Genomic DNA, 53,360 nt, shown 5'->3' with positions numbered 1-53,360 from the left:
AGGGGGCCTGTCCGGCACGCCGGTGGGGCCGTTCGGAGGTAGTGGCGGTGGCGTGCGACGATGTGCGGCATGCCGCAGCCACCCCCCGTTCGGAGCACATCCACGCGGCCCGCGCGCCCGGACGCGTCCATGTCCCTCCTCACCAACGTCATGGACCACAGCCTCGACGACGGCTACGCCGAGGCCGCCGCGCGGAAGAAGGCCGACGGCAACGGCGGAATGCCCAGGACGCTGCGTGCCAAGCTGGGCCTGGCGGTCGGCCTGGTCCTCGCGGCCCTGGTCGTGACGGTCGGCGCGGCCCAGGCACGGGTCGCCGCTCCCGTCGTCGCCAAGGAGCGTGAAGAGCTGGTCGACCGCATAGAGGGCGAGACCTCGGCGGCCGACGAGCTGGAGAAGCGCGTCGACGAACTGCGCGACGACGTGAACACGCGTCGGCGCGAGGCGCTCGAGAAGAGCGGCGACAGCGACCGGTCGGACCTGGTGGGGATCCTGTCGGGCGCGGTGGAGGTACACGGCCCCGGCGTGAAGCTCGTGGTGAACGACGCCAAGGACGTCGGCACGGGCGCCGACGGGCAGCCGCGCGGCACCTCAGGGTTCTCCGACACGGGCCGGGTGCGGGACCGGGACATGCAGCGCGTGGTCAACGGGTTGTGGGAGTCCGGCGCCGAGGCGATCTCCATCAACGGTCAGCGTCTGACGGCACTGTCGGCGATCAGGGCCGCCGGTGACGCGATACTGGTCGACAACAGGCCGCTGGTGCCGCCGTACACGGTGCTCGCGGTGGGGGACGGCGAGCGGCTCAGCAGGGGGTTCCAGGACAGCGCCGACGGGCTGTACCTGCATGCCCTGCAGGAGAGCTACGGCATCCGGACCGCCATCTCCGTCGCGGACGGGCTCGAGCTGCCGGCCGCACCGAGTGTGATCGTACGAACAGCACAGCCGATAACCGAGAAGGGCACATCGTGATCGCCGTACTGGGCCTCGTCGTGGGAGTCGTGGCCGGATTGCTGGTCCGGCCCGAGGTGCCGGCGGCCGTGGAGCCGTATCTGCCGATCGCCGTGGTGGCGGCGCTGGACGCCGTCTTCGGCGGTCTGCGGGCCATGCTCGACGGCATCTTCGACGACAAGGTCTTCGTGGTCTCGTTCCTGTCGAACGTGGTGGTGGCCGCTCTGATCGTCTTCCTGGGCGACAAGTTGGGCGTCGGCGCCCAGCTGTCCACCGGTGTCGTGGTGGTCCTCGGCATTCGCATCTTCTCCAACGCCGCGGCGATCCGACGCCACGTCTTCCGGGCGTGAGGCCGATGAGCGATCACGAGGAACAGCCCGCGAACAGGCTGCGCAAGGAGCTGCCCGACGAAGTGCCGCCGTCGCCGTCCGCGGCCGGGGAGGGCCCGGACGGTGCGCGTCCGGAGCGGAATGGACTGACCGGCAGGCAGCGGCTCCTGAAGGGGCTGTGGCCGCCGCGCCTGACGCGGGCGCAACTCATCGTCGCCCTGCTCCTGTTCGGGCTCGGCTTCGGCCTCGCGGTCCAGGTGGCGTCCAACAGTGACAGCGACGGCGCGCTGCGTGGCGCCCGCCAGGAGGATCTGGTGCGCATCCTCGATGAACTGGACGACCGTACTCAGCGTCTTGAAGACGAGAAACAGGGTCTCGAGAAACAGCGCGACGAGCTGGAGAACAGCTCCGACCAGGCGGAGGAGGCCCGCAAGCAGACGCTCGAGAAGGAGCGGCAACTGGGCATCCTCGCGGGCACCGTGGCCGCGCAGGGGCCCGGCATCACGGTGACCATCGAGGACACGAAGGGAGCGGTCGAGGCGGACATGCTGCTCGACGCGATCCAGGAGCTGCGCGCGGCGGGCGCGGAGGCGATCGAGGTGAACGGCGTACGGGTCGTCGCCGGCACGTACCTCGTCGACGCCGACAAGTCCGTCAGCGTCGACGGGAACAAGATCAACACGCCCTATCGTTTCCAGGTCATCGGCAAGCCGCAGGACCTCGAACCGGCTCTCAACATTCCTGGAGGAGTGGTGCAGACTCTGGAGAAGGAACAGGCCACCGTTACTGTTGAGCGCTCGAGCAAGATCGTCGTGGACGCCTTGCGAGCGGCGGAGCGGCCTGACTACGCTCGGTCGTCCTCCCAGTGAACCGACGGTGCATGGGCGGCGTCCGGCGAGGGCATGAGGTTGCGGGGGGTCGGCGCACCGATTGGGTGGTGCGTGGTGGAAACTGTCTGACAGAGACGGACGTTGTGAAGGTGTCCGGGTCGGCCAGTGCGTTCAGTAAGGGTTCGTCCTGCCCCACGGGCGGGTCTGTTTCGGTCAAGGGGAATCGCCCGTGAAGTTGTTTGCGAAGTTGTTCGGCAAGAGCGCGCGAGAGGGCGGCGGCGACAACGCGACCGCCCGCCATCGCGCACAGCCCGACGCGGAGGGCCGACGCCCGATGTACCGGGACCAGGTGGGTGGTCCGGGCGCGCCGTCTGTTGACCCTGCTCAGTCCGGCGGCATAGGTTTCGGCCAGCCCTCGGCCCCGGGTACGGCTGGAGGGTTCAACCCCGACCCGTACGCGTCGAACGCCCCGGCGGGGCAGCCGCGGCAGGAGGATCCGTCCATGTCGGCCCTGGTGTGTACGAGGTGCGGCAACCGCAACGCGGAGAACAGCCGCTTCTGCTCCAACTGCGGCGCTCCGCTGCGGCCCGGCGCGGTCCCGGAGCGCGCGTCCGAGACGACCTCCACGATCTCCATCTCCGGTCTGGAGGCCTACGACGCCGAGGTCACCGGCCAGACGGCGATGCCGGCGCTCTCTCCCGAGGCGCAGGCGGCCGTGGACGCGCTGCCGCTGGGCTCCGCGCTCCTCGTCGTGCGCCGTGGTCCGAACTCGGGCAGCCGCTTCCTGCTGGACGGCGAGCTGACCACCGCCGGCCGTCACCCGCAGAGCGACATCTTCCTGGACGACGTGACGGTCTCGCGCCGGCACGTGGAGTTCCGCCGCAGCCCGGACGGTTCGTTCACGGTCGCCGACGTCGGCAGCCTGAACGGCACGTACGTCAACCGGGAGCGCATCGACCAGGTCGCCCTGTCGAACGGTGACGAGGTGCAGATCGGCAAGTACCGGCTGGTGTTCTACGCGAGCCAGCGGGGTTACTGACCCGCCCCCGGGCCGCCCGCCCGGGGAACCTCCAGGGAAGGTCCATGTTTCAAACACCGAGCGGCGGTGCCGGGCAAGGCGCCGCCGCCACGGACAGTGGGCTGATGAGCATCGGCGCAGTGCTGAGCGCGCTGCGTGACGAGTTCCCCGACATCACCATCTCCAAGATCCGTTTCCTGGAGTCGGAGGGCCTCGTCGAGCCACGGCGGACCCCGGCCGGGTACCGCAAGTTCAGCGCGCACGACGTCGAGCGCCTCGGCCGGGTGCTGCGCATGCAGCGGGACCACTACCTGCCGCTCAAGGTGATCCGCGAGCACCTGGACGCCGTGGAGCGCGGCGAGGCCGTGGCCCTGCCGAGGGTCGGCCGCCAGCGGGACGGGGACGCGGCCGTGGCGGAGCCTGCCGAGAGCCCGACGGTGGCCCGGATCGGGCGGGACGAGCTGCTCGCCGCGGCTGGGATCGGTGACCAGGAGCTGAAGGAGTGGGAGTCGTACGGACTCCTCGCCCCGCTGCCCGACGGGGCGTACGACGCCGAGGCGGTCACGGTGGCGTCCTTGGTGGTGCAGCTGGGGCGGTTCGGGATCGAGCCGCGGCACCTGCGGGTGATGAAGGCCGCAGCCGACCGGGAGGCCGGGCTGGTGGACCAGGTGGTGGCCCCGCTGAAGCGGCACCGCAACCCGCAGACCAGGGCACACGCGGAAGCCCGCACCAAGGAGCTGGCGGGGCTGGCGGTGAAGCTGCACGCCGCGTTGGTGCAGACCGCCCTGGGCGTGCGGCTGCCCTGAGGGTCACGGGCCGGATCCTCGCCCGGGCAGACCCGGATCGCCCACCCGATCCCGGCCCGACTACCCAAACGTCCCGGGCACGGCCTAGGGTTGCTGTGTGAACGAGCTCGATGTCGTAGGTGTCCGGGTCGAGATGCCCTCCAACCAGCCGATCGTGCTGCTGCGCGAGGTGGGCGGCGACCGTTACCTTCCCATCTGGATCGGGCCGGGGGAGGCGACGGCGATCGCCTTCGCCCAGCAGGGCATGGCTCCTGCGCGGCCGCTGACCCACGACCTGTTCAAGGACGTGCTGGAAGCCGTCGGCCAGGAGCTCACGGAAGTGCGCATCACCGACCTGCGGGACGGGGTCTTCTACGCCGAGCTGGTCTTCGCGAGCGGGGTCGAGGTCAGTGCCAGGCCGTCCGACGCCATAGCGCTGGCCCTGCGCACCGGTACGCCGATCTACGGCAGTGACACGGTCCTCGACGACGCCGGCATCGCCATTCCGGACGAGCAGGAGGACGAGGTGGAGAAGTTCCGCGAGTTCCTCGACCAGATCTCGCCCGAGGACTTCGGGTCCAGCAACCAGTGAGACGCGGCCCCGTCCGCGCACATCCGGCTAGCCTTTCCCGGGACAGGGCACGGGAAACCACTCGTAGGGTGATTATCACTCGGCGTGCCGAGTGTGGCGATCGTTGACGCACCCTTGGTGACTGCCTACCTTCGAGGAGGCAGGTCAAGGACGGAGGTCGGCGTGAGAATCAGCGGCGACGGTACGGTTGGGGGTGGCCCCGGGCACAGCCTCGGGGCAGGCGGTCCGTACCCGCCCCCGGGCTCCCGGCTGCGCGCGAGCGCGGGGCACGCCCAGCACGGTGGCGCGGCCGATCCCGGTCCGCAGCGACCGGCAGCGGTGCCGACCAGCGGAGGGGCGACGTCCATGGCGTCCGAGCAGATCGGCTATCGCGGCCCTACGGCCTGCGCGGCCGCCGGCATCACCTACCGGCAACTCGACTACTGGGCCCGTACGGGCCTCGTCGAGCCCAGCGTGCGGCCCGCGCACGGATCCGGAACGCAGCGCCTGTACAGCTTCCGCGACGTGGTCGTGCTGAAGATCGTCAAGCGCTTCCTGGACACCGGAGTGTCCCTGCAGAACATCCGCACCACCGTCCAGCACCTCAGGGAGCGCGGCTTCCGCGACCTCGAGCGGATGACGCTGATGAGCGACGGCGCCACCGTCTACGAGTGCACCTCGCCCGACGAGGTGCACGCCCTGCTCCAGGGCGGCCAGGGCGTCTTCGGGATCGCCGTCGGCGTGGTGTGGCGGGACGTGGAGAGCGCGCTGTCCCAGCTGCACGGGGAGCGGATCGACACGGGGGAGACCCTGGTCGGGCACAATCCGGCCGACGAGCTGGCCCGGCGGCGGAACAACCGGGCGGTCTGATCCCCGCCGCGCCGCGGGTTCCGTCCTGCCGGCGAGGGCGGGATTGTCAGTGGCGTAGGGCAGCATCGGAGATGTGAGAACCGCGCCCACGATCCTGCATCTCGACATGGATGCCTTCTTCGCCTCGGTGGAGCAGGCATCCAAGCCGAGCCTGCGCGGGAAGGCCGTGGTGGTGGGCGGCCTCGGACCGCGCGGCGTGGTCGCCACCTGCTCGTACGAGGCGCGGGTGTTCGGGGTGCACTCCGCGATGCCCATGGGCCAGGCCCGACGGCTCGCGCCGCATGCCGCCTACCTCGTTCCGCGCTTCGAGCTGTACCGGTCGATCAGCGAGCAGGTGATGCGGCTGCTGCGGGAGCTGTCGCCGCTGGTGGAGCCGCTGAGCCTGGACGAGGCATTCGTGGACCTGGAGGCCGGCGGGGCGGCCCGGGACGCGGAGTCGGCGCGACTGGCCGGGGTGAGGCTGCGCACGGCCATCCGCACCGTCACCGGCCTCACCGGGTCGGTGGGGCTCGCCGCCTCCAAGATGCTCGCCAAGATCGCCTCCGAGCAGGCCAAGCCCGACGGACTGGTGCTCATCCCGCCGGGGACGGAGCGGGCCATGCTGGGGCCGATGACGGTGCGCACGCTGCCCGGCGTGGGACCGGCCACGGGGGACCATCTGCGACGGGCCGGGATCACCACGGTCGGCGAGATCGCCGAGGCGGGCGAGGACGAGCTGGTGCGGTTGCTGGGCAAGGCGCACGGCCACGCCCTGTACGCCATGGCGCTGGCGCGGGACGAGCGGCCCGTGGTGGCCGAGCGGGAGACCAAGTCCGTGTCGGTCGAGGACACCTACGACGTGGACATCCACGACCGGGTGCGGGTCGGCGTCGAGGTGGGACGGCTCGCGGACCGCTGCGTGCGGCGACTGCGCGCCTCCGGCCTGTCCGGGCGGACCATCGTGCTCAAGGTGCGCAGATACGACTTCTCCACCCTGACCCGCTCCGAGACCCTGCGCGGGCCCACCGACGACCCCGCGGTGGTGCGCGAGGCGGCCGCCAGACTGCTGGACTCGGTGGACACCACGGGCGGCGTGCGTCTGCTCGGGGTGGGTGTCAGCGGGCTGGCCGACTACACCCAGGAGGACCTGTTCGCCCAGGCGGCGGGGGACCGGGCCGCGGAACTGGCCGAGGAGCCCGAGACCGAGCCCGCCGAGGAGCACAGCCCCCCGCCCGCCGAGCGCCGGTGGCCGGCGGGGCACGACGTGCGGCACACGGAGCTGGGGCACGGCTGGGTGCAGGGCAGCGGCCTCGGGCGGGTCACCGTGCGGTTCGAGACGCCGTACTCGGGGGTCGGGCGGGTGCGGACCTTTCCGGTGGACGACCCGGAGCTGACCCCCGCGGACCCGCTGCCGCTGGTCGCCGCGGCGGAGGGCGAGGCGGGTCAGCCCTCGTCGCCGCCCTTGCCCTTGCCGGCCAGCTTGCCGAAGTCGTGGTCGGGAGGCGGGGGAGCGGCCGCCACGTCCAAGCCGTAGTGGTGGTAGAGCTGCAGTTCCTGTTCCGGCGAGAGGTGGCGGCCGACGCCGAAGTCGGGTGCCTCCTTGATCAGCGCCCGGTCGAAGGGCACGCGCAGGGTGCCGTCGACCAGCTCGCTGGGCTCCAGGGGGACGAAGGCGTCCCTGCTGAAGAGACCGGTCCGTATCGCCGCCCACTCCGGGACGCCGGTGGCATCGTCGAGGTAGACCTCGTCCACGGTGCCGATCCTGGTGCCGTCGCGGTCGAACGCCTTGCGGCCGATCAGGTTCCGCGGATCGATGTCAGTACGCACGGGGCCCTCCACTTGATCGCACCACTGGGCCGCACTGGGGTCGCACACCAGCCGCCTAATCATCCGTAAGTACTACAAAAGAGCAGAAGTGGCCGGTCGGCCACTCGAACTCCGTGCGGCGGCCTCGCTGGTACGCTGGCAAACGGCTGCTGACCCCGCGCGGGAGAGTCCTCCGGACACCATCGGAGGCGCCGAAGGAGCAAATCCTCCCCGGAATCTCTCAGGCTCACGTACCGCACGGACGAGGTCACTCTGGAAAGCAGGGCGGGTGTCGACGGCGTCCGCTCTCACCGACGGTGAAAGCCGGGAGAGCCCCAGGGCTCGCCCGGTGAAGCTCTCAGGTTGAGATGACAGAGGGGGAGGCCGTCCGGGTACCCGCGCCGTGGTGCCCCTCGAAGGTCGTCAGACCAGGAGGCCTCCGCAATGACCGCCCACCGCACTCCGCTCTCCGAACTCGAACAGGCCATGCCGTTCGAGCAGCGCCACATCGGCCCCGACCACGAGGCCAGGGCCAAGATGCTCGCGCAGGTCGGTTACGGTTCGCTCGACGAACTGACGGCCGCCGCGGTGCCGGATGTGATCAAGAACGCCGACGCGCTCGACCTGCCGGGCGCGCGCTCCGAGGCCGAGGTGCTGGCCGAGCTGCGCTCCCTGGCCGACCGCAACCAGGTCCTCGACTCCATGATCGGCCTCGGCTACTACGGCACCTTCACCCCGCCGGTCATCCTGCGCAACGTCATGGAGAACCCGTCCTGGTACACGGCGTACACGCCGTACCAGCCGGAGATCTCCCAGGGCCGTCTCGAAGCCCTGCTGAACTTCCAGACCATGGTCGCCGAGCTGACCGGCCTGCCCACCTCCGGAGCTTCGCTGCTCGACGAGGGCACCGCCGCCGCCGAGGCGATGGCCCTGTCGCGGCGCATGGGCAAGAACAAGAAGGGTCTGTTCCTGGTCGACGCGGACGCGCTGCCGCAGACCGTCGCCGTGATACGGACCCGTGCCGAGCCGACCGGCGTCGAGGTCGTCGTCGCCGACCTGAGCGAGGGCATCCCGGCCGAGATCGCCGAGCGGGAGATCAACGGCGTCCTGATCCAGTACCCGGGCGCCTCCGGAGCCGTCCGCGACATCAAGCCGGTGATCGACCGGGCGCACGAGCTCGGCGCGCTCGTCACCGTCGCCGCCGACCTGCTCGCCCTCACGCTGCTCACCTCGCCCGGCGAGCTGGGCGCGGACATCGCCGTCGGCACCACCCAGCGCTTCGGCGTGCCGATGGGCTTCGGCGGGCCGCACGCCGGCTACATGGCCGTGCACGAGAAGTTCGCCCGCAGCCTCCCCGGCCGCCTGGTCGGCGTCTCCGTGGACGCCGACGGCAACAAGGCCTACCGCCTGGCCCTGCAGACCCGTGAGCAGCACATCCGCCGGGAGAAGGCCACCAGCAACATCTGCACCGCGCAGGTGCTGCTCGCCGTCATGGCCGGCATGTACGCCGTCTACCACGGCCCCGAGGGCCTGCGGGCCATCGCCCGGCGCACCCACCGGTACGCCACGGTCACCGCGGCCGGTCTCGCCGAGGGCGGCGTCGAGATCGTCCACGGCTCCTACTTCGACACCGTCACCGCGCGGGTGCCCGGCCGGGCCGACGCGATCGTCCACGCCGCCCGCGAGAACGGCATCAACCTCCGGCTCGTCGACGCCGACCACGTGTCGTTCGCCTGTGACGAGACCACCACGCGCGCCCAGGTCGGCGGGGTGTGGAACGCCTTCGGCGTCGAGGGCGACGTCGAGGCGCTGGACGCGGCGACCGGGGAGTCGCTGCCCGAGGCACTGCTGCGCACCGACGACTTCCTGACCCACCCCGTCTTCCACCAGCACCGCTCCGAGACCGCGATGCTGCGTTACCTGCGCCGCCTCGCCGACCGGGACTACGCGCTGGACCGCGGCATGATCCCGCTGGGCTCCTGCACCATGAAGCTCAACGCGACCACCGAGATGGAGCCGGTCACCTGGCCCGAGTTCGGCGCGCTGCACCCCTTCGCGCCCGCCGATCAGGCGCAGGGCTACCTGACCCTCATCCGCGAGTTGGAGGAGCGGCTCGCCGAGGTCACCGGGTACGACAAGGTCTCGCTCCAGCCGAACGCGGGGTCGCAGGGCGAGTTCGCCGGACTGCTCGCCGTGCGCGGCTACCACCGTGCCAACGGCGACGACCAGCGCACCGTCTGCCTCATCCCGTCCTCCGCGCACGGCACCAACGCCGCCAGCGCCGTGATGGCCGGCATGAAGGTCGTCGTCGTCAAGACGGCCGAGGACGGCGAGATCGACGTCGAGGACCTGCGCGCCAAGATCGAGAAGCACCGCGACGAGCTGGCCGTGCTGATGATCACCTACCCGTCCACGCACGGCGTGTTCGAGGAGCACGTGGCGGACATCTGCGCGCGGGTGCACGACGCGGGCGGCCAGGTCTACGTCGACGGCGCCAACCTGAACGCCCTGGTCGGCCTCGCCAAGCCCGGGCACTTCGGCGGCGACGTCTCCCACCTGAACCTGCACAAGACCTTCTGCATCCCGCACGGCGGCGGCGGTCCCGGCGTCGGCCCGGTGGCCGTACGGTCGCACCTGGCGCCGTACCTGCCCAACCACCCGCTGCAGCCGGCGGCCGGTCCGCAGACCGGCGTCGGCCCGATCTCGGCGGCCCCGTGGGGCTCGGCCGGGATCCTGCCGATCTCCTGGTCGTACGTCCGGCTGATGGGCGGCGAGGGCCTCAAGCGGGCCACGCAGGTGGCCGTGCTGTCCGCGAACTACATCGCCAAGCGCCTGGAGCCGCACTTCCCGGTGCTGTACACGGGTCCGGGCGGGCTGGTCGCGCACGAGTGCATCATCGACCTGCGCCCGCTGACCAAGGCGACCGGTGTGAGCGTCGACGACGTCGCCAAGCGGCTGATCGACTACGGCTTCCACGCGCCGACGATGTCCTTCCCGGTGGCCGGCACGCTGATGATCGAGCCGACCGAGTCCGAGGACCTGGCCGAGCTGGACCGGTTCTGCGAGGCGATGATCGCCATCCGTGCGGAGATCGAGAAGGTCGGCTCCGGCGCCTGGTCCGCCGACGACAACCCGCTGCGCGGCGCCCCGCACACCGCGGGCGCGCTGGGCGGCGAGTGGGACCACGCGTACACGCGTGAGGAGGCCGTCTTCCCTGCCGGGGTGTCCGCCGCCGACAAGTACTGGCCGCCGGTGCGCCGCATCGACCAGGCCTACGGCGACCGGAACCTGGTCTGCTCCTGCCCGCCGCTGGACGCCTACGAGGACTGAGTCCCGCCGCAGAGCTGAGAGAGGCCCCGCCCGGGCCACCTGGACCCGGGCGGGGCCTCTCGGCGTCTCATCCCGTGGCGAGCGACACCTCCGTCGACTTGACCAGCGCGACGACGGGAACGCCGACGGACAGCTCCAGGTCGTCGGCGGCCTGCCTGGTGATGGCGGCGGTCAGCTCGGCGCCCTCGACGGCGACCGAGACCGAGGCCATCGCGGCGCCGGTGGTGAGGGCGGTGACCGTGCCGGGCAGCCGGTTGCGGATGGACAGCCCCTCGACGCGCCCGGTGGCCAGTGCCACCTCGGTGGACTTCACCAGGGCCCGCACGGCGGTGCCGGGGGCGAGCGCGAGGTCCTCGGCGGACTCCCGGGTGATCGCCGCGGTGAGGTCCTGGCCGCCGGAGAGACGGACGCCGACCGTCGCCATGGCCTCGCCCGGGGTGACGGCGGTGACGGTGCCGGGGAGCTGGTTGCGGATGCTCAGGCTCATGGGGGCACCGTAGCCCGGCGCCGGCGCTATGCCGGGTATGCGTGGGTCTGCGTCGCCTTGACCGTCGCCCACACCGGTGCGCCCGGGTGGAGGCCCAGCTCGGCCGCGGCGACCGTGGTGAGGTCGGCGGCGAGTGCGAGTTCGCCCGTGAGGTCCACGCGGATCTGGTCGCCGTGACTCTCCAGGCCCGCGACCTCGCAGCGCCACAGGTTGCGGGCGCTGGAGCCGGTGGGAGGCGCGCCGTACAGGGTCACGGCGCTGGGCGGGAACGCGACGAAGACCGGGCCCGCGAGGTCCTCGGTGGTGGTGATGGCGGGGCCCGTGTCGTCGAGCCGTACGGTGTGGCCCTCGGCCCGCCCCCGGTAGAGATTCAGGCCGACCAGCTGCGCGATGTAGTCCGTGCGGGGCCGCCGGGCGATGTCGGCGGGCCCGCCCTCCTGGACGACCGCGCCGTCCTCGACCACGACCAGCCGGTCGGCCAGCACCATGGCGTCCAGCGGGTCGTGCGTGACCAGGACGGCGACGGCCTCGAACTCGGCGAGATGGCGGCGCAGCTGCGCCCGCACCTCCAGCCGGGTCCGGGCGTCCAGGGCCGCGAGCGGCTCGTCGAGGAGCAGCAGCCGCGGGTTGGTGGCCAGCGCGCGGGCCAGGGCGACTCGCTGGGCCTGGCCCCCGGAGAGACGGCGCGGCTTGGCACCCGCGTGGTCGGCCAGGCCCATGCGGTCCAGCCACGCCGCGGCCCGCGCCCGTGCCTCCGTCCTGCCTGCGCCCCGGCAGCGCGGACCGAAGGCCACGTTGTCGAGGGCGGTCAGGTGCGGGAAGAGCAGGTAGTCCTGGAAGACGACGCCGACCGGGCGGGACTCCGGCGGCGTACGGTCCAGCGCGGCGCCGTCCAGGCGCAGGTGACCGCCGGAGAGGGGCGCCAGGCCGGCGAGTGCGCGCAGGGCGGTGGTCTTGCCCGCGCCGTTGGGCCCGAGGAGGGCCACGACGTCCCCGGGCGCGGCGGTGAGCGCCACGTCCAGGCGGAAGGCGCCGCGGTCCACGACGAGCCGGGCGTCGAGGCCGTCCTCGGACCGGTGGACCCCGGGGGAGTCGATGGCGGTCTTCCGCTGGCCGGTGTCGGTCATGACGCACTCATCCAGCGGTCCCGCAGACCCGCCAGGACGGCGATGGACACGGCCAGCAGCACCAGGCTGAGGGCGATCGCGGCCGCCGGGTCGTTCTGCAGGGCGAGGTAGACGGCCAGCGGCATGGTCTGGGTCCGGCCGGGGAAGTTGCCCGCGAACGTGATCGTCGCCCCGAACTCGCCCAGTGCCCGCGCCCAGGCCAGCACGGCGCCCGCCGCGATGCCCGGGGCGATCAGCGGGAGCGTCACCCGGCGGAACGCGGTGAAGCGGGAGGCGCCCAGGGTGGTGGCGGCCTCCTCGTAGCGCGGGTCGGCGGCGCGCAGGGTGCCCTCCACGCTGATCACCAGGAACGGCATCGCCACGAACGTCTCCGCGAGGACGACGCCCGTCGTCGTGAACGGCAGGGTGATCCCGAACCAGGCGTCGAGCCACTGCCCGATGACGCCGTTGCGCCCGAACGCCAGCAGCAGCGCGACGCCACCCACCACCGGCGGCAGCACCAGCGGCAGCGTCACCAGCGCGCGGACGAACCCCCGGCCCGGGAAGTCGGTGCGGGCCAGCAGCCAGGCCAGGGGCACGCCCACGAGCAGGCTCAGCGCGGTCGCGGTCGTCGCGCACAGCAGCGACAGCCGCAGCGCCTGCCACACCTCGGGGCTGGACAACTGCTCCGGCAGGCCGCTCCACGGCGCGCGGATCACCAGGGCGAGCAGGGGCAGCAGCAGGAACGCCAGGCCGATCAGGGCGGGCACCAGCAGGGGGACCGGCACCATGCGCCCCCGGCGGCGGGCCCGGCGCGGCCCACCGGCCACGGGCGCGGCTCCGGTCGGCGCGGGCGTCGTTCCAGCGGACTCGGTCATGGGGTGCGGAACCCGGCCCCGGTGAGCACCCGCTGCCCCTCGGCGGACCTCACCAGCTCGATGAAGGCCCTGGCCGCGTCGGCGTTGGGGGCTTCCTTGAGGAGGGTGATCGGGTAGTCGTTGACCGCCTTGGCCGACTCCGGGAAGTCGACGCCCGTCACCTTGTCGCCCGCCGCCTTCACATCGGTCTTGTAGACGACCGCGGCGTCCGCCTCCTTCAGTTCGACCTTGGTGAGGGCCGCCTTGACGTCCTGCTCGTAGGAGACCGGGGTGAGTTCGAGACCGCCGGCGTCCAGGGCCTTCTGCGCCGCGGCGCCGCACGGCACGGTCTTGTCGCACAGCACGACCTTGAGGCCGGAGCCCGTGAGGTCCTTCAGGGAGGAGATGTGGTCGGGGTTGCCGGGCAGGGTGGCGATCTGCAGCTGGTTGCGCACGAAGGTGGCGGGGGTGCCGGCCGCGGCCCCGGCGTCGGTGACGGTGGTCATCGTCTTCGGGCTGGCGGAGGCGAACACGTCCGCCGGAGCGCCGCCGGTGATGCTGGCGGCGAGGGTGTCACTGCCGGCGAAGTTGAAGGTGACCCGGGTGCCCGGGTGCTGCTTCTCGAAGGTCTGGCCGAGGGTCGTGAAGCTCTCCTTGAGCGAGGCCGCGGCGAAGACGGTGACCTGGCCGGAGAGCTTCGTTGAGGACGACGCACCGCCGGCGGAGTCCGAGTCCGCGCCCGCGTCCGAGGACGACGAGCACGCGCCCAGGGCCAGCAGCGCGGCGGCCCCCACACCGGCCGCCCGCGCGGTACGTCGGATGCGGTGGGTCCTGCGCACGGAACGGGTCATCACGGGCCACTCCCTCGGCGTTCTGGCAGGGGCCGACGGCTCGGCGGCCGAGCGGACGGTGCCCCCCATTGCGCCGATCATACTTCCGCAACTGCGAGGGGTATGTCTCCTGTCGCATCGCATGAGCGAGCCATCCATGAGGAAAGGCTGGCATGTGCGTTCGCACGGTCGATGCGGTGCCGTCGCGCGTCTGCCGGCCGAGTGCTCAGCCCCTGTCGATATGGACATTCGTCGACTTCACCCGGGCGGTGGCCTCCACGCCGACCTCCAGGCCGAGTTCCTCCACCGCCTCCCTGGTCAGCAGGGAGACGAGCCGGTGCGGACCCGCCTGGATCTCGACCTGGGCCGCGACGTCCCCCAGCTTGATCGCGGTCACGATCCCGGGAAACGCGTTGCGGACCGAGGTGTGCGGGGTCTCCTCGTCGGCACCGACGGAACGGGCGAGTTCGACCGAGAACGCGGCCAGGTCGCGCCCGTCGACGACGCGCCGTCCGCCCTCGTCGCGGCGGGTGCTGATCCGGCCCGCGTCGGCCCAGCGGCGCGCGGTGTCCGGGCTGACGCCGAGCAGCCGCGCCGCCTGGCCGATCGTGTAGGACTGCATGCCGGTCACGATAGGCCGCGGAGGCGGGACGGCGGAGGCGGGGCCTGCCGGACACGGGGTGCCCGTGGTGCAGGGATGGGCTCGAGGGCGCGCTCAGCGGGCGGCAGCCGGGGAAGCGGGTGGGGGCGCCGTGCTGGAGCGCAGGACCAGGTCCGTGGGCAGTTCGACCCGTGGCGGGTCCGGCCGTTCGTCGTGGCACCGGCCGAGCACCGTGCGCGCGGCGGCCTTGCCCATGTCGGCGAGCGGCTGGCGCACGGTCGTCAGGGGCGGTGCCGACCAGCGGACCTCCGGAAGGTCGTCGAAGCCGACGACACTCATGTCCTGCGGCACCCTCAGTCCTCGCCGGCGCAGGGCCTCGATCGCGCCGAGCGCCATCTGGTCGCTGGCCGCGAAGACGGCCGTCGGCGGCTCGCGCAGGCCCAGCAGGGCCTCGCAGGCCGCGAAGCCGGACTCGTGGCGGAAGTCGCCGGGGACGATCAGGGACTCGTCCACGGCGACGCCGGCGCCCTCCAGGGCGGCACGGTAGCCGTCGTGGCGGGCCCGCGAGCACAGCAGCCGCTGCGGCCCGGCGATCAGACCGATCCTGCGGTGTCCCAGCGCCAGCAGGTGCTCGGTGGCCGCCAGGCCGCCCGACCGGTTGGCCGCGCCGACGGTGGGCACGTCCAGGGAGGGGGCGCCCGCCGGGTCGACGACGACCAGCGGTACGCCGAGGATCCGCAGCTCCTGGTGGAGCACGGGGTCCAGGGCCGAGGTGACGAGGACGACGCCGTCGCAGGCCCGGGCCCGCAGATTGCGCATCCACTGACGGGCGTCGCCCGAGCGTCCGTGGATCGCGGAGACCACGGTGCCGGCCCCGGCGGCGTGGGCCACCTCCTCGACCCCACGGATGATCTCCACGGCCCAGGGGCTGTCGAGGTCGTTGAAGACCAGGTCGATCAGGGCGGCCCGGCGGCCGGGTGCCGAGGCGCGCTTGCGGTACCCGTGCCGGCGCAGCAACTCCTCCACCCGCGCTCTGGTCCCGGGCGACACGTCCGAGCGGCCGTTCACGACCCGGGACACGGTCGGCACCGAGACGCCCGCGCTGCGGGCTATGTCCGTGATCGTGACCCTGCCCCGGCGGCCGGAAGCCGTACTGGCCCGGGCCTCGTCTGCTGCCACTTCCCCCACCTCCGCCGACACCGACCGCGAAACCTCCAGGAGTCTTCCGGAAGCCGGGCGCCCGGGGGAAGGCGTTCCGGACCAGGAAACCGGGCCGTCACCGTGTCGGACGGGGCACCTCACGCGCGGTGACCGGCCCCGGACGCGCGAGGGGGCCGGTGCGCAGCCGTGGCTGCGGGCCGGCCCCGTGATGCGCCGGGCGAGGTGACGCCGCCCGGCGGGTGGTCAGGCGGCGGGCGTCAGGCCCGCGCCGACGGGGCGGTGCGGGGCGATGACCTGGCCGTCCGGCAGGAGCTCACCGGTGTCCTCGAAGAGGACCACACCGTTGCACAGCAGGCTCCACCCCTGCTCCGGGTGGTGCGCCACGAGACGGGCGGACTCCCGGTCGGCGGAGACGGCTGAGGGGCACGGTGGCTGGTGCTGACACATGAGTGGGGTCTCTCGGTCTGTGGTGATGGGTGAGTTCGTTGACTGGTCTGTCCCGCGGCGTGAAGCCTCGTTCATGGCCGCCCCCCGTTGTTTGAGTCGTACCGGACCCAGTGTTGCCCCACGGGCGTCGATCCGCAGGTATTTCGCAGCACCGCTTCTCACAGGTTGATGACGCGTCACCCGCGCGGACGGTTCAGCTCAACTGCACTGTCACTTCGGATGGTTCGGCATGGCCGAAAGGGGCTAGTCCGCGCGGGTGGGCGGGGAGTGGTACTGCGGAGCAGGTCAGGCGGGAGAACCCAGCAACCGCGTCGGCGTCACCCGGTGCGTGAGGACCGGCAGCAGTTCGGCGACCCGGTGCGGCCGGTGGGCCGCGATGCCGGGCGGGGCCGGCGCCAGCGGCACCAGCAGGTCGGTGGCCGCGGGGTGCCCGGTGGCGGGGTCCGCGGTGCCGTCGCCGTGCAGCCACAGCGTGAGCATGTACAGCTCGGGAACCGACAGCAGGCGCGGCTGGTAGGACTGGGCCACCGACTCGGCCTGCCGCAGCGCACGCTCGGTCGAGGCGACGTAGGGGCCCTCGAAGAAGTGCGAGAACGCCCAGCCGTCGGGGGTCAGCATCGTCTCCGCCGCCGCCACCGCCCGGTCGCCGCACCGGATGTGGAACCGCCAGCCGGCCAGCCGCGTCGCCGCCACGCCGTCCGCCGTGACCCGGTCCAGCACATGCACGGGCAGCGGCAGTTCGGGTGTGGCGGGTCCCTGGGCGCCGAGCAGCGCGGGAGTCCGGGCCTCGCGGACCGCGGTGGGCGAGGAGAGGGCGGTGAGGACGGAGCGCAGTGCGGGCGCGGGGGCCTGGGGAACACGCAGGGGCATGATGGGTCGCCTCTCATTCGAAGGCACGGTGGCGCGAGGGCGGAGCTGGGCGGACGACGCTGTCGGCTCACAGGGCTGGGGAAGGCAGGGGCCGGGGCCGGGAACCGGGATGCGGGAGAGCCTGCCGCGCGTCAGCGCGACGGCGGGATCCTTCGACCGTGGGCGCCGATCCGCTGCCTTGTCCGCGGAGTTTATACGACATGTGTTCAGACTGTGTTTCGGCTAGCCGATTCCGGCAACCAGTACAAGGTTGAATTCGGCCGCCGATATGCGGGAAAACTCCGGATTTCCGGCCAGGTGTACCGCGGTGACCTCGGGGAATGTTCACCGAGCGGTCGGCCAATTGTCGTCGGCGTTTTTCACGAGTTGTCGGCCCGGGAAACTGCTCGACGTGCCATGCCCGGTGAATGTGCCACCGGTCACACCGGCACAGCGTAGCGGCTGCCGGGGCGGCACGGGGACGTTATCGATCGCTTCGGCTGGGCATCATCCCACCTGACCGGCCACCGGCCAGCGGCGGCCGGATCTTCCACTCATCGCTCCGAGAAGGGACTCTTCCATGGGGGAGAAGGTCGTGGCAGGTCAGTTCGACCTGTCCGATCGCCAGCGCTACCGCGAGAAGCTCCAGCGGTGCCTGACTGGCCTGGAGCGACTTCTGGCGGAGAAGCGGTTCGACCGCCCGAAGAACCTGATGGGGCTGGAGATCGAATTGAATCTCGTCGGTGCCGACGGGATGCCGAAAATGTTGAATGCGCAAGTCCTCGAGCGCATCGCGAGCCGTGACTTCCAGACCGAACTCGCCATGTTCAACCTGGAGGTCAACATCGCGCCCCACCGCCTGGGCGGCCGGGTATTCGACCGGCTCGCCGAGGAGATCCGTACGTCCTTGGCATATGCGGACCGCAAGGCGGGCGAGGTGGACGCGGGAATCGCGATGATCGGCATTCTGCCGACGCTGGACCGGGACGACCTGGTCTCGTCCAATCTCTCCGCCGTCGACCGCTACGCCCTGCTCAACGAACAGATCGTGGCCGCCCGCGGAGAGGACTTCACGCTCGACATCGAGGGCGTCGAGCGCCTGACCTGCACCTCGAAGTCGATCGCCCCCGAGGCCGCCTGCACCTCGGTGCAACTCCACCTCCAGGTCACCCCGGACCGCTTCGCCGACGTGTGGAACGCGGCCCAGGCCGTCACCGCCGCGCAGATCGCCCTGGGCGCCAACGCGCCCTTCCTCTTCGGCCGCGAACTGTGGCGCGAGTCCCGGCCCCCGCTGTTCCAGCAGTCCACCGACACCCGCCCGCCCGAGCTCCAGGCCCAGGGAGTCCGGCCGCGCACCTGGTTCGGGGAACGGTGGGTGACCTCGGCGTACGACCTGTTCGAGGAGAACCGGCGCTACTACCCGGCGCTGCTGCCCATCTGCGACGACGAGGACCCGCTGGAGGTCCTGGACGCGGGCGGTGTTCCCTCCCTGTCCGAACTCGTCCTGCACAACGGCACCGTCTACCGCTGGAACCGCCCCGTCTACGACATCGCCGACGGCGTCCCGCACCTGCGCGTCGAGAACCGCGTCCTGCCCGCGGGGCCCACCGTCACCGACGTCATCGCCAACGCGGCCTTCTACTACGGGGTCGTGCGCGCGCTCGCCGAGGAGCCCCGGCCGGTGTGGACCCGGCTGCCCTTCGAGGCCGCCGCCGCCAACTTCGAGGCCGCGTGCCGGCACGGCATCGACGCCCGCTTCGAATGGCCCCGGCGCGGCCGCCTCGGCGGCACCACCGAGGTCGACGCCGCCGTCCTCGTACGCGACGAACTGCTGCCGCTCGCCGCGGCCGGTCTCGACGCGTGGGGGGTGGAGCCCGCCGACCGGGACCTCTACCTCGGTGTGATCGAGGAGCGGTGCCGACGCCGGGTCAACGGCGCGTCCTGGCAGGCGGCCACGTTCCACCGGGCGCTGGAGGCGGGGCTGTCCCGGGAGGAAGCGCTGGCCGCCACGACCCGTCGCTACGTCGAGCTGATGCGCGAGGGCGACCCGGTGCACCTGTGGCCGGTGGGCCTGCCGGAACCGGTGGCGCTGAGCTGACCGCCGCCCGACCCGCCCCCGCCGCGCGCCGCCCCATACTGATCGGGCAAGCTGTGACGTCCCAGCTGGAGGCAGGTGTGCATGGCGGAGGCGGGCCCGGTGGACGATGCGTTCCCTCAGAAGCGACTCGGCGGACAGCCCTTGACCGACGAACGGCTCTCGCGGCGGATCCTGCGTGACGAGACGCTGCTCGTCCTGGCGCTGTCGCTCGGTGCGAGCGGCGTGTCCGCCCTCATCAGCTTCATCGGCTCGGTCACCCGGCCGGGCGGGCTCAAGGACCAGGCGGCCACCCTCAACGCCTCCGCCGCACCCGGCCGTCCCTGGCTCGACCTGGCCTGGCAGCTCTTCGGCATCACCACGGCACTCGTCCCGGTCGCCCTCGTCGCGCACTTCCTGCTGCGTGAGGGGCGCGGCCTGCGCACCCTCGGATTCGACCGCACCCGTCCGTGGCCGGACCTGGGTCGCGGGGCCGCCGTCGCCGCCGTCATCGGCAGCACCGGCATCGCCTTCTACCTCGCCGCCCGCGGCCTCGGCTTCAACCTCACCGTGGTGCCCGAGGCGCTGCCCGACGTGTGGTGGAAGTACCCCGTCCTCATCCTCTCGGCGGTGCAGAACTCCGTCCTGGAGGAGGTCATCGTCGTCGGCTACCTGCTGCGCCGGCTGGACCAGCTCGGCTGGAGCACGGGCGCGTCGCTGGCGGCCAGCTCGGTGCTGCGCGGCTCGTACCACCTCTACCAGGGCATCGGCGGGTTCGTCGGCAACATGGTGATGGGCGTCGTGTTCGTCTACCTCTACCGCCGCTGGGGGCGCGTGGGCCCGCTGGTGGTGGCGCACTCGCTGCTCGACATCGGCGCCTTCGTCGGCTACGGGCTGCTCGCCGGGAAGGTGGACTGGCTGCCGACGGCGTGAGTGCGCGGGCCCCGCGCCGCCACACGGTCAGGCCAGCAGCTCGCCGTCGACCACCGTCACCGCGTGCCCGGTCAGCAGCGTGCGCCCGCCGCGCAGCTGCGTGCGCACCCGGCCGGAGCGGGACGACGCCTGGAGGCCGGTGAGGTCGGGGCGGCCGAGGCGCTCGGACCAGAAGGGGGCGAGGGCCGTGTGGGCGCTGCCGGTGACCGGGTCCTCGTCGATGCCGACGTTCGGGAAGAAGCAGCGGGAGACGTAGTCGTAGCCGCGGGCCGGGTCCTCGGCGCGGGCGGTGGCGATGATGCCGCGCTCGGAGTGGGCGGCCAGTGCCTCGATGTCCGGCGCCAGGCCGCGCACGGTCCTCTCGTCGGCCACCTCGACCAGCAGGTCCCCGATGTTCGGCCCGGTGTCCAGGACGGTACGGGGCTCGGCGCCCAGGGCCGCGGCGACGCCCGCCGGGGCCTCGACCGGGGTGAGCGGCGCGGTCGGGAAGTCCAGGGTGATCGAGCCGTCCTCGCGGGGTGTCGCCACCAGGACGCCGCTGCGGGTGGCGAACCGCACCGGTCCCTCGTGGGAGCCGGTGGTGTGCAGGACGTGGGCCGTGGCGAGCGTGGCGTGGCCGCACATCGCGACCTCGGTGGCCGGTGTGAACCAGCGCAGCGCCCAGTCGGCCTCACCGCCCGCGGGCAGACGGTGGGCGAACGCCGTCTCGGAGTGGTTGACCTCCAGGGCGACCCGCTGGAGCCGGTCGTCGTCCGGGAAGGCGTCGAGGAGCAGGACCCCGGCGGGGTTGCCGGCGAAGGGCCGGTCGGTGAAGGCGTCGACGATTCGGATGCGCATGCCCCGACGCTAGGGCCTGCCAGCGGCCGCGGACCAAGGCCAATTCCGGAGTGCTGGACCGCTTTTCGCGGGCTCGCCGCCCTTCGGCCGGCCTGACGGACGTTCGTACCCGGCTGGACGCGCTCGGCGGCTCCCTGTCCGCCTCGCCCGGCGAAGGCTGCCTCCGGCCGGCGGCGGGTCTTGCGCAGCGATACGTTCCGATATATCGTTGAGGCATCGCGACAGATCAACGACTGAATGGAGTGATGGCGATGCGTAACCACGGATACGAGCGTGGACACGGTGGACACGGCCCCGGTCACGGAGAAGGGGGTCCCTTCGGATCCTTCGGCCGAGGCGGCTTCGAAGGCCGGCGCGCGGCGTTCGGCCCCTTCGGGCCCGGCGGTCCCGGCGGCGGCCCCGGCGGTCCCTTCGGGCCGGGCTTCGGTCACGGGGGCCCCTGGGGTGGCCGAGGACGCGGCGGGCCCAGGGGAAGGGCACGGCGGGGCGACGTGAGGGCGTCGATCCTGGCCCTTCTGAAGGACCGGCCGATGCACGGCTACGAGATGATCCAGGAGATCGCCGAGCGCAGCGGCGGGGCGTGGAAGCCCAGCCCCGGTTCGGTGTACCCCACCCTCCAACTGCTGGAGGACGAGGGGCTGATCGCCAGTGAGAGCGAGGGCGGGAAGAAGCTCTTCGCGCTCACCGAGGCGGGCCGCACCGCGGCCGAGGAAGGCCCGGAGGCGCCCTGGGAGGAGGCCTCGCGGGGCGTCGACTGGGAGGCTCTCAACGACATCCGGCAGGCCGGTTTCGGACTGATGGAGGCCTTCGGCCAGGTCTGGAAGACCGGTAGCAAGGAGCAGCGGGAGAAGGCGCTCGCCGTCATCGGCGACGCCCGCAAGAAGCTGTACCTGATCCTCGCCGACGAGGACTGACGCCGCTGAGGGTGCCCCGTGGAGTGGATCCGCGGGGCACCCTCCGCGTCCGGAGCGGCGTGCGGCGGGGTGGGGGACCGGGGCCCGGCGGCGTTCAGTCGACCCGCCGTATCACCGCCGCGTCGAAGACGTCCCACGCGCGCGGGAAGGCGCTCTCGTCGTGGCAGTGCCAGGCATCCCAGAACAGGTCGGCGAGCAACGCCTCCGCGGGGGCGTCGACCCGGTACACGTACTGCCTGCCGTCGACGGCAGGCAGGGCCACGAGCCAGCACCTGCTCCTCATGCCCCTGTTCGACCCGCGAGGAAGCCTTTCGGTTGCCCCGGGGGGCGCGTGGCGAGGCGGCGTGCGCCCGGCCGGCCGGAACGGCCTGATCTCATCCGCAAGGAGGAGATTCCGACCGGGCGGGTCCACTCTGCGTGGGACGGCGAAATGCTTCCCTTCGGGGATGACCGGGCCCCGCGGGACTGATGAGCTGGGAGATGTGCAACCCCGTATCCCCCGGCAGTCGGCCGGCGAGCAAGTCGGCCGGTGGCCGGACGGCACCGACCTCGAGGCCAGCTTCAGCGCGGAACTGGCTTCGGCGGTCTCCGGCGCCCGTCGCCGGGCGGTGCGGGACGGGGACCGGCAGATCGACACGGCCCATCTGCTGCACTCGCTGCTGGAGTGCGATCCCCAGGCCCGTGACCTGCTCGGTGACGGGCCACGGATCGCCCGCGTCCTCGGCTACCTCGTGCAGCGCAGCATCGGTTACGGCCTGCGCTGGCAGAGCTCCGTCGAGGACTCCGGCGCCGTACCCGTCGTGACCGGCGCCGCCGGGTTCTCCCCGCCGGCCGCGGCGTGCCTGGAGGACGCCTGCGCCCGCGCCGCCCGGCGCGGGGCCGCCCGGGCCGGTGGCGTGGACCTGCTCGCCGCCCTGGTCGCGGACCCGCGGACGCGGGCCGCCGAGGTGCTGGCCCGTGCCGCCGTCGAACCGCACACCGTGCTCGCCCGCGTGGAGAACCATGTCGAGCCGACGCCCTGAGCCCGCGCCCGTCGCTCCCGCCACGGGCGCCACCGGGCCGTCCAGCCGGTGAGACAGGTGTCATCGGGGGTGACGGTCATGTCGACCCCTGTCATCATGTGCCGGTGCATACGTCTGACAGCGCCCGCGGCAACCGCGGCAAGGGCACCGGGCTCGGCCTGGCACTGGCCTCCGCCGTCGCCTTCGGCGGCTCCGGAGTCGCGGCCAAACCGCTGATCGAGGCCGGACTCGATCCGCTCCACGTGGTCTGGCTGAGGGTGGCCGGCGCGGCCCTGGTGATGCTGCCGCTCGCCGTGCGCCACCGCGCCCTGCTGCGCCGCCGCCCCGCGCTCGTCGCCGGATACGGCCTGTTCGCCGTGGCCGGTGTGCAGGCCTGCTACTTCGCCGCCATCTCCCGCATCCCGGTGGGCGTCGCGCTGCTCGTCGAGTACCTGGCGCCCGCCCTGGTCCTCGGCTGGGTGCGGTTCGTGCAGCGGCGGCCGGTCACGCGGGCCGCCGCGCTCGGGGTGGTCCTGGCGGTGGGCGGCCTCGCCTGCGTGGTCGAGGTCTGGGCGGGGCTGGGCTTCGACGCCCTCGGACTGCTGCTCGCCCTCGGCGCCGCCTGCTGCCAGGTCGGCTACTTCGTCCTGTCCGACCAGGGCAGCGACGCCGGCGAGGAGGCGCCCGACCCGCTCGGTGTCATCGCCTACGGCCTGCTCGTCGGCGCCGCCGTGCTCACCCTCGTCGCCCGGCCCTGGTCGATGGAGTGGTCCGTCCTGGCCGGCACCGCCCCCATGGACGGCACACCCGTCGCCGCCGCCCTGCTGCTGGCCTGGATCGTGCTCATCGCCACGGTGCTCGCCTACGTCACCGGGATCGTGGCCGTGCGCCGGCTGTCGCCGCAGGTCGCCGGGGTCGTGGCCTGCCTCGAAGCGGTCATCGCGACCGTCCTGGCCTGGGTGCTGCTCGGCGAGCACCTCTCCGCCCCGCAGATCATCGGCGGCGTCGTGGTGCTGGCCGGCGCCTTCATCGCCCAGTCCTCGACCCCGGCGAAGGGCTCCGCGGACCCGGTGGCCAGTGGAGGGCCCGAAAGGGAGTTGTCGAGCCGTGGGACGGCGACCTAGGGTGCGGATCATGCATTCCGACGCACTCGTCCTCCCGCCTCCGGCCGCCTGAGGCGGGCCCCTGTGACGAGCCCGGCGCGCTGCCGCCGGGCCGGACGGTGCTGCCCGCAGACGAAGGTCCCCGCGCCCCGGTCGTCCCGGGCCGCCCCGAACTTCCGCGCCTCGTGCGCGTCTGCGGAGAGAACTCGTGTCGAATGCCGTCTCCGGCCTGCCCGTCGGGCGTGGCCTCCTCTATCTGATCGTCGCCGGTGTCGCCTGGGGCACCGCCGGTGCCGCCGCCTCACTGGTCTACCGAGCCAGCGACATGGGACCCGTCGCCCTGTCGTTCTGGCGGTGCGCGGTGGGACTCGTCCTGCTGCTCGCCGTACGTCCGCTGCGCCCGCGGGTGCGCCCGGCCGTCCGTGAACCGTTCGCCCGCAAGGCGCTGCGGGCCCTGGTAACCGGTATCGGGCTCGCGGTGTTCCAGACCGCCTACTTCGCCGCCGTGCAGTCCACAGGGCTCGCCGTGGCCACGGTCGTCACCCTCGGTGCCGGGCCCGTGCTGATCGCCCTCGGCGCGCGCCTCGCCCTCGGTGAACACCTGGGAGCGGGCGGCACCGCGGCGGTCGTCGGCGCGCTCGCCGGGCTCGTGGTCCTCGTCCTCGGCGGCGGGGGTACGACCGTCCGCCTGCCGGGTGTCCTCCTCGCGCTGCTGTCCGCCGCCGGGTACTCGGTGATGACGCTGCTCACCCGGTGGTGGGGCCGGGACGGCGGAGCGGACGCGGCCGGCAGGTCCGTGGGGGCGTTCGCCGTCACGAGCCTCTGCCTGCTCCCGCTCGCGCTCGTCGAGGGCCTGGTGCCGCACACCGCCGAACCGGTCCGGCTCCTGTGGCTCCTCGCGTACGTCGCCGCCGTCCCGACCGCCCTCGCCTACGGGCTCTACTTCGCGGGTGCGGCCGTCGTCCGGTCCGCGACCGTCTCCGTGATCATGCTCCTGGAGCCGGTCAGCGCCGCGGCGCTCGCCGTCCTGCTGCTCGGCGAGCACCTCACGGCGGCGACCCTGGCCGGCACGCTGCTGATGCTCGGCTCGGTCGCGGGGCTCGCGGTGGCGGAGACCCGGGCGGCGCGGGAGGCGCGGACCCGGCCCTCGCCGGCGTGACGCCGGGCCCTGCGGCGGGCCCCATGCCTCCTCGGCCGGCCGGTGTCACCCGGCCGGCAGGTAGTCGGGCAGCGCCGTGCCGGGTGCCAGGGCCGGATCGGCGACCGGAGCCTCGTACCCCTTGCGCAGCGGGACGAGACCGGCCCAGTGCGGGAGGGCGAGGTCCTCCGGTTCGTCGTTCACCCCGCCGGTGCGGAGCTTGGCGGAGACCTCGTCCAGGTCGAGGCGGATCACGGCGGTGGCGGCCAGCTCCTTCTTGTTGGCCGGCCGCGAGTCGTGGGAGCGGCCCGGGACGACGTGGTCGACCAGGGCGTCCAGGGCCGTGCGCCGCTCCTCGGGGTCCGTCACCTCGTACGCGGTGCCGTGCACCACCACCGACCGGTAGTTGATCGAGTGGTGGAACGCCGAGCGGGCCAGCACCAGCGCGTCGACGTGCGTCACCGTCAGGCAGACCGGCAGCCCCGGGTCGGCGGCGCCCGTCATCCGCAGCGGGCGCGAGCCCGTCGAGCCGTGCACGTACAGCCGCTCGCCCACCCGGCCGTACAGCGTCGGCAGGACCACCGGGGCGCCGTCGCGGACGAAGCCGAGGTGGCAGACGTACCCCTCGTCGAGTATCGAGTGCACCAGCTCCTTGTCGTACGCCGCCCGGCCGGGGGAGCGGGTGGGGACGGTGCGGTCGGTGGGCGGGTAGGTGTCGGTGGGCCGCGACGGCGTCCCCGTGGTCCCCTGCATGGCGCTCTCCATTGCACTAGTGCATAATAGTCTTTGTGCTAGGAGAGTATCGGATCACAGGGCGGGGCGCAGCGGAGATTTCCGCGAGCGTCGAGCGGGCGGTGGGCTCGGGAGAGCTGCAACCGGGGCAACCCCTGCCGCCGATGCGGGAGTTGGCGCAGCGGCTCGGGGTCAACCCGAACACCGTCGCCGCCGCCTACCGCACCCTGCGTGAACGCGGGGTCATCGAGACGGCCGGGCGGCGGGGCAGCCGGGTGCGCGCCAAGCCCGCCACCACCGGGCGGGAGTTCATCCGCGTCGACGTGCCCGAGGGCGTGCGCGACGTGTCCGACGGCAATCCGGACCCGGCGCTGCTGCCCGCGCTGGGCCCGGTCTTCGCCGCGGCGGCAGGACAGGGCGACCGCGAACCGGTGCTGTACGGGCACGCGCCCGTGGACCCGGAACTGGCCCGCGTCGCCCGCGCAGAACTGGACGCCGACGGTGTGCCGGACGGGCCGGTGGCGGTGACGTCCGGATCGCTGGACGCGATGGAGCGGGTCCTCGCGGCGCACCTCAAGCCCGGTGACGCCGTCGCCGTCGAGGACCCCGGCTGGGGCAGCCTCCTGGACCTGGTGCCCGCGCTCGGCCTGCGCACGGTCCCCGTAGGGGTCGACGACCAGGGACCACTGCCCGAGGACGTACGCCGGGTCCTCGCGGCCGGCGCCCGCGCCCTGGTCGTCACGGACCGCGCGCAGAACCCGACGGGCGCCGCGGTGGGCCCGGCGCGCGCGCGTGCCCTGCGGTCCGTCCTGCGCGACCACCCCGGCACGCTCCTCATCGAGGACGACCACGGCCACGGCATCGTCGACCTCCCGTTGCACCCGCTCGCCGGCACGACCCGGAGCTGGGCCTTCGTCCGCTCCGCCGCCAAGGCCTGCGGACCCGACCTGCGGCTCGCCGTGCTCACCGGAGATTCCGTCACCCTCGACCGGGTACGGGGGCGGCAGCGGCTCGGGCCCGGCTGGGTCAGCCGCATCACCCAGCGGGCCGTGGCCGGGCTGTGGGCCGACGGCGCGGTGGACACCCGCGCGGTGGCGGGGGTGTACGGGCGACGCAGGGACGCGCTCCTCGGCGCCCTGGCCGAGCACGGGGTCGCCGGGCACGGCCGCAGCGGCATGAACGTGTGGATCCCGGTGCCGGACGAGACCGGGGCCGTCGCCCGGCTCCTGCACGCCGGCTGGGCCGTGGCCCCTGGCGCCCGCTTCCGCCTGAGCGCGCCGCCCGGCATCCGGATCACCGTCTCGACGCTGGGCGAGGAGGACGCCGGGCCGCTGGCGGCCGCGGTCGCGTCGGCGGTCGGGCCGGGCGCGGGGCCGCCACGGAGCTACGTCTGAGCGGCCCCGGCCCTCAGGCCCCGGACCTCAGACCCGCGCCCCTTGGCGTACCCCCGGCGGCGACGCCTGGGGCGGCGGTGCGGGCGTGCTTCCGCCGCGGCCGGTCCTGGGGCGGGACTGGGTCAGTGCCGCCCCGGCGAGGACGACGGCCGCGCCGACCGGGGTCGACCAGGACAGCGACTCGCCGAGCAGCGCGACGCCCGCGGCCGTGGCGATGACCGGAGTGAAGTACGTGACCATCTGCGCCGTCGTCGGGCCGACCTCGGCGACCAGGTCGTACTGGATCAGGAAGGCGAGCCCGGTGCCGAGGATGCCCAGGGCCGCGACCGCCAGCACGGGGAGCACCGGGAAGCCGGTCGGCACCGAGGTGAACACCGGCGTCACGACGGCCAGTTGCAGTGTGGCCAGACCCAGCTGGGTGCCGGTCAGCGAGAGGTGGGAGTGGCTGGAGCCGGCCAGGGCGCGGCGGACGTAGATCCAGCCGACCGGGTAGCTGAGCGAGGCCAGCAGGGCCAGCGCCGTGCCCGTGAGGTCGAGGCCGTGGAAGCCCTGCCAGACGCCCAGCACCGTCAGGACGCCGAGGAAGCCGATGCCGAGACCGGCCACGCGGCGCCGTGTCGGGCGGTCCTCGGACAGGGCGACCAGCGACAGGGCCATGCCCCACAGCGGCGAGGTCGCGTTGCAGATGCCCGCGAGCGACGACGGGATCGTCAGCTCCGAGAAGGCGAACAGGGAGAACGGCAGCGCGTTGAGGAGGAAACCGGCGACCGCCAGATGCACCCACGTCCACGCCCCGCGCGGGAGTCGCTCCCGCTTCACCGCCATCGCCGCGGCGACCACCGCCGTGCCGAACGCCAGCCGTCCGAGAGTGACCTGGAACGGGGCGAAGCTCTCGGTGCCCACCTTCATGAAGAGGAAGCTGAAACCCCAGACGAGGGAGAGGAACCCGAAGCGCAGCCGCCAGTCGAGGACGCGGCGGGCCGGGGAGGAGACGGAGGGGGACGGGACGCTGCTGCTCATGCAGGCAACGATGAGGCAGTCCTTCTCGTAGCACAATCGAGATTTCGCACGGGGTACCTCGTAGTATTGCTTACATGTTGAACCTGGAGCGCCTGCGGACCCTCGACGCCCTCGCCCGGCACGGATCGGTCAGCGGCGCCGCCGCCGGCCTGCACATCACCACCTCGGCCGTCTCCCAGCAGATGGCCAAGCTGGAGCGCGAGGCCGGCCAGCGGCTCCTCGCCAAGAACGGGCGGGGCGTGCGCCTCACCGACGCCGGCCGGCTGCTCGCCGAGCACGCGGCCCGCATCCTCTCCCAGGTCGAGCTGGCCCAGGCCGACCTGGAGGCACAGCGCGGCCAGGTGGCGGGCGAACTGAGGCTCTCCGCGTTCCCGACGGCCGCCCGGGGGCTCTTCCCCGCCGCGCTGGCCGCCCTGCGCGCCGAGCACCCCGCGCTGCGCATCCGCTCCTCGGAGCTGGAGCCGGAGCGCGGCATCAACGGCGTGGTGCGCGGCGACCTGGACCTGGCCGTCGTGCTCGACTGGTACAACAAGCCGATGCCGCTGCCCGACGGCCTGGTCAAGGCGCCGCTCCTGGACGACCCCGCCGATGTCGCCATGCCCGTCGGCCACCGGCTCGCCGGGCGGGACGAGGTGGACCTCGCCGAGTTCGCCGAGGACGAGTGGATCACCTGGGGCGAGGGCGAGTTCTGCCACGAGTGGCTGATGTTCACGCTGCGTTCGAAGGGCATCGAGCCGATCGTCGGCCATCGCGCCGCCGAGACCCACACCCAGCTCGGGCTGGTCGCGGCGGGGCTCGGCGTGTGCATCGCACCCCTGCTCGGACGCCATCCGATGCCCGCCGCGGTGGTCACCGCGCCGCTGAAGCAGCGGGTGCGCCGGCACGTGTACGTGGTCTGGCGCGCGGACGCCGACCGCCGCCCGTCGATCCGCGCGGCGGTGGACGCGCTGCGGGCGACGGCGCGGGAGGTGGGCGAGGCGGGGTCGGCGACCGCGCGGGGGAGCGGCTGACGGAGTGAGCGGCCGGACGGGCGCCGCCGGGCCCGCCTCTCGGGGTGGGGCGCCGCCGGGCCCGCCTCTCGGGGTGGGGCGCCGCCGGGCCCGCCTCTCGGGGTGGGGCGCCGCCGGGCCCGCCCGGCTACCCGGACGCCAGTTTGCGGAAGTCCCAGGAGACGACCTTCTCCGGCGTCAGCCGCAGCCAGGCGTGCCGGCCGTCGTGCGGCATCTCCTGGAGGCCGAAGTTCTTGCGGGCGAACAGCGTCTCCGGGAAGTCGAGTTCGGCGCACAGCTCGCCGGTGCGCGGCGCCTCGCCCACGAACTCCATCCGGCCGGACAGCTCCACGCCCCGCAACTCGTCGTACTCCTCACCGGCGTCGACGACGATCGCCACCCGCGGATCGCGCCGCAGATCCGTCCAGCGCCGGCTGCGCACCACCGAGTACAGCCACATCGAGGCACCGTCCCAGGCGAACCAGAGCGTGCTCACGTGCGGGGCGCCATCGGCCGAGACCGTGGCGACCCGGCAGGTGCGCTGGGTGGTGAGGAACGCCTCCAGTTCGCCGGGGGTCATCATGATCCTGCGCCCCCGGCGCTGCGCCACGGTCATCCGGCCAGCCGGATCGAGTCCCCGCTGACCGTGATCTGCACGGCGGGCAGCGGCTTGGGTGCGGGACCGCCCTGCACACTGCCGTCGGTGATCGAGAAACTGCTGTTGTGGCAGGGGCAGTTGATGAGGCCGTCGGCCACGCTCTTCACGGCGCAGCCCTGATGGGGGCAGGTGGCGGAGAACGCCTTGAAGTCGCCCGCCGTGGGCTGGGTCACCACCACCTTCTGGTCGGGGAAGACCTTCCCACCGCCCTCGGGGATGTCCGCCGTCGCCGCGAGGGCGGCCCCGGCCCCCGCGTTCTCGCCGCCGCCCGAACCGCCGCCCGCCTCCTGGGAGGGGCTGCCGGAGGGAGCGGTGCCGGTGTCGCCGGACCCGTCGTCGTCCGAGCCCCCGCAGGCGGCCAGCACGGCGGTGAGCCCCGCCGCCCCGGCCGCCGCCACGACGGTGCGACGGGCCGGTCCCGCCGCGGGATGAAACGATGCGCTGGTCATGCTGGGGTCCCTTCCATGGTGGACGCGTGATGATCTGCCGAGAGGTACGGTCCCGCGGGACGTGGTGTTCAGAGCCGGCGGCCGTCCGATGCCGGCCGCCGCCGGGCGACTCCGTGCGGAACTCCGGGAGTCGTACCGGGCGCCGCGGTTATTTGCGTGTCCGTGCCGGTGGCACCCGGACAGGCGCGCGCCGGGCCGGTGCCTGGGTTCCCTTCCACGGGACACCGTCGCACCGATCCGCACCCCCGGGGGCGTGCACGGCGCGAAAGGTGACTCGAACCCTGGCTTGTCATGCGCACCACATCCTCACGGAGACGCCCGTGAAGCTCATGAAGTCCGACGCCCGTGCCGTACGGGGGGCTGCTCGCCGCCGGTGCCGCGTCCGCGCTGCTCGTGGGCGCCGCGGCCACCAGCGGAGCAGCGGCCCCCGTACCGCCCGGCGACGGTGCCCACGTCGTCGGTGCCGACCGCGCCGGAGCGGTCGAGGGCTCCTACATCGTCACCCTCGAGAACGACGTCGCCCGAGCCGGCATACCCGCCTCGGCCAAGGCGCTGGCCAAGCGCCACGGGGGCAGCCTGCGCCACACCTACCCGCTCCAGTTCTGAGCCGTCCGCCGTCACGGCGATGGCCGCCCGCGGGAACACGCGGGCGGCCATCGCCGGCCTGGGACGGGTTCACAGCCAGCCCGAGCGCTGGGCCTGCAGGGCCAGCTGGAAGCGGTTCGCGGCGCCGAGCCGGGCCATGAGGACCTGGAGACGGCGGAACAGCGTACGGCGGCTGATGCCCAGCTCGCGGGCGGCGACCTCGTCGGTCGCGCCGCCGGCCAGCAGCCGCAGCAGGCGCCGGTCGGCCGGCGGGAGCCCGGCGGGGCGGGACGCGAGACCGTGCAGCGGGACGGCGTCGCGCCAGGTCTGCTCGAACAGGGCCGTCAGCGCGGAGAGCAGTCCGCAGGGCTGCACCACCAGCATGGTGTTGTGCACGTCGGCGTCCTTGATCGACAACGACACCAGCGCGTACGCCTCGTCGATGATCAGCAGCTTGACCGGCACCGACGGCAGCACCCTGGCCTGCTCACCCGCCTCGATACAGGGCTCGATGACGTCCTCCAGCTGGCCGGGCCGCTCCAGTGCCTCGCGCGCGTAGACGACACGCTGCGTCACCCCGCGGGCCAGCGTCGCGAGCGCGTCGTCGGTCGCGCCCGCAAGGTGGACGTAGGGCGGGGACTCGAACTGCCGGATCTGCTCGCGGGCACTGGTCCACGCCTGACGCATCCGCGGGCCGACGTCCTCCCCGGTGACGACCTCGACGAGGCCGTCGTTGTAGGCGGCGAGCCGCCGGCGCCGGAACGACTCGAAGGCGCCCCCGACGGCGATGCGCGACTCCTCCAGCTCTGCCGCCCGGTGCCGGGCGAGCACCTCCAGACCCGCCGCGGGCGGCACCGGGGCCACCACGTCCCCGTCCCCGGCCGCGGCACTGGCCAGACCGGTGTCCGCCAGGGCGGCATACGCCGCGGTGAGCCGGTCCCCGCTCAGGCCGGTGGCCGCGCCGATCGCTTCCAGCGGCGCGGGCGAGAGCTCCAGCAGGGCCAGATACACCCGGCAGGCCGTGGGGTCGAGCCCCAGCACGCGGAGGGACTCGCCGAGCTTCTCGTTCGCCATGAGGCGATTATCGGCCAGGCCCCTCCCGCGGTGGCAGATCGGTGCCACTGGCACTCCTGGGCCCCGCGGCCCGTCCCGGGGCGGTACCGTCCGGGCCGCCGCGGGGCACGGACCCGCGGCGGAGGGGCCATGTATGGGCCCCTCCGCAGCCCAACGGAAGAAGGTGCACGACGTGGCGAACCGTCGGAAGAACAGCCTGTACCCGAAGCTCTCGGCGGAGCTGTCCGCCCTGATGCGCACGGGCTGGGCGGACACGGAGCGGCACGACCTCACGCCCGCCGAACAGGCCCCCTACGCGGCCCGGCGCCGTGCCGCGCTCTCCGCACGGTTCCCCGGCGAACGGCTGGTGGTCCCCTCGGGCAACCTCAAGGTCCGCTCCAACGACGACACCTACCCCTTCCGGCCATACTCCGGCTACGTGCACATGACCGGTCACCAGGCCCGGGACGGAGCCCTGGTGCTCGAACCCCGCGCGGACGGCGGACACGACGCCTACTGCTACCAACTGCCCCGGGACAGCCGGAACGACGACGAGTTCTGGACCGGCGCCCACGCCGAACTGTGGACCGGCCGGCGCCGCTCGCTGGCCGAGTCGGAGCGCGTGCTCGGCCTGCCGTGCCGGGACGTGCGCACCGCGGCCGCCGACCTGGCCGCCACTCCTGACGCGCGGACCCGGATCGTGCGCGGGGTCGACCCCGCCCTGGAGGCCGCCGTCACCACCGACGCCGGGCGCGACGCCGAACTGGAGGACGCGCTGAGCGACCTGCGCCTGGTCAAGGACGCCTGGGAAATCGGGGAGTTGCGCAAGGCGGTGGACTCCACGGTGCGCGGCTTCACCGACGTCGTGGGCGAGTTGTCCCGGGCCGTCGCCTCGTCGGAGCGCTGGCTGGAGGGCACCTTCTTCCGCCGGGCACGCCTGGAGGGCAACGCGGTGGGCTACGGCACGATCTGCGCCGCCGGAGAGCACGCCACGATCATGCACTGGACGGACAACGACGGCCCGGTCCGCCCGGGGGACCTGCTGCTCCTGGACGCCGGTGTCGAGACGCGCTCCCTCTACACCGCCGACGTCACCCGCACCCTGCCGATCAGCGGCACCTTCACACCCCTGCAGCGCCAGGTCTACGACGCGGTGTACGAGGCCCAGGAGGCGGGGATCGCGACCGTCAAGCCGGGTGCCGCCTACCGCGACTTCCACGAGGCGGCCCAACGCCACCTGACGGCGCGGCTGGTGGAGTGGGGCTTCATCGAGGGCCCCGTCGAGCGGGCCTACGAGCTGGGTCTGCAGCGCCGCTTCACCATGGCCGGCACCGGTCACATGCTGGGCCTGGACGTCCACGACTGCGCGCGGGCCCGCACGCAGGAGTACGTGGAGGGCCGGCTGGAGCCGGGCATGTGCCTGACCGTCGAACCGGGCCTGTACTTCCAGGCGGACGACCTGACCGTGCCCGAGGAGTGGCGCGGCATCGGCGTCCGGATCGAGGACGACCTGATCGTCACCGAGGACGGCCACGAGAACCTGTCGGCGGGCCTGCCCCGCACCGCGGACGAGGTCGAGGCCTGGATGGCCCGCTTCGCGGGCTGAGCCCGCGGACGAACTCCACACCTCGAGGAGGACCGCCGCTCCCCTCCCGCACCGTGACGGACGCGGAGGAGAACGAGGACGAGTCCGGGGCCGGGGTCTGGGACGTGGGCAGGAGGTCGCGGCGGGACAGGGCGTCCGTCTTCCGTAGGGCGCGGGCGACATGCTGTTCCACCGTCCGGGGCGACAGGTGCAGCACCACCGCGATCTCACGGTTCATCAGGCCGCGGGCGGCCGGCTCCGCCACCTCACGCTCCCTGGGGGAGAGCCGGTCGTCGAAGGCGGGGCGGCCCGGCCGGCGGACCTCCGGGGGCTGGTGCGCGAGGCGGCCCGGCGCACCCGGTCCACTCCCCAGGCGCGCAGCCGGTGCCGGAAGACCGCGAGACCGGGAGGACAGGAGACGGCCGGCGCGCCCAGCGGCAGACCGCCGGTGCCCCACTCCTCGGGGCGGTAGGCCACCACGGCCGCCAGCCCCTCGCCAGGCGTTCCACGTCCGGCGAGGGGCCCGGGAACGCCCCGCCGGGAAGTGTGACGACGGCCCAGTAACGGGACCCGGCGGGAGTGCGCTCGGTGCGTGCCGTGCAGTGGGCGTCGACCAGGGCGAGACCCCAGCCGTCCTCGTCGCGGGCTTCGGCAGGCGCGGGCGGACGGCGCGGCGCCGCCGAGCACTTCGCGTACGTCGACGATGAGCTGGTCGCCCTCCACGTCGACGCCGACCGCGAGCCGTCCGTCCGGTCCTCCGGCCGCGCGCCGCACGGCGCGGGCGAGCAACTCGCCGCAGACCACCGTGAGTGACCAGGAGGAGTCGTCGTCCAGGCAAAGGCCCCAGGAGAGCAGCGTCGCCCCGACACGGCGGCGGCCCTCGCGCACGGCCGAGGGCGCCGCGGGGAGCAGGAGGGACGCCGCTCGCGACGCCGCGGGACACGGATCGAAGACCGAGTTGGCCAAGGCAGGCTCCTGGTGCGGTGAACGGCGGGAAGGGGGCACGCGCGGGGGCGGCGTGGGCCGGTGTCGGCAACCCAGGGAGCGCGGCCACCACGCGTACATCCGGGCACGGGTGCTACGGATACGCGAGAAACAGGTTCCCGGAGGGCGTCGGTCCGGGCCCGTCTCGCCGACGGTCACCCCCGGTCACTATGCTCACTCCATGCCTGGGGGGAAGCCTCCCCGCGGGGACGGTCATGGCTGAAGAGACGGGTGGCCCGCACAAGTGTTGAGAGAGGTCCTCGCGACCCGCTACATCACGCCGCTGCGTGAGGGCGGCTCGCTGCCGGGACTCGTCGAGGCCGACGACCTCGGGACCTACGTCCTGAAGTTCACCGGCGCGGGCCAGGGCCGCAAGACGCTCGTCGCCGAGGTGGTCTGCGGCGAACTCGCCCGCCGGCTGGGCTTCCGGGTGCCGCGGCTGGTGACCGTCGACCTCGATCCGGTGCTCGGGCTCGGCGAACCCGACCAGCAGGTGCAGGAACTGCTCAAGTCCAGCGGCGGCACCAACCTCGGCATGGACTTCCTCTCCGGCGCGCTCGGCTTCGACCCGCTCGCCTTCGAGGTGAGCGCGCGGGAGGCCGGACGGATCGTCTGGTTCGACGCGCTGGTCAACAACGTCGACCGCTCCTGGCGCAACCCCAACCTGCTGCGCCTGCGCGGCGAGACGTGGCTCATCGACCACGGCGCCACCATGATCTGGCACCACAACTGGCCCGGCGCCGAGGCGTCCGCCGCCCGCCCCTACGACGCCTCCGACCACGCCCTGGCGCGCTTCGCCCCGGACGTCCGCTCGGCCGCCGCCGCGCTCGCGCCGCTGGTCACCGAGGAACTCCTCGCCGAGGTCACCGCCGAGATCCCGGACGTGTGGCTGCGAGACGAACCCGGCTTCGCCACCCCCGACGACCTCCGCCGTGCCTACGCCGGGCCCCTGCTCGCGCGGGCCGCCACGATCCACGAACGCGTCCAGGGGGTGCGGTGAGCGACCGCCACGTCTTCGAGTACGCGCTGCTGCGCGTCGTGCCGCGCGTGGAGCGCGGGGAGTGCGTCAACGCCGGCGTGCTCGTCTACTGCCGCGCCCGGTCCTACGTCGGCGCCCGCACCCACCTCGACGAGGGGCGGCTGCTGGCGCTGGACCCGCGGGTGGACCTGCCGGGGGTGCGCGCGGCGCTGCGCGCCGTGGAGGGGGTGTGCGCCGGAGGGGACGCGGCCGGCCAGGCGGCCGAGGACGATCCCGGCCGCCGGTTCCGCTGGCTGATCGCGCCCCGGTCGACCATCGTCCAGCCGGGCCCCGTCCACACCGGCCTCACGGCCGATCCGGCGGCCGAGGCGGAACGGCTCCTCGGCCTGCTGGTGCGGTAGGGGCGGGGCCCGCCCGGACGATCGGGCGCCTGCGGCCCGGGGCGTGCCTCAGGCGCGTCGGCGGCGCCTGATCACGCAGCCCGCCGCGAGCGCGGCGCCGGTGACGAAGCTCAGGCCGATGCCGATGTCCCAGTCGCTGGGCCCGGTGCCCGAGGCGCCGCCCAGGCCGCCCTGCGTACCGAGGGTCGGCGTCACGGCGGGGGAGGTGACGGGCGCCGGTGTGGTCACGACCGGGGCGGGCGCCGTGGTGGCCGGACGCGGCACGGAGGTGGCGGAGATCGTCGGGAGCTGGTCCCGGTCGGCGTGTGCCGCGCCGCCCGCGCCGTCGTCCTCCCGGACCTCACGGATTCCGCCCTGGTCGAAGGGGCCCTGGCCGCCGAAGTCCGACTGCCCTGGCCGGCTCTGGTCGGTCCGGCCCTCGCCGGGCCGGCCCTGGCCGAGTCCGCTCCCACCGAGTCCGCCCCCACCGAGTCCGCCCGCGCCGGAGCCGTTCTCGTCCGGCCGGCCCTGGCCCGCTCCGCTTCCGTCGGGCAGACCCCCGTCGAGTCGCCCGCCGCCGACTCCGCCCCCGTCGAGTCGGCCGTCATCGGGCCGGCCCTCCTCCAGTGGGGCCCCGTCGGACGGGCCTTCGGACACTTCGTCGGGGCACGACGGGTCCGGGGCGCCCGGGTCCTCGTCGAGCCCGATCGGTACCGCTTCCTGATAGGTGAAGCTCCGGCACTCCGGCTCCAGGTTCGATTCGAGGTCCTGGGCGGGTGCGGGGTGGGCCAGCGGCACGATCGCGGCGATCGCGACGGCTATGCCTGCTGCACCGGTACGACGGCGCATGGACGCCTCCTTTCCGGCCACGAGTGGCTCGCGGTTCGACGCTAGGGGTCCGGCGGCCGGGCGGCCCGCAGCGCTGGGCCGATCGGGCGACCGGGGCGGAGCGGCACACCGGGAGGGCCAGGTAATGGATCACACCGTGCCGGTGTCCCGTTGACACCGGGTGCCAGGGCTTCTAGCGTCACGTCTGCGGAAGGTACTAAGCGGTCGCTCACCCGAGGGCGCACGCTCCGCACGGGCCGCATCACCAGGACGAGGAGAAGCAGCGAATGTCCACCACTGAGCAGCGGGTCGCCGTAGTCACCGGAGCCGCGCGCGGCATCGGTGCCGCCACCGCCGTACGACTGGCCGCCGAGGGCCGCGCCGTCGCCGTCATCGACCTCGACGAGGCCGCCTGCAAGGACACCGTGGAGAAGATCACGGCGGCCGGCGGCAAGGCGATCGCGGTCGGCTGCGACGTCTCCGACGAGACGCAGGTCGAGGCGGCCGTAGCGCGGATCGCCGAGGAGCTGGGCGCGCCGACCATCCTCGTCAACAACGCGGGCGTGCTGCGCGACAACCTGCTGTTCAAGATGAGCGTCTCCGACTGGGACACCGTCATGAACGTGCACCTGCGCGGCGCCTTCCTGATGTCGAAGGCCTGCCAGAAGCACATGGTGGACGCCAAGTTCGGGCGGATCGTCAACCTCTCCTCCTCCTCCGCCCTCGGCAACCGCGGCCAGGTCAACTACTCCGCCGCCAAGGCCGGTCTCCAGGGCTTCACCAAGACCCTCGCCAAGGAACTGGGCAAGTTCGGCGTCACCGCCAACGCCGTCGCCCCCGGCTTCATCGCCACCGAGATGACCAAGGCGACCGCCGACCGCGTCGGCATGGGCTTCGACGACTTCAAGGCCGCCGCCGCCACCCAGATCCCGGTCGCGCGCGTCGGCGAGCCCGACGACATCGCCAACGCCATCGCCTTCTTCACCGGCGAGGCCGCCGGCTTCGTCTCCGGCCAGGTGCTGTACGTGGCCGGCGGGCCGCTCGACTAGGGCGCGCGGAGACCAGGGAACACCGGGATTAGGGACCACTGAACATGACTGAACTCCCCGCCCTCTCCGGCAAGGTCGCGCTCGTCACGGGCGCCAGCCGCGGCATCGGCTACGGCGTCGCCGAGGCGCTCGTCGCGCGCGGCGACCGGGTCTGCATCACCGGCCGCAACGAGGACGCGCTGAAGGAGGCCGTCGACCGGCTCGGCTCCGACCGGGTCATCGGCGTCGCCGGCAAGGCGCACGACGAGGCCCACCAGGCCGTCGCCGTCGAGCGCGTGATGGAGGCCTTCGGCCGCGTCGACTTCCTCGTCAACAACGCCGGAACCAACCCGGTGTTCGGCCCGATCGCCGATCTCGACCTGAACGTGGCGCGCAAGGTCTTCGAGACCAACGTGATCTCGGCGCTCGGGTTCGCCCAGCGCACCTGGCACGCCTGGCAGAAGGACAACGGCGGTGCGATCGTCAACATCGCCTCCGTCGCGGGCCTGTCGCCCTCGCCCTTCATCGCCGCGTACGGCGTCAGCAAGGCGGCGCTGATCAACCTCACCGCGCAGCTGGCGCACGAGTTCGCGCCGAAGGTGCGGGTCAACGCGATCGCCCCGGCGGTCGTGAAGACCAAGTTCGCCGCCGCCCTGTACGAGGGCCGCGAGGAGGAGGCCGCCTCGGGCTACCCGCTGGGCCGGCTCGGCGTGCCCTCCGACATCGGGGGCGCCGCCGAGTTCCTCACCTCGGAGCAGTCCGCGTGGGTCACCGGTCAGACGCTCGTCGTCGACGGCGGCATCTTCCTCAACGCCGGCGTGGCCTGATCTCGCCCACGAGGACCCCTCGAGATCGATCCCGGACACGGGCGCCGTCGACGAGAACGGCGCCCGTGTCCGCGTATCGGAACCCGGTGCACGATGACAACGTAGTCATCCTCAAATGATCAAAACCCCTGTTCAGAAGGGGGTTCAGGGCGCGGGGCGCTGCGGTATGGTCTGCCGACCCTTGGTACGGCGGATCGAGGAGCGTGCGCGTGTTCAACCGGAAGCGAGGCCTGCGGCGGGTCGCGGCCATCGTGTCCATATCGTCACTGGTCACCGGATGCGGCATCCTGTCGTCCGACGGTCCGCAGGACGAGGGGCCGATCGTGGTGGGGACGACCAGCGCCCCCAGCACGCTCGATCCGGCCGCGTCCTGGGACGGCTCCTGGGAGCTGTTCCGGAACATCTACCAGACGCTGCTCAGTTACCCCAGCGGAGCCACCGCACCCCAGCCCGACGCCGCCGAGCAGTGCTCGTTCACCGACAGCACCAACCAGGTGTACCGCTGCGCATTGCGCGAGGGCCTGACCTTCTCCAACGGCGACCGACTCGACGCCCGGGCCGTCAAGTACTCGATCGACCGGATCAAGGACATCAACGTCAACGGTGGTCCGGCCGGCCTGCTCGGCAGCCTCGAACGGGTCCAGGCGCCGAGCGAGCGCGAGGTGGTCTTCCACCTCAACAAGCCCGACGCCACCTTCCCGTTCGTGCTCGCCACGCCCGCCATGTCGATCGTCGACCCCGACGACTATCCCGCGGACGCCCTGCGCGAAGGCAACGGTGTGGTGGGCTCGGGACCGTACACCCTCCAGTCGTACGAGGACGGCGAACGGGCCGAACTGGTGCGCAACGACCGCTACGAGGGCTTCGCCGAGCGGCACAACGAGGCGGTGACCATCCGCTACTTCAAGGACTCCGCCGGCATGGTGAAGGCGCTGCGCGACGGAGACATCCAGGTGACCTACCGCGGCCTCGCCGCCGACGACGTCATCAGGCTCCAGGGCAAGGAGGGCAAGGAGGAGAACCTCCAGCTGGTCGAGGGCAGCGGTACGGAGATCAGCTACCTCGTCTTCAACCCCGAGGACCCGTGGGCGGGACGCAGGGAAGTGCGCCAGGCCGTCGCCCAGGTGATCGACCGGACGGTGATCGCCCACAAGATCTACCAGGACACCGTCGACCCGCTGTACTCGATGGTCCCCAAGGGCCTCACCGGCCACACCACGGGCTTCTTCGACGACTACGGCGACCCCAGCGTCCCCAAGGCCCGCGAGATACTCGAGGACGCCGGCATCACGGAGCCGGTCCCGCTCACCCTCTGGTACACCACCGACCGCTACGGCTCCGAGACGGCGCTGGAGTTCAAGGAGCTCAAGCGGCAGCTCGACGCCTCCGGCCTGTTCAAGGTCACCCTCAAGAGCCGGCCCTGGAAGACGTACGTCGCCGGATACCAGAAGGGCGAGTACCCGGCCTTCGGCCGGGGCTGGTCCCCGGACTTCCCGGACGCGGAGAACTTCATCGCCCCCTTCGTCGGCGAGCAGAACGCGCTCGGCACGCCCTACCACACGCCGAAGATCACCGGTGAGCTGCTGCCGCGCTCGCGCCGGGAGAGCGACCGGGCCAACGTGGAGCGGGAGTTCGAGCAGGCGCAGCAGATCATGGTGGACGACGCGCGGCTGCTGCCGCTGTGGCAGGGCAAGCAGTACCTGGCCGTCAGTACCGACATCTCGGGCGCGGAGCAGGCCCTGGACCCGTCGACGATCATGATGATGTGGCAGTTCCAACGGAAGACGAGCTGGTAGGCGCCGCCGTTGTCAGTGGTCGGCGGTAGGTTCGTGAGCACTGGAAGCCACCGCACAGCGTAAGGAAGTTGACGTGACCGACATCGCCATGCTGCCCGAGTCCTGGCGCGAGGTGCTGGGGGGCGAGCTGCAACAGTCCTACTTCAAGGAGCTGATGGAGTTCGTCGAGGAGGAGCGGGCGAACGGCCCCGTCTACCCGCCGCGCGAGGAGGTCTTCGCCGCGCTGGAGGCCACACCGTTCGACCGGGTGAAGGTGCTGGTCCTCGGCCAGGACCCGTATCACGGCGAGGGTCAGGGGCACGGGCTGTGCTTCTCGGTCCGGCCGGGAGTGAAGGTCCCGCCGTCGCTGCGCAACATCTACAAGGAGATGCACGCGGAGCTGGACACCCCGATCCCGGACAACGGCTATCTGATGCCGTGGGCGAAGCAGGGCGTCCTGCTGCTCAACGCGGTGCTCACGGTCCGGGCCGGTGAGGCGAACTCGCACAAGTCGCGCGGCTGGGAGCTGTTCACCGACGCGGTGATCCGCGCGGTGGCCGACCGGACCGACCCGGCGGTGTTCGTGCTGTGGGGCAACTACGCGCAGAAGAAGCTGCCGCTGATCGACGAGACGCGGCACGTCGTGGTCAAGGGGGCGCACCCCTCCCCGCTGTCCGCCAAGAAGTTCTTCGGCTCCCGCCCCTTCACGCAGATCAACGAGGCGGTCGCCGGGCAGGGCCACGAGCCGATCGACTGGACCATCCCGAACCTGGGCTGAGCCGGGCCCGGTGCCGCCTGTCGGGCAAAGCGGGCGCGTGCGGTTAGCGTCGTCGGGACAGCCGACGAGGGCACGGAGGACGCGGTGGCGAAGGGACAGGAGCAGGCGGCGCCGGACGCCGTGCTGACGCGGATCGGCCAGATCGCCATGCTGCATCACGCGGGGGACCGCGAGGAGGCCCGGCACCGCTTCCTCGGCCTGTGGGCGGAGATCGGCGATCGCGGCGACGCCCTGCACCGCTGCACGCTGGCCCACTACCTGGCCGACACCCAGGACGACCCCGAGGAAGAGCTGGCCTGGGACCTGCGGGCGCTGTCGGCCGCCGAGGAACTGACGGAGGACCTGCTCGCCGACCGGCACGAGGGCACCCCCGCCGCCCGGGCCCTCTACCCCTCGCTCCATCTGAACGTGGCCGCGGACTACGACCGGCTCGGACACCGCGAGGCCGCCCGGCTGCACCTGGGGCGCGCCCGCGCCGCGGCGGAGTCCCTCGCCCCAGGGCGCTACGGGGAGGGCGTACGCGCCTCGATCGACCGGCTGGAGCTGCGCCTGGACCGCGCCGCCCGGGGCACGGGCGGGCCCGACCTGCCCGAGGGGTGGGGCCGGCCACCGCGGCAGCGGCCCTGAGGCCCGCCCCCGTGCGGTGCGGTCCTGGCTCAGCGGCCGTACGCCTGCTCGCAGATGCGGGCCTCGGGGCTGCCCGGCCGCCAGCCGCCGTACTGCTTGCCGAGGGAGCACACGTCCGCCTTCCCGCCGGTGCCGCCGCCGGACCCGCCGGGCAGCTCCGGCGCCCGGGGCCGGGAGGTCGCGGGCGGCCGGGTGTGCTCCGGTGCCGCCGGGCGGGCGGGCCGCCGTTCGGGAGCGCGGGCGGCCGGGGGACGGTGCGGCGCGGACGGCGCGGCCGGGGGCTTCGTACGGCGCGGTTGTCCGCCGGCGCGCTCCGGGGCCGGGGAGGGACCGATCATCTCCAACGCCTCCCGGGCCGGGGCCTGTACCACCCGGGGCTCGGGCGGGCCGTCCGGGCGCGGCGCGGACGAGCGGGCCCCGGGCACCGACGGGTCGGCCGGGGCCGGACCCCGGACCGTCGTACAGCCGGTCAGGGCCGAGACAGCCACGGTCACCAGAAGCGTTGCGGTGGTCGTCGTTCGATGCACCCGCGCCACTCTGCTGGTTCGGGCCCGCCGACCGGCGCCGGACGAGCGGAGGTTGCCCCGCACGGGTGATCTCCGGCCCCGTACGGAGTCCCGTGGGCGAGCGGAGGTGACGTCAGTCGCCGGTGGCTCCGTCCAGGCGCTCGCGGATCAGGTCCGCGTGCCCGTTGTGACGCGCGTACTCCTCGATCATGTGGGTGTGGATCCAGCGCAGGGAGAAGCGCTCGCCGGTGCGCCGGTGCTTGCCCCGGCTCAACGCGTCCAGGGAGACGCCGGCCGCGTTGCGCCGGGCCGTCTCGATCTCGGCCTGCCAGGTGGCGTGGGCCTCAGCGAAGGTGTCCGACCCGGTGAGCCGGAACTCTCCGTCCGGGTCCTCGTCGGAGTAGTAGATCGGGCCCGCGTCCTCGGCCACCAGCACCCTGCGGTACCAGCTGCGCTCCACCTCCGCCATGTGCCGGACGAGTCCCATCAGGGACAGCGTCGACGGTGCCACGGCGGCCGTCCTCAACTGCTCGTCGGTCAGCCCCTCGCACTTCCAGGCGAGGGTCTGCCGGTGGTACTCGAGCCAGCCTTCCAGCATGGTGCGTTCGTCGGCGTCGGTGGCGGGTTCCTGGCGTTCGGTCGTCATCCCGGCATCGTCGCCCAGAACGGCCGGTCCCACCAGGAGTTTTCAGCTGTCCGGCCCGCCGCCCAGCATGCCGTCCAGGAGCTCCCGCAGCCCCGACCGCACGTCTTCGAGGCTCGGCACCTCGGCGTGGAAGGTCCCGGCCACACAGCTGAACATCAGGCCGTCCGCCCAGGCGACCAGCGAGAGTACGTGCCGGGCCGGGTCGGCCGAGCCCATCGCGGTGACGAGCGCGCCCAGTTGCTCCCGGAAGCGGGCGCCCGCCGCGTCGAAGTGCGCCCGCAGCTCGGGGCGGCGCGTGGCCTCCAGCGCCAGTTCGTACCGGGCCAGCGTCAGCGCGCGGTTGCGGGTCAGGGCGCGGTGCGTCGCCAGCGCCAGCGCGTCCACCAGGGTGTCGAGGCCGGCGCGCGGGTCCGGCATCTCGTGCAGCGCCAGCACCCGGGCCTCCCGGTCGGCCAGCCGCCGCACCGCCAGCTCCAGCAGCGCCTGCCGGGTCCGCGCGACGTTGGAGGTGGAGCCCTGGGGAAGCACGGCCGCCTCGTCGACCGCCCGGTGCGTCAGCCCGCGCATCCCGCGCTCGGCGAGCAGGGCCAGGGCGGCGTCGGCGACCAGGCCGGCGCGGGAGGCGCCCGACGAGGGGCCGGGGGACGCGGTGCGTGCGGACATGGAGGTCAACCTACCGGTTGCACTACGGCTGTAGTACGGTCGACGGCAGGCGATACTACAGCTGTAGTGCGCTACGTGCACAAGAGAGCGCCGGGGAGAGCCATGAATCGCACGAGGAGCGCCGTCGTGATCGGCGGCGGCATCGGCGGCCTGACCGCGGCGGCCGCCCTGCACCAGAGCGGCCTGCGGGTCACCGTCCTGGAGCGCGCCCCCTCCCTGCGGCCGATCGGCGCGGCCATCTCGCTGTCGCCCAACGCCCTGCGCGCCCTGGACGTGATCGGCCTCGGCGAGGAGATCCGCGACCTCGCCGCCTGGCAGGGCGACGGGGGACTGCGCACCCCCGGCGGGCGCTGGCTCTCCCGGTCCAGCGCCGAGGCCGCGGCGGCACGCTTCGGCGGTCCGCTGGTGCTGCTGCACCGGTCCACCCTCATCGAGCGCCTCGCCGCGCTGCTGCCGCCGGACGCCGTGCGCACGGCCGCCGACGCGATGGTCGCCGACCCCGGGGACCGCTACCGTCCGGCCACGGTCCGCGCCCCGGGAGGCGAGCTGGAGGCCGACCTGGTCGTCGCGGCCGACGGCATCCACTCCGTCGTGCGCCGCGCGCTCTTCCCGGACCACCCGGGCCCCGTCTACTCCGGCTTCACCACCTGGCGGATCGTGATCCCCGTCCCCGGCGCCGAGTTCGCCTCCCACGAGACCTGGGGCCGGGGCCGCATCTGGGGCACGCACCCGCTCAGGGACGGCCGGGTCTACGCCTACGCCGCCGCCGTCACCCCGGCCGGCGGACACGCGGCCGACGAGAGGGCCGAACTGCTGCACCGCTACGGCGACTGGCACGACCCGATCCCCGCCGTCCTCGCGGCCGCCCGCCCCGAGGACGTCCTGCGCCACGACGTGCACCACATCGCCGAACCGCTGCCGGCCCACCACCGCGGCCGGGTCGCCCTGCTCGGGGACGCCGCGCACGCCATGCCGCCCAACCTCGGCCAGGGCGGCAACCAGGCCATCGAGGACGCGGTCGTGCTCGCCCACCACAGCCAGGACCTCGCCGCCTACACGGCCGCCCGGCTGCCCCGCACCACCGCGATCGCCCGCCAGGCCGTCAAGGTGGCCCGCCTCAACCTGATGAGCAACCGTGCCGGGAGAGCGGTCCGCGACACCGCGATCCTCGCCCTGTCCAAGGCCGGACCCGCCCTGTTCCTGCGCGGCTTCGACGGCATCGCCGACTGGCGGCCCCCGCAGCCCCCGTATGCTTCCCGGCGGACCCAGGTCGGCGAGCGTGACGAGCGTTAGAGGAGCACATTCCGTGAAGGTCGGCTGCATCGGACTCGGCGACATCGCGCAGAAGGCCTACCTGCCGGTGCTCGCCGCCCTCCCCGGGATCGAACTGCACCTGCAGACCCGCACCCCGGCCACCCTCACCCGGGTCGCTGACCGGCTGCGCATCCCGTCGGCGCGGCGCCACGCCGACCTCGACGCGCTCCTCGCCGAGGGCCTGGAGGCCGCCTTCGTGCACGCGCCGACGGCGGCCCACCCCCAGATCGTGACCCGGCTCCTCGAAGCCGGCGTCGCCACCTACGTCGACAAGCCCCTCGCCTACGAACTCGCCGACTCCGAACGCCTGGTGACCCTCGCCGAGAAGCGCGGCACCAGCCTCGCCGTCGGCTTCAACCGGCGCCACGCCCCCGGGTACGCGCAGTGCGCCGAGCACCCGCGCGAGCTGATCCTCATGCAGAAGAACCGCACCGGACTGCCCGAGGATCCGCGCACGATGATCCTCGACGACTTCATCCACGTCGTCGACACGCTGAGGTTCCTGGTGCCGGGACCGGTCGACGACGTGACCGTGCGCGCCCGTGCCGAGGGCGGCCTGCTCCACCACGTCGTGCTCCAGCTCGCCGGGGACGGTTTCACCGCGCTGGGCGTGATGAACCGGCTCAGCGGCTCGGCGGAGGAGGTCCTGGAGGTCTCGGGCCAGGACACCAAGCGCCAGGTGGTCAACCTGGCCGAGGTGATCGACCACAAGGGCCAGCCGACCGTGCGACGGCGCGGCGACTGGGTTCCCGTGGCCCGCCAGCGCGGCATCGAGCAGGCGGTGCTCGCCTTCCTCGACGCGGTGCGCTCCGGTGAGGTGCTCAGCGCCCGGGACGCGCTGGAGACCCATGAGCTGTGCGAGCGCGTGGTGCGGGCCGTGCTGGACCGCTCCGCCTGAGCCGCACCGTCCGTACGCCCTCCGCGGCGCCCCAGGCCGCGAGGGTGAGCAGCGCCGCGTACACCGTCCAGTCGCCGTAGCGCACGTACGGCGTGGTGCCGTGGGTGAGGGGGATCTCGTACACCCGTGAGGCGCTCGCGTCGGTGCCGAGCCAGGAGCCGATCCGCGCGCCGTTCGCGTCGTAGACGGCGGAGACGCCGGTCAGCGTCGCGTGCACCATCGGCCGGCCGGTCTCGGCGGCGCGCAGCGCGGCGAGCGAGGCGTGCTGCTCGGGAGCCCAGGTGTGCTGGAAGGTCGAGGTCGAGGACTGGGCGACCAGCACCTCGGCGCCGTCGGCGGCGAGGCTGCGGCTCATGTCGGGGAACGCGCTCTCGAAGCAGACCATCGGCCCGATCCGCAGGCCGTCGCCGACGTCCATCACCACCTGCTCGGTGCCCCGCCTGCGGTCCTCACCCGCCGCCTTGCCCACGGAGGTGGCCCAGCCGAGCAGTGAGCGGAAGGGCACGTACTCCCCGAAGGGGACGAGTCGCATCTTGTCGTACCGGTCGCCGGTCGGGCCCTGGGGGCCGACGAGCACCGAACTCTTGTAGATGCCGGGTTTGTCGGAGCGCCGCGCGTCCACGTTGACCAGGATGTCCGCCCCGGTCTCCCGGGACAGCGCGGCGAGCCGCCGGGCGAGGTCCGGCCGTTCTTCCAGGTCGAAACCGACGCTGCTCTCGCCCCAGACGATCAGATCGAGGTCCCGGTCCGCGAGCCGCCGGGTCAGCCGCTCCTCGCGGTCGAAGCGCCGGTCGGCGCTGTCCGCCCCGGCGACGACGCCCGGCTGGACCACGGCGATCGCGGCCCGCTCGTCGGTGCCCGGGCGCGGTGACCAGACCCAGGCCGCCGAGGTCGCCGCGGCCGCGGCGAGGAGCCCGGCCAGGGCCGGCACCCTGGCGCGGCGCACGGCGACGAGGACGGCGAGCGCGACGTTGACGGCCACGACCAGGAAGCTGAGCAGCCACACGCCGCCCACCGAGGCGAGCCGCAGCGCCGGGGCGACCTGCCACTGGCTGGCGCCGAGCATCCCCCAGGGGCCGCCGAGCCCCTGCCAGGAGCGGACCAGCTCCGCCAGCAGCCAGCCCGACGGCAGCACCACCAGGGCCGCCGCGACCCGGCCGGCGGACGGAGCCCCGCCCAGCGTCCGGCGCACCAGCCAGCCCCAGGGGACCCACAGCGCGCCGAGCAGTGCGGCGATGACGAACGTGAACACGTGCAGGTTGGGCAGCAGCCAGTGGTGCATGGCCAGCACGAACCCGAACCCGCCGCACCACCCGTCGTACGCCGCGCGCCTGCCGCCCGGCGCGGTCCGGGCCAGCAGGATCCAGGGGACCAGCGCGAACCAGGCCCACCACCACAGGGCCGGGCCCGGGAAGGCGAGCACGGGCAGGGCCCCGACGAGCACGGCGAGGGCCGAGCGCCGCCACGGCGAGGCGAGCCATCGGTCGAGCGTCTTCACGGGCTCTCCTCCCTGGCCGGTGATCCCTACCCGGTGATCCCTGCAGTGTGCCCACGCGACGAGGGTGAATTCAGTTGATCACACCGAGCTCTGTCCGGCGCGTGAGGCCTGACCTAGGATGATCGATGATCGATCAAAACGGGGAGGTACTCATGGCACGGCCCATCACGGTGGTCACCGGCGGCAGCCGGGGGATCGGTGCGGCGACCTGCCTGCGTCTCGCGGCGGACGGGCACGACGTCGTCGTCGGCTACGCGCGGGATTCCACGGCCGCCGAGGCGGTCGTGGCAGGGGTGCGCGAGGCGGGCGGCCGCGGTGTCGCGGTGCGCGCGGACACGTCCGTCGAGGCCGACGTCGAGCGGCTCTTCGACGTGGCGGAGGAGCGGCTGGGCGCGGTGACGGGGCTGGTGAACAACGCGGCCGTGACCGGCCCGCTGGGGCGGCTCGCCGACAGCGACACCGCGGACCTGCGGCGGGTCCTCGATGTCAACCTGCTGGGCGTGCTGCTGTGCGCCCGGCGGGCGGCGCGGCTGATGACTCCGCGGGGCAGCGGTGCGATCGTGAACGTGTCGTCGGGTGCCGCGACCCTCGGCAGCCCGGGGGAGTACGTGCACTACGCGGCGAGCAAGGCGGGCGTCGACGCGCTGACGCTGGGGCTGGCCAAGGAACTCGGCCCGGACGGGATCCGGGTCAACGCCGTCGCGCCCGGGGTGATCGACACCGAGATGCACGCGGCGGCGGGCGACGCGGGCCGGGCGGCGCGGATGGGGGCGGCGGTGCCGATGGGGCGGGCGGGCCGGGCGGAGGAGATCGCCGCGGCGATCTGCTGGCTGCTGTCGCCCGAGGCGTCGTACACGACGGGGACGGTGCTCCGGGTGGCGGGCGGTCGCTGACCGGGGCCGGGGCGGGGGCGGACGGACCCGCCCCTCAGGCCGCCTCGATGACCTCGCCACGGATCGCGGTCGCCCACTCGACCACCAGCAGCTCGTACTCCACACGCTCCTGCGCGGACAGGGTCCCGCCCGCGCGCCGCCACAGGGCACGGATCTGATCGTTCAGCTCCGCGGCGGACCGCACGGAACCAGGCGTCACGTAATCGGGGGACATGCGGACAAGCCTAGGGGCAAGCACTGACACTGCGCTACCGCACGGCTACCCAAGCGGTTCGTCTCAGCCGGAGGACTCCGCGGCGTGCGGGCTGAGGGCACCCGTCGCGACCAGGGCGATGATGACGATGCCGAGCACGATGCGATACCAGACGAACGGCATGAAGCTCTTGGTGGAGATGAACTTCATGAACAACGTCACGACAACAAACCCACACCCGCACTGACCTGCACCTTCACCCACTCAGAGAAGCCAACTGGGAGAGGACTGGGAGATTCGGGCTCCCAACCCTCTGGCAGCCCCGCAGCAAACCGCAGCCACCGCTCCTGAAGAGAAGCCCCCACCGACACCTCCATCGCCGGCGTCACGTTCCCGTACAGCCCCTCAACGCCCGCCAGCTCATGACCCATCCGCGACTCGACCGCGATCCGCGAGTGCCCGTCCTCGTCGAGCCACTCCTTATGCCCGTGCCGCAGCAGGTACTGCCGCTTCCCCACCCAGCCCGGCACCGCCGGGATCTTCGGCAGGGGGCGCCACGTGCCACCCCGGCCGGCGCCCTTCTGCCGCGGCACGGACGCGTCGCGGCCGTCGGCGATGGGCCGCCAGTAGTGGTAGGTGAAATTCGCCTTGGCGAGTTCGCCGCCATTGATTGAAGGAAACACCCACTCTGACTCGTGCGAGGCGAGGAGCATCTCCAGCAGCTCCGCGAGGAACTGCGGCACGACCAGCGTCCGCCGGGACTCGTACTTCGGCGGGAACAGCTTCAGCTCGCCGTCCTCCCGCTGGTGCTGCCACTCTACGCGCAGCGCGGGCATCGGCTTCTCGCTGGCGTACCGCTCCAAGTCCTCGTCGTAGCGGACCTCTTCGGCGGGGTCGACGCGCGGGTCGGAGCCGGGCCAGTTGGGGTGGCAGTACTCGCGGCGCAGGGCGTATGCCTCGGCGGGGCGCATGCCGGTGCAGGCCATGGTGAGGACGTACACGTAGCCGGGGAATCCCCAGAACGTCGCGGCGTTGGTGGCGAGCTGGTGGACGTCGGCCATGAGCATGGGCCGCTTCCGCTCCCGCTTCGTCTTCACGTACCGGCCGCGCTTGCGCTGCTTGGGCACGGGGCTGAGCTGCCGCATGCCGTCGTTGACGGCGTCGTCCATCATCATGCTGAACACCAGGAGGATCTCGCGCCGGTAGCGGTCGCCGATGTTTGGCTGGTCCTTCAGCCACAGCTCCCACGCCCGGTAGGCGGAGGGCCGGATGTCGGCGACGGCCATGTCGCCCCACCGCGGCTCGATGTACAGGCGGATGTAGGACTCGATGTTCCGGCGCCTCAGGTGCCCGACGTCGAGAGTCTGTTGCCAGGTCCGGCAGTACTCGCTCATGAGCGTGTCGCCGTCGCGGCGGCTGATGTACCGGTCGTTGCGGATGTCGGACTCGCGGTCCAGGCCGTAGGCGATCGCGTCCTCGCGGGAGTTGAACCCGCCCTGCGAGTCGTACAGCCAGCGCCCCGACTCGGGGTGCTTCTTACCGGTGTTCCACCGAACGCGCCACTTGTTCCCGCGCTGCTCGGGATACGGCATGCGCCATCCCCCCAGATGGTTCGAGCGTGAAACGCGGATGTGCCGGCAGGCACCCCTACCGCCGGCTTCCGCGTGCTGACTGCCTCTACTCTGCCTGTTCCGCTTGCCCTACGGGGCATTCGGCGCAGCTTCGGCAGTCGATTCCCTGGCCTCGGAACGTTCGCCTCACGTTCGCCTGAATCGAACGGTCGGTGGCGGCTGCCGGGGCCAGGATGCAAACGATCTCACCTGCTACGTCGAGGACTCGGCCCATGAAGCCGGGCTCGTCGTACTGGATCACCGTTGCCATACCAGGTCCCCCTATTGCTGCCGTGCGGGAAACCCCCTGAGTGGAAGCCCAAGCGTCACACGCCGAACGTGTGCGCGGGTAGGGGTAATTGAGGATTCATCAGCCTCAAGAGGTAACGTTACGGTAACGGTGAAAAGGTTGTGCTGCGGAAGGCTGCAGTTCACAGCCCGGAGGGCAAAATTCCACGCCTTCGCAACTCCTCCATGATTCGCTCATTCATGGCCTCAACCTCACCCAGTGTGAGCCCGGGAGCTGTCACCGTGGCCCCCTTCCGCACGGCCTCCCGCAACCCCTCTTCCAGGGTGGCCGGATCCAGCGGCGTGATGGCCGCACCCTGGATCAGCTCGGTGCCGTCCTCCAGCGTGATCGAGTCGGCTGCGCCGTCGATCACCGCCTTGCAGGAGCCAGCGCGCATACCGAAGCCGATCTCGACCTTCGCGTAGGTGGAGGGCCGGACAGGCAGCCCCTCCTCCACTTTCCTGTACGTCATGTACGCGAGGCCGCCGCACACCTTCGCTGCCTTCTCCTGGCTGAGCCGGAGTTGGGCGCGCCGCTGTGTCACCAGAGCAGCAAGTTTCTGCAGGTGTCGGGCGGTCTGATCGCTGGGGGGCGCCATGCCGCCAATCATGACAGCTACCTCTAGCTACCGCTATACGCACCTGTGTGCATGGCTCGATACCCAGGGTGAGCGGCCAGAACTAAGCCCGCCCTCACTAGATCTATCTAGAGAAAACTAGAGCCATCTACAAGTTACCGATGCGTACATCTAGTTTCATATAGATCCGTGCGCTAGGTTCAGTGCATGGAGAAACCCCAACCCACCATCCCGGTGGACGGGGCGGAGATCCGCACCCGCCGCAAAGACCTCGGACTCAGCAGAGACGAGTGCGCCGAAGCCGCCGGCATCAGTGGCCCGTACCTCAGCCAGCTGGAGAACGGCGTGCGGCGGAATGTGCGGCCCCCCACGTACAAGCGCCTGCGCACCGTCCTGCAGATCCAGCAAGACGACCGCCGACTCCTCGCCCCCAACGAGGACGACCACAGGAAGGACTCCGATGGCCGCCACGAAGGCGCCGGACGCCCCCACCCCGACTGACGAGCCCGTGCTCGCCGAGTTCTACGACGTCGCCGAAGCCGCCGTGAAGCTTAAACTCCGCGACCCCGACGAGACCGGCAGGCGCGGCGAGAAGTGGCTCCGCGACGGATTTAACCGGCCCGCCGACGGCAGCAAGGGCCGCCAGTTCCCCGGCCGCTACATGGCGGGCCGGCTGAAGTTCACCGCCGCGGACCTCGCGGTGATTGCGGAGATCGCGCTCGAAGAGTCCGACGCGAAGCGCGAGGCCAGGGCGAACGCCAAGCCGAAGCCGTCGACCGGCCGCCCGCGCCGCCTCCGCAAGACCCCGGCACTCGCCGGCACCTGACCCCTGAACGCGCCGAAGGGCCGCCGGATGCGACCCGACGACCCAACGACTCGGCGCCCACATCAACCAGGAAGTGAGGCCACCGTGGCCACATCATTGCAGACCCCGGTCGTACAGCCGCTGTCGTTCCTCGACCGGCAGGCCGCCCGTGACCGGAACGAAGAGAGCTACCGCTCGACCTGCTCCTACCAGCAGCTTCCCGACTCCTCGCACATCGCGGTGCAGGCGACGACGGACGCGGTGCTGGTGACCGCGACGGACATCGACGTGCTGGCCGAGTGGCTGTTCGTGCAGGGCGGCACCGTGTCGAAGGTGGACCTGCCGTCCGGGCAGACGGTGTGGACGCTGCACACGAAGACGTGGACGGACTCCCCGGTGAGGTTCCCGGAGATCCCGGTGCACGTGACCGTGGTCCTGCCGTCGTCCGAGTCCGTCATCCACGAGGTTGCTGCGGCGGTGGCGGCATGAGTATCTCGCCTCTCGCCTTGGCGGCGAAGAAGGTCATTGACGCGGCGTTCGTGAACGGCCCGGCCTACGACCTGGCCAGCGTGGCGGCGTTCGCGCTGGAGTCGGCCTGCTTGCTGCAGGACCCGGAGGCTGCGGCCGAGCACGACCTGGCGGTGGAGACGGCGCGGCATGCGGTGGCAGTGGCGGAGTCGTCGGTCGCCATGATGCGGCGGGAGCACGCCGAGAACGCCCGGCTGCGGGAGCGGATCGCCGAGCTGGAGGCCGCGAAGGAGAGGGCCGCCCGGCACACCGAGCACCTGGCGAAGCTGCTGGTCGCTCGTACCGAGGATCTGATGACGGCCGAAGCCGACGGGCTCACCCGGCTGCTGGCGCCGACGCAGGCGCTCCGCGAGCCGGAGCAGGGCCCCGCTCTTCCGTGGGCGCACGGCATGTCGGACCACGACCTGCACGGCTTCCTCGACCAGCTTCTGTCGGCGGCCATGGGCCGTTGGCAGCACTCGCCGGAGGTGCCGGGCCGGGTGACGCTCGCGGAGATCGAGAAGGTGTGTGCCTTGTGGCGGACGCCGGGGGAGGGGAACCGCCTCGACGGCTCGGAGTTCGACGGCGCCGTAATCCGACTCGCCCCGCAGGCTGGGCCGGAGCAGGGTGCGTGCACGGAGTGCGGTGACGGCCCGAGTAGGTGGTGCGTCGGCTGCGCGAAGTGCTCCTGCGAGCCCGAGCACGACAAGGGCTGCGTGAAGGCGAGCGCCCCGCGGTGACCGGGCAGTCGGGCGCCGACGTGCTGGCCGCCGTGCTCCTCGCGGTCGCCCTGTTCTCCGGCTCCCTCGTCCCGTTCTTCCTGCTGGTGAACGCGGACCTGAACCCCCGCCGCGCCTACCGCGCCCTCGTCAAGGCCGTTCGCCGTCGGCCGGCCCCGCGGCTGCCGCATTGGGCCCGCACCGGCCACCTCCCCACCTCTCCTTCTTCTGCGGCCGTTGGCCGCCACCGCCGAGGAGGCGCTCGATGAACCAGCACTACACGATCACCGCTCCGATCCCGATCACGCTCCGGCCGACCGCGAACGGCGTCGACCTCGATGTCTCCCAGTGGCTGACCCGCGGGGTCCTGCTGGAGCTGTTCGCGGACGCGGCCGAGGACCCGATGGGGTTCGCGGAGGAGATGGCGGACCTGCACCAGCTGGCCGTCTCGGCGCAGCACCAGGGCCGGGACTCCCACGCCCGGCACGAGTTCGACGCGCGGGTGGAGAAGCTCCTGGACCGGGTCGCGGACGGGGGCCGGATCCCGGTGTACGGCACTGGGCTGGGGCAGTTGCGGGATGCGACGGCCGAGCTGGCCGCCCCGCGCCCCGTCCCCTCCCAGCAGCGGAGGGCGTCATGAGCGCCCGCGACGAACTCCGCAAGTACGTGCACCTGCTGGCCGACATGTGGACCCCGCGCGAGACCACTGACGCCCGCGTCGAGGAGCTGTACAACGCGGTCCGCACCGAGGTGCTGGCGGAGCGGGACAC

Annotated in this window: 61 protein-coding genes, 2 pseudogenes and 1 riboswitch (1 of these 64 only partly in view); of the genes and pseudogenes, 37 read left to right on the top strand and 26 right to left on the bottom strand. The window is 72.8% G+C overall.

Going from position 1 to position 53,360, the window contains the following annotated elements:
- The first annotated feature begins 60 nt into the window (after positions 1-60).
- The 8 genes from ACZ6IM_RS08685 (at position 61) to ACZ6IM_RS08650 (ending at position 6,861) form a co-directional block, all read left to right on the top strand.
- Positions 61-966: a DUF881 domain-containing protein gene (locus tag ACZ6IM_RS08685; RefSeq protein ID WP_469555220.1), complete on the top strand. Its 906-nt coding sequence runs from the start codon at positions 61-63 to the stop codon at positions 964-966.
- On the top strand, positions 963-1,295 hold the full coding sequence (locus ACZ6IM_RS08680) for a small basic family protein (protein WP_003977440.1): 333 nt from the start codon (positions 963-965) through the stop codon (positions 1,293-1,295). The genes ACZ6IM_RS08685 and ACZ6IM_RS08680 overlap by 4 nt, the downstream gene beginning before the upstream one ends.
- A gap of 5 nt (positions 1,296-1,300) precedes the next feature.
- Positions 1,301-2,143, top strand: coding sequence for a DUF881 domain-containing protein (locus ACZ6IM_RS08675; RefSeq protein ID WP_469555217.1), 843 nt, complete (start codon positions 1,301-1,303; stop codon positions 2,141-2,143).
- 148 nt (positions 2,144-2,291) lie between these two features.
- Entirely contained in the window at positions 2,292-3,143 is an 852-nt protein-coding gene (locus ACZ6IM_RS08670; protein ID WP_469555278.1) for an FHA domain-containing protein, read from the top strand.
- A 44-nt stretch (positions 3,144-3,187) separates the two neighbouring features.
- The gene (gene ftsR, locus ACZ6IM_RS08665) at positions 3,188-3,928 is read left to right on the top strand and encodes a transcriptional regulator FtsR (protein ID WP_052838786.1); all 741 of its coding nucleotides are present in this window, start codon (positions 3,188-3,190) and stop codon (positions 3,926-3,928) included.
- A 97-nt stretch (positions 3,929-4,025) separates the two neighbouring features.
- Positions 4,026-4,499, top strand: coding sequence for a bifunctional nuclease family protein (locus ACZ6IM_RS08660; protein WP_052838788.1), 474 nt, complete (start codon positions 4,026-4,028; stop codon positions 4,497-4,499).
- A gap of 162 nt (positions 4,500-4,661) precedes the next feature.
- The gene (locus tag ACZ6IM_RS08655; protein ID WP_356372043.1) at positions 4,662-5,348 is read left to right on the top strand and encodes a MerR family transcriptional regulator; all 687 of its coding nucleotides are present in this window, start codon (positions 4,662-4,664) and stop codon (positions 5,346-5,348) included.
- Between the two features lie 73 nt (positions 5,349-5,421).
- Complete coding sequence (locus ACZ6IM_RS08650; RefSeq protein WP_052838790.1) at positions 5,422-6,861, top strand: DNA polymerase IV; 1,440 nt, start codon at positions 5,422-5,424, stop codon at positions 6,859-6,861.
- Here the strand turns inward: ACZ6IM_RS08650 and ACZ6IM_RS08645 are convergent.
- A complete protein-coding gene (locus tag ACZ6IM_RS08645; RefSeq protein ID WP_469555213.1) occupies positions 6,771-7,154 on the bottom strand; it encodes a PRC-barrel domain-containing protein in 384 nt (127 codons plus the stop codon). The two genes, ACZ6IM_RS08650 and ACZ6IM_RS08645, sit on opposite strands and share 91 nt — an antisense overlap.
- Before the next feature lie 150 nt (positions 7,155-7,304).
- A riboswitch (glycine riboswitch) is annotated at positions 7,305-7,400 on the top strand.
- Between the two features lie 177 nt (positions 7,401-7,577).
- Here ACZ6IM_RS08645 and gcvP point away from each other — a divergent pair.
- A complete protein-coding gene (gcvP, locus tag ACZ6IM_RS08640) occupies positions 7,578-10,463 on the top strand; it encodes an aminomethyl-transferring glycine dehydrogenase (protein ID WP_469555210.1) in 2,886 nt (961 codons plus the stop codon).
- 67 nt (positions 10,464-10,530) lie between these two features.
- Here the strand turns inward: gcvP and ACZ6IM_RS08635 are convergent, their stop codons facing one another.
- The 8 genes from ACZ6IM_RS08635 to ACZ6IM_RS08600 form a co-directional block, all read right to left on the bottom strand.
- A complete protein-coding gene (locus ACZ6IM_RS08635) occupies positions 10,531-10,950 on the bottom strand; it encodes a TOBE domain-containing protein (protein ID WP_052838795.1) in 420 nt (139 codons plus the stop codon).
- 26 nt (positions 10,951-10,976) lie between these two features.
- A complete protein-coding gene (locus ACZ6IM_RS08630) occupies positions 10,977-12,077 on the bottom strand; it encodes an ABC transporter ATP-binding protein (RefSeq protein WP_052838796.1) in 1,101 nt (366 codons plus the stop codon).
- Positions 12,074-12,934, bottom strand: a complete 861-nt coding sequence (gene modB, locus ACZ6IM_RS08625; protein WP_469555206.1) for a molybdate ABC transporter permease subunit — start codon at positions 12,932-12,934, stop codon at positions 12,074-12,076. Before modB ends, ACZ6IM_RS08630 begins: the two co-directional genes overlap by 4 nt.
- A complete protein-coding gene (gene modA, locus ACZ6IM_RS08620; RefSeq protein WP_469555203.1) occupies positions 12,931-13,764 on the bottom strand; it encodes a molybdate ABC transporter substrate-binding protein in 834 nt (277 codons plus the stop codon). The genes modB and modA overlap by 4 nt, the downstream gene beginning before the upstream one ends.
- 205 nt (positions 13,765-13,969) lie before the next feature.
- On the bottom strand, positions 13,970-14,365 hold the full coding sequence (locus ACZ6IM_RS08615; protein ID WP_052838799.1) for a TOBE domain-containing protein: 396 nt from the start codon (positions 14,363-14,365) through the stop codon (positions 13,970-13,972).
- 93 nt (positions 14,366-14,458) lie between these two features.
- The gene (locus tag ACZ6IM_RS08610; RefSeq protein ID WP_052838800.1) at positions 14,459-15,523 is read right to left on the bottom strand and encodes a LacI family DNA-binding transcriptional regulator; all 1,065 of its coding nucleotides are present in this window, start codon (positions 15,521-15,523) and stop codon (positions 14,459-14,461) included.
- Positions 15,524-15,748: 225 nt separating this feature from the next.
- A complete protein-coding gene (locus ACZ6IM_RS08605) occupies positions 15,749-15,952 on the bottom strand; it encodes a DUF5999 family protein (RefSeq protein ID WP_052838801.1) in 204 nt (67 codons plus the stop codon).
- A gap of 285 nt (positions 15,953-16,237) precedes the next feature.
- Entirely contained in the window at positions 16,238-16,822 is a 585-nt protein-coding gene (locus ACZ6IM_RS08600; protein WP_052838802.1) for a hypothetical protein, read from the bottom strand.
- Positions 16,823-17,381: 559 nt separating this feature from the next.
- Here ACZ6IM_RS08600 and ACZ6IM_RS08595 point away from each other — a divergent pair.
- Entirely contained in the window at positions 17,382-18,899 is a 1,518-nt protein-coding gene (locus ACZ6IM_RS08595; protein WP_052838803.1) for a glutamate-cysteine ligase family protein, read from the top strand.
- Between the two features lie 81 nt (positions 18,900-18,980).
- Positions 18,981-19,808 (top strand): CPBP family intramembrane glutamic endopeptidase, encoded by an 828-nt coding sequence (locus ACZ6IM_RS08590; RefSeq protein ID WP_052838804.1) that lies wholly within the window; start codon positions 18,981-18,983, stop codon positions 19,806-19,808.
- Positions 19,809-19,835: 27 nt separating this feature from the next.
- Here the strand turns inward: ACZ6IM_RS08590 and ACZ6IM_RS08585 are convergent, their stop codons facing one another.
- Positions 19,836-20,645, bottom strand: coding sequence for a PhzF family phenazine biosynthesis protein (locus ACZ6IM_RS08585; protein WP_052838805.1), 810 nt, complete (start codon positions 20,643-20,645; stop codon positions 19,836-19,838).
- A gap of 251 nt (positions 20,646-20,896) precedes the next feature.
- On the opposite strand from ACZ6IM_RS08585, the gene ACZ6IM_RS08580 reads away from it, so the two are divergent.
- Entirely contained in the window at positions 20,897-21,559 is a 663-nt protein-coding gene (locus tag ACZ6IM_RS08580) for a PadR family transcriptional regulator (protein WP_469555199.1), read from the top strand.
- Positions 21,560-21,653: 94 nt separating this feature from the next.
- Here ACZ6IM_RS08580 and ACZ6IM_RS08575 read toward each other — a convergent pair whose 3' ends face one another.
- Positions 21,654-21,821 (bottom strand): hypothetical protein, encoded by a 168-nt coding sequence (locus tag ACZ6IM_RS08575; protein WP_037923674.1) that lies wholly within the window; start codon positions 21,819-21,821, stop codon positions 21,654-21,656.
- A gap of 220 nt (positions 21,822-22,041) precedes the next feature.
- On the opposite strand from ACZ6IM_RS08575, the gene ACZ6IM_RS08570 reads away from it, so the two are divergent.
- From ACZ6IM_RS08570 to ACZ6IM_RS08560, 3 genes are all read left to right on the top strand, one after another.
- Complete coding sequence (locus tag ACZ6IM_RS08570; protein WP_469555196.1) at positions 22,042-22,581, top strand: Clp protease N-terminal domain-containing protein; 540 nt, start codon at positions 22,042-22,044, stop codon at positions 22,579-22,581.
- Between the two features lie 98 nt (positions 22,582-22,679).
- Positions 22,680-23,684 carry an EamA family transporter gene (locus ACZ6IM_RS08565; RefSeq protein ID WP_052838808.1) on the top strand — a complete coding sequence of 335 codons (1,005 nt, stop codon included), beginning with the start codon at positions 22,680-22,682 and terminating at the stop codon, positions 23,682-23,684.
- Between the two features lie 187 nt (positions 23,685-23,871).
- Positions 23,872-24,822, top strand: a complete 951-nt coding sequence (locus ACZ6IM_RS08560) for a DMT family transporter (RefSeq protein ID WP_052838809.1) — start codon at positions 23,872-23,874, stop codon at positions 24,820-24,822.
- 45 nt (positions 24,823-24,867) lie between these two features.
- Here the strand turns inward: ACZ6IM_RS08560 and ACZ6IM_RS08555 are convergent, their stop codons facing one another.
- A complete protein-coding gene (locus ACZ6IM_RS08555) occupies positions 24,868-25,554 on the bottom strand; it encodes a pyridoxamine 5'-phosphate oxidase family protein (RefSeq protein WP_052838810.1) in 687 nt (228 codons plus the stop codon).
- Between the two features lie 35 nt (positions 25,555-25,589).
- On the opposite strand from ACZ6IM_RS08555, the gene ACZ6IM_RS08550 reads away from it, so the two are divergent.
- Positions 25,590-26,927 carry an aminotransferase class I/II-fold pyridoxal phosphate-dependent enzyme gene (locus tag ACZ6IM_RS08550; protein WP_052838811.1) on the top strand — a complete coding sequence of 446 codons (1,338 nt, stop codon included), beginning with the start codon at positions 25,590-25,592 and terminating at the stop codon, positions 26,925-26,927.
- Between the two features lie 27 nt (positions 26,928-26,954).
- On the opposite strand, the gene ACZ6IM_RS08545 is transcribed toward ACZ6IM_RS08550, so the two are convergent.
- Positions 26,955-27,947 (bottom strand): DMT family transporter, encoded by a 993-nt coding sequence (locus tag ACZ6IM_RS08545; RefSeq protein WP_469555191.1) that lies wholly within the window; start codon positions 27,945-27,947, stop codon positions 26,955-26,957.
- A 74-nt stretch (positions 27,948-28,021) separates the two neighbouring features.
- Here ACZ6IM_RS08545 and ACZ6IM_RS08540 point away from each other — a divergent pair, with 74 nt between their 5' ends.
- Complete coding sequence (locus ACZ6IM_RS08540; RefSeq protein WP_052838813.1) at positions 28,022-28,957, top strand: LysR family transcriptional regulator; 936 nt, start codon at positions 28,022-28,024, stop codon at positions 28,955-28,957.
- A gap of 127 nt (positions 28,958-29,084) precedes the next feature.
- Here ACZ6IM_RS08540 and ACZ6IM_RS08535 read toward each other — a convergent pair whose 3' ends face one another.
- Both ACZ6IM_RS08535 and ACZ6IM_RS08530 read right to left on the bottom strand, forming a co-directional pair.
- The gene (locus tag ACZ6IM_RS08535; protein WP_052838814.1) at positions 29,085-29,552 is read right to left on the bottom strand and encodes a pyridoxamine 5'-phosphate oxidase family protein; all 468 of its coding nucleotides are present in this window, start codon (positions 29,550-29,552) and stop codon (positions 29,085-29,087) included.
- Positions 29,549-30,043 (bottom strand): Rieske (2Fe-2S) protein, encoded by a 495-nt coding sequence (locus ACZ6IM_RS08530; RefSeq protein ID WP_052838815.1) that lies wholly within the window; start codon positions 30,041-30,043, stop codon positions 29,549-29,551. Before ACZ6IM_RS08530 ends, ACZ6IM_RS08535 begins: the two co-directional genes overlap by 4 nt.
- 345 nt (positions 30,044-30,388) lie before the next feature.
- Between ACZ6IM_RS08530 and ACZ6IM_RS08525 the strand changes: the two genes are divergently transcribed.
- Entirely contained in the window at positions 30,389-30,649 is a 261-nt protein-coding gene (locus ACZ6IM_RS08525) for a hypothetical protein (RefSeq protein ID WP_052838816.1), read from the top strand.
- Positions 30,650-30,718: 69 nt separating this feature from the next.
- Here the strand turns inward: ACZ6IM_RS08525 and ACZ6IM_RS08520 are convergent, their stop codons facing one another.
- A complete protein-coding gene (locus ACZ6IM_RS08520) occupies positions 30,719-31,702 on the bottom strand; it encodes a helix-turn-helix domain-containing protein (protein WP_052838817.1) in 984 nt (327 codons plus the stop codon).
- Positions 31,703-31,874: 172 nt separating this feature from the next.
- Between ACZ6IM_RS08520 and ACZ6IM_RS08515 the strand changes: the two genes are divergently transcribed.
- Complete coding sequence (locus ACZ6IM_RS08515) at positions 31,875-33,287, top strand: aminopeptidase P family protein (RefSeq protein ID WP_052839069.1); 1,413 nt, start codon at positions 31,875-31,877, stop codon at positions 33,285-33,287.
- A gap of 112 nt (positions 33,288-33,399) precedes the next feature.
- On the opposite strand, the pseudogene ACZ6IM_RS08510 reads toward ACZ6IM_RS08515, so the two are convergent.
- Positions 33,400-33,585: pseudogene (locus tag ACZ6IM_RS08510) on the bottom strand (helix-turn-helix domain-containing protein); the annotation flags it as partial.
- A gap of 269 nt (positions 33,586-33,854) precedes the next feature.
- On the opposite strand from ACZ6IM_RS08510, the gene ACZ6IM_RS08505 reads away from it, so the two are divergent.
- The 3 genes from ACZ6IM_RS08505 (at position 33,855) to ACZ6IM_RS08495 (ending at position 35,630) form a co-directional block, all read left to right on the top strand.
- Positions 33,855-34,079, top strand: coding sequence for a hypothetical protein (locus tag ACZ6IM_RS08505; RefSeq protein WP_469555186.1), 225 nt, complete (start codon positions 33,855-33,857; stop codon positions 34,077-34,079).
- A gap of 415 nt (positions 34,080-34,494) precedes the next feature.
- Complete coding sequence (locus tag ACZ6IM_RS08500) at positions 34,495-35,250, top strand: HipA family kinase (RefSeq protein ID WP_052838818.1); 756 nt, start codon at positions 34,495-34,497, stop codon at positions 35,248-35,250.
- On the top strand, positions 35,247-35,630 hold the full coding sequence (locus ACZ6IM_RS08495) for a DUF3037 domain-containing protein (RefSeq protein ID WP_052838819.1): 384 nt from the start codon (positions 35,247-35,249) through the stop codon (positions 35,628-35,630). Before ACZ6IM_RS08500 ends, ACZ6IM_RS08495 begins: the two co-directional genes overlap by 4 nt.
- Positions 35,631-35,678: 48 nt before the next feature.
- Here ACZ6IM_RS08495 and ACZ6IM_RS08490 read toward each other — a convergent pair whose 3' ends face one another.
- Positions 35,679-36,458, bottom strand: coding sequence for a hypothetical protein (locus ACZ6IM_RS08490; RefSeq protein WP_469555181.1), 780 nt, complete (start codon positions 36,456-36,458; stop codon positions 35,679-35,681).
- Between the two features lie 266 nt (positions 36,459-36,724).
- On the opposite strand from ACZ6IM_RS08490, the gene fabG reads away from it, so the two are divergent.
- The 5 genes from fabG (at position 36,725) to ACZ6IM_RS08465 (ending at position 41,472) form a co-directional block, all read left to right on the top strand.
- Complete coding sequence (gene fabG, locus ACZ6IM_RS08485; protein ID WP_052838821.1) at positions 36,725-37,486, top strand: 3-oxoacyl-ACP reductase FabG; 762 nt, start codon at positions 36,725-36,727, stop codon at positions 37,484-37,486.
- Positions 37,487-37,530: 44 nt separating this feature from the next.
- Positions 37,531-38,292, top strand: coding sequence for an SDR family oxidoreductase (locus ACZ6IM_RS08480; protein WP_052838822.1), 762 nt, complete (start codon positions 37,531-37,533; stop codon positions 38,290-38,292).
- A gap of 209 nt (positions 38,293-38,501) precedes the next feature.
- Positions 38,502-40,088 (top strand): ABC transporter substrate-binding protein, encoded by a 1,587-nt coding sequence (locus tag ACZ6IM_RS08475; RefSeq protein WP_052838823.1) that lies wholly within the window; start codon positions 38,502-38,504, stop codon positions 40,086-40,088.
- Positions 40,089-40,161: 73 nt separating this feature from the next.
- Positions 40,162-40,845, top strand: a complete 684-nt coding sequence (gene ung / locus ACZ6IM_RS08470) for a uracil-DNA glycosylase (protein ID WP_052838824.1) — start codon at positions 40,162-40,164, stop codon at positions 40,843-40,845.
- 84 nt (positions 40,846-40,929) lie between these two features.
- Positions 40,930-41,472 (top strand): hypothetical protein, encoded by a 543-nt coding sequence (locus ACZ6IM_RS08465; RefSeq protein WP_052838825.1) that lies wholly within the window; start codon positions 40,930-40,932, stop codon positions 41,470-41,472.
- A gap of 29 nt (positions 41,473-41,501) precedes the next feature.
- Here the strand turns inward: ACZ6IM_RS08465 and ACZ6IM_RS08460 are convergent, their stop codons facing one another.
- The 3 genes from ACZ6IM_RS08460 to ACZ6IM_RS08450 form a co-directional block, all read right to left on the bottom strand.
- The gene (locus ACZ6IM_RS08460; protein WP_469555275.1) at positions 41,502-42,008 is read right to left on the bottom strand and encodes a hypothetical protein; all 507 of its coding nucleotides are present in this window, start codon (positions 42,006-42,008) and stop codon (positions 41,502-41,504) included.
- Between the two features lie 103 nt (positions 42,009-42,111).
- Positions 42,112-42,624: a DinB family protein gene (locus ACZ6IM_RS08455; protein WP_052838827.1), complete on the bottom strand. Its 513-nt coding sequence runs from the start codon at positions 42,622-42,624 to the stop codon at positions 42,112-42,114.
- Positions 42,625-42,666: 42 nt separating this feature from the next.
- Complete coding sequence (locus ACZ6IM_RS08450) at positions 42,667-43,287, bottom strand: TetR/AcrR family transcriptional regulator (protein WP_469555176.1); 621 nt, start codon at positions 43,285-43,287, stop codon at positions 42,667-42,669.
- A gap of 102 nt (positions 43,288-43,389) precedes the next feature.
- On the opposite strand from ACZ6IM_RS08450, the gene ACZ6IM_RS08445 reads away from it, so the two are divergent.
- Positions 43,390-44,580, top strand: coding sequence for an FAD-dependent monooxygenase (locus ACZ6IM_RS08445; RefSeq protein WP_469555173.1), 1,191 nt, complete (start codon positions 43,390-43,392; stop codon positions 44,578-44,580).
- 13 nt (positions 44,581-44,593) lie between these two features.
- Positions 44,594-45,499 (top strand): Gfo/Idh/MocA family protein, encoded by a 906-nt coding sequence (locus ACZ6IM_RS08440; RefSeq protein ID WP_469555171.1) that lies wholly within the window; start codon positions 44,594-44,596, stop codon positions 45,497-45,499.
- On the opposite strand, the gene lnt is transcribed toward ACZ6IM_RS08440, so the two are convergent.
- Complete coding sequence (gene lnt, locus ACZ6IM_RS08435; RefSeq protein WP_469555170.1) at positions 45,423-46,997, bottom strand: apolipoprotein N-acyltransferase; 1,575 nt, start codon at positions 46,995-46,997, stop codon at positions 45,423-45,425. The two genes, ACZ6IM_RS08440 and lnt, sit on opposite strands and share 77 nt — an antisense overlap.
- 152 nt (positions 46,998-47,149) lie before the next feature.
- Between lnt and ACZ6IM_RS08430 the strand changes: the two genes are divergently transcribed.
- A complete protein-coding gene (locus ACZ6IM_RS08430) occupies positions 47,150-47,890 on the top strand; it encodes an SDR family NAD(P)-dependent oxidoreductase (RefSeq protein WP_469555167.1) in 741 nt (246 codons plus the stop codon).
- A gap of 34 nt (positions 47,891-47,924) precedes the next feature.
- On the opposite strand, the gene ACZ6IM_RS08425 is transcribed toward ACZ6IM_RS08430, so the two are convergent.
- The 4 genes and pseudogenes from ACZ6IM_RS08425 to ACZ6IM_RS08410 form a co-directional block, all read right to left on the bottom strand.
- Positions 47,925-48,104, bottom strand: coding sequence for a hypothetical protein (locus ACZ6IM_RS08425; RefSeq protein ID WP_052838833.1), 180 nt, complete (start codon positions 48,102-48,104; stop codon positions 47,925-47,927).
- Between the two features lie 63 nt (positions 48,105-48,167).
- Positions 48,168-48,302: pseudogene (locus ACZ6IM_RS08420) on the bottom strand (UDP pyrophosphate phosphatase); the annotation flags it as partial.
- The gene (locus ACZ6IM_RS08415; protein ID WP_469555164.1) at positions 48,302-49,675 is read right to left on the bottom strand and encodes an integrase; all 1,374 of its coding nucleotides are present in this window, start codon (positions 49,673-49,675) and stop codon (positions 48,302-48,304) included. The pseudogene ACZ6IM_RS08420 and the gene ACZ6IM_RS08415, both read right to left, overlap by 1 nt.
- Positions 49,676-50,124: 449 nt before the next feature.
- The gene (locus ACZ6IM_RS08410; RefSeq protein ID WP_469555161.1) at positions 50,125-50,580 is read right to left on the bottom strand and encodes a hypothetical protein; all 456 of its coding nucleotides are present in this window, start codon (positions 50,578-50,580) and stop codon (positions 50,125-50,127) included.
- 186 nt (positions 50,581-50,766) lie between these two features.
- Here ACZ6IM_RS08410 and ACZ6IM_RS08405 point away from each other — a divergent pair, with 186 nt between their 5' ends.
- The 7 genes from ACZ6IM_RS08405 to ACZ6IM_RS08375 form a co-directional block, all read left to right on the top strand.
- On the top strand, positions 50,767-51,060 hold the full coding sequence (locus ACZ6IM_RS08405; RefSeq protein WP_469555158.1) for a helix-turn-helix domain-containing protein: 294 nt from the start codon (positions 50,767-50,769) through the stop codon (positions 51,058-51,060).
- Positions 51,020-51,385 carry a hypothetical protein gene (locus ACZ6IM_RS08400; RefSeq protein ID WP_469555156.1) on the top strand — a complete coding sequence of 122 codons (366 nt, stop codon included), beginning with the start codon at positions 51,020-51,022 and terminating at the stop codon, positions 51,383-51,385. Before ACZ6IM_RS08405 ends, ACZ6IM_RS08400 begins: the two co-directional genes overlap by 41 nt.
- An 84-nt stretch (positions 51,386-51,469) precedes the next feature.
- Positions 51,470-51,853 (top strand): hypothetical protein, encoded by a 384-nt coding sequence (locus ACZ6IM_RS08395; protein WP_469555153.1) that lies wholly within the window; start codon positions 51,470-51,472, stop codon positions 51,851-51,853.
- Positions 51,850-52,611: a hypothetical protein gene (locus ACZ6IM_RS08390; protein WP_469555150.1), complete on the top strand. Its 762-nt coding sequence runs from the start codon at positions 51,850-51,852 to the stop codon at positions 52,609-52,611. The genes ACZ6IM_RS08395 and ACZ6IM_RS08390 overlap by 4 nt, the downstream gene beginning before the upstream one ends.
- Positions 52,608-52,859 carry a hypothetical protein gene (locus tag ACZ6IM_RS08385; RefSeq protein WP_469555148.1) on the top strand — a complete coding sequence of 84 codons (252 nt, stop codon included), beginning with the start codon at positions 52,608-52,610 and terminating at the stop codon, positions 52,857-52,859. Before ACZ6IM_RS08390 ends, ACZ6IM_RS08385 begins: the two co-directional genes overlap by 4 nt.
- Positions 52,856-53,230, top strand: coding sequence for a hypothetical protein (locus ACZ6IM_RS08380; protein ID WP_469555145.1), 375 nt, complete (start codon positions 52,856-52,858; stop codon positions 53,228-53,230). Before ACZ6IM_RS08385 ends, ACZ6IM_RS08380 begins: the two co-directional genes overlap by 4 nt.
- Positions 53,227-53,360, top strand: partial view of a hypothetical protein gene (locus ACZ6IM_RS08375; RefSeq protein ID WP_469555142.1) — the 5' end (the start) only. It continues 349 nt past the right edge of the window; only the first 134 of its 483 coding nucleotides appear in the window; its start codon is at positions 53,227-53,229; its stop codon lies off the right edge, out of view. Before ACZ6IM_RS08380 ends, ACZ6IM_RS08375 begins: the two co-directional genes overlap by 4 nt.

The organism is Streptomyces sp. NPDC042336 (assembly GCF_055581985.1).
This window is presented reverse-complemented; position numbering and strand designations above follow the sequence as displayed.

What these genes read in the sequence shown, in the direction of transcription:
- ACZ6IM_RS08685 (WP_469555220.1), top strand. Translation starts at nt 61, where the DNA reads ATGTGCGGCATGCCGCAGCCACCCCCCGTTCGGAGCACATCCACGCGG.
- ACZ6IM_RS08675 (WP_469555217.1), top strand. Translation starts at nt 1,301, where the DNA reads ATGAGCGATCACGAGGAACAGCCCGCGAACAGGCTGCGCAAGGAGCTG.
- ftsR (WP_052838786.1), top strand. Translation starts at nt 3,188, where the DNA reads ATGTTTCAAACACCGAGCGGCGGTGCCGGGCAAGGCGCCGCCGCCACG.
- gcvP (WP_469555210.1), top strand. Translation starts at nt 7,578, where the DNA reads ATGACCGCCCACCGCACTCCGCTCTCCGAACTCGAACAGGCCATGCCG.
- ACZ6IM_RS08635 (WP_052838795.1), bottom strand. Translation starts at nt 10,950, where the DNA reads ATGAGCCTGAGCATCCGCAACCAGCTCCCCGGCACCGTCACCGCCGTC.
- ACZ6IM_RS08630 (WP_052838796.1), bottom strand. Translation starts at nt 12,077, where the DNA reads ATGACCGACACCGGCCAGCGGAAGACCGCCATCGACTCCCCCGGGGTC.
- modB (WP_469555206.1), bottom strand. Translation starts at nt 12,934, where the DNA reads ATGACCGAGTCCGCTGGAACGACGCCCGCGCCGACCGGAGCCGCGCCC.
- modA (WP_469555203.1), bottom strand. Translation starts at nt 13,764, where the DNA reads ATGACCCGTTCCGTGCGCAGGACCCACCGCATCCGACGTACCGCGCGG.
- ACZ6IM_RS08615 (WP_052838799.1), bottom strand. Translation starts at nt 14,365, where the DNA reads ATGCAGTCCTACACGATCGGCCAGGCGGCGCGGCTGCTCGGCGTCAGC.
- ACZ6IM_RS08605 (WP_052838801.1), bottom strand. Translation starts at nt 15,952, where the DNA reads ATGTGTCAGCACCAGCCACCGTGCCCCTCAGCCGTCTCCGCCGACCGG.
- ACZ6IM_RS08600 (WP_052838802.1), bottom strand. Translation starts at nt 16,822, where the DNA reads ATGCCCCTGCGTGTTCCCCAGGCCCCCGCGCCCGCACTGCGCTCCGTC.
- ACZ6IM_RS08595 (WP_052838803.1), top strand. Translation starts at nt 17,382, where the DNA reads ATGGGGGAGAAGGTCGTGGCAGGTCAGTTCGACCTGTCCGATCGCCAG.
- ACZ6IM_RS08590 (WP_052838804.1), top strand. Translation starts at nt 18,981, where the DNA reads ATGGCGGAGGCGGGCCCGGTGGACGATGCGTTCCCTCAGAAGCGACTC.
- ACZ6IM_RS08585 (WP_052838805.1), bottom strand. Translation starts at nt 20,645, where the DNA reads ATGCGCATCCGAATCGTCGACGCCTTCACCGACCGGCCCTTCGCCGGC.
- ACZ6IM_RS08580 (WP_469555199.1), top strand. Translation starts at nt 20,897, where the DNA reads ATGCGTAACCACGGATACGAGCGTGGACACGGTGGACACGGCCCCGGT.
- ACZ6IM_RS08555 (WP_052838810.1), bottom strand. Translation starts at nt 25,554, where the DNA reads ATGCAGGGGACCACGGGGACGCCGTCGCGGCCCACCGACACCTACCCG.
- ACZ6IM_RS08545 (WP_469555191.1), bottom strand. Translation starts at nt 27,947, where the DNA reads ATGAGCAGCAGCGTCCCGTCCCCCTCCGTCTCCTCCCCGGCCCGCCGC.
- ACZ6IM_RS08540 (WP_052838813.1), top strand. Translation starts at nt 28,022, where the DNA reads ATGTTGAACCTGGAGCGCCTGCGGACCCTCGACGCCCTCGCCCGGCAC.
- ACZ6IM_RS08535 (WP_052838814.1), bottom strand. Translation starts at nt 29,552, where the DNA reads ATGACCGTGGCGCAGCGCCGGGGGCGCAGGATCATGATGACCCCCGGC.
- ACZ6IM_RS08530 (WP_052838815.1), bottom strand. Translation starts at nt 30,043, where the DNA reads ATGACCAGCGCATCGTTTCATCCCGCGGCGGGACCGGCCCGTCGCACC.
- ACZ6IM_RS08520 (WP_052838817.1), bottom strand. Translation starts at nt 31,702, where the DNA reads ATGGCGAACGAGAAGCTCGGCGAGTCCCTCCGCGTGCTGGGGCTCGAC.
- ACZ6IM_RS08490 (WP_469555181.1), bottom strand. Translation starts at nt 36,458, where the DNA reads ATGCGCCGTCGTACCGGTGCAGCAGGCATAGCCGTCGCGATCGCCGCG.
- fabG (WP_052838821.1), top strand. Translation starts at nt 36,725, where the DNA reads ATGTCCACCACTGAGCAGCGGGTCGCCGTAGTCACCGGAGCCGCGCGC.
- ACZ6IM_RS08480 (WP_052838822.1), top strand. Translation starts at nt 37,531, where the DNA reads ATGACTGAACTCCCCGCCCTCTCCGGCAAGGTCGCGCTCGTCACGGGC.
- ACZ6IM_RS08455 (WP_052838827.1), bottom strand. Translation starts at nt 42,624, where the DNA reads ATGACGACCGAACGCCAGGAACCCGCCACCGACGCCGACGAACGCACC.
- ACZ6IM_RS08450 (WP_469555176.1), bottom strand. Translation starts at nt 43,287, where the DNA reads ATGTCCGCACGCACCGCGTCCCCCGGCCCCTCGTCGGGCGCCTCCCGC.
- ACZ6IM_RS08445 (WP_469555173.1), top strand. Translation starts at nt 43,390, where the DNA reads ATGAATCGCACGAGGAGCGCCGTCGTGATCGGCGGCGGCATCGGCGGC.
- ACZ6IM_RS08430 (WP_469555167.1), top strand. Translation starts at nt 47,150, where the DNA reads ATGGCACGGCCCATCACGGTGGTCACCGGCGGCAGCCGGGGGATCGGT.
- ACZ6IM_RS08425 (WP_052838833.1), bottom strand. Translation starts at nt 48,104, where the DNA reads ATGTCCCCCGATTACGTGACGCCTGGTTCCGTGCGGTCCGCCGCGGAG.
- ACZ6IM_RS08415 (WP_469555164.1), bottom strand. Translation starts at nt 49,675, where the DNA reads ATGCCGTATCCCGAGCAGCGCGGGAACAAGTGGCGCGTTCGGTGGAAC.
- ACZ6IM_RS08410 (WP_469555161.1), bottom strand. Translation starts at nt 50,580, where the DNA reads ATGGCGCCCCCCAGCGATCAGACCGCCCGACACCTGCAGAAACTTGCT.
- ACZ6IM_RS08405 (WP_469555158.1), top strand. Translation starts at nt 50,767, where the DNA reads ATGGAGAAACCCCAACCCACCATCCCGGTGGACGGGGCGGAGATCCGC.
- ACZ6IM_RS08400 (WP_469555156.1), top strand. Translation starts at nt 51,020, where the DNA reads ATGGCCGCCACGAAGGCGCCGGACGCCCCCACCCCGACTGACGAGCCC.
- ACZ6IM_RS08390 (WP_469555150.1), top strand. Translation starts at nt 51,850, where the DNA reads ATGAGTATCTCGCCTCTCGCCTTGGCGGCGAAGAAGGTCATTGACGCG.
- ACZ6IM_RS08380 (WP_469555145.1), top strand. Translation starts at nt 52,856, where the DNA reads ATGAACCAGCACTACACGATCACCGCTCCGATCCCGATCACGCTCCGG.